Here is a 46,831-nt window from a genome sequence, read left to right on the forward strand (position 1 = left end):
TGGCCAGCGCGATGCCGACGAAGGGCGAGGCCGCGCCGGTATCGCCCAGGCGCTGGGTCAGGTCGTAGCTCTCGTGGGATTCCAACAGATCCAGCGGACTGCCGGCGGCCTTGAGCGCGGGCATCAATTCGGCCAGCGCCTGCCCCGGCTTGCCGCTGTCGAAGAAGGCGCGCGCGGGCGCGGACGTGATGCCCTCCAGACTCTGCGTCCAACCGTTGGCCAGCGCGGCGGTAAGCGCCTCGTTTTTCAGGCGTGCGCCCGGCTTGGCGGGGTCGTGGAGCGACACGCTGACCGGGCGATGCAGCACGGCCAGCGTCTTGAGCGCATCCCATTGTGCAAAGCCCAGCTTGGTCCAGGGTTTGGGGATAAAAGTGGTGGGTTGGAAGTTCCATTTGGGATGCCGCTCCCAGTCGGTAAAGCCGGGATAAATGGATCGCCCCGGGGGGCGCTTGGTATAAGGCGCAAACGCGCGTAGCCAATTCACCCGCTCCGGCCGGGCCACTACCAGTGCGACCATGGCGTCGGTCAACTCGCCGGGTTGACGCGGGCCGGTACCCACCCCGATCAGCTTGTCGTTGCGGCTGGAGAGCGCTCCAGCCATGTTGAAGCCCTCCACCACATACACCAGCATCGCCGGGAGATCGGGCTTGGCCTCGAAGGTCTTGAAGATGTCCTCGATCACCGCCTCCGGCGTGTCGTTGCAGATGCCGCCCCCCTCCATCGGGCGGATTTCGTGCCAGTGCAGGCCCGCTGGCTGGCGCAGGTCGTTGACCATGGTGCTCAGCATCTCGTTCACCCCCTGCGGCGAGGTGCGCAAGCGCGCCGCCGTGGGGTTGTAGCCGCGCACGATGGTGAGGGTGGGGATGGGCCAGGCCTCCAGGAAATCCTTCAGCCCCAGCTCCAGCGCATCGGCCATTCGCTTTTCAAATGCCTGATCCTTGGCATCGGCGGTGACCGGGTACGTGGCCGGGTCCGTCGGCAGGATCGAGCCCAGCTGCAGGCTGGCCGGCTGGCCGGCATCCTGTTGCCGCAACCGCTGCCATACCTGGCCTTGCCGATAGACATCCACCACCAGGCCCACGCTGACGATATCCAGCGTATCCAGGTGCGGTGAGGTGGTGGGGGCGCTGTACAGCGGCGAGGTCGTCATCGAGGGCATATCCGTAACAGGCGGGGCGGCCTCGGCCGCACCCGGGAAAGAGGCCGAGCAGGCCGTGACGGCGGGCTCGGGAGTGTCGGCGCCCACCGGGCCGCTGCACAGCAGCACCAGCAACGCGCCGCCGACGCGCCGCCACGCAGGCGAGGGCTTGGCGCTACACACGGGTTTCGCTCCGCACCAGCGAGGGCAACGGTGGCTGGAAATACGCCGGATACGCCTGCGGCTTACCGTTGGCGTGGTAGTCCGCGGTGGCATCGATCAGTTGGCGGTGCGCTGCGGCCTCGGCCTGATAGAGCGCTAGCGTTTCAGCATCGGGGCTGTCATCGGGGTCTTGCCGCTCGGCATCATTCTGGGAACGGAAACTGCTATAGTTCTTCTTCTCACCCCACCCCAAACGCCAATCCGCCACGCGGCACAGGTAGGTATAGAACGCCTCGTCGTCCAGGCTCTTGGCCTGCCCAATGGCCAGGTCATAGGCCACCGCATAACGGCTGTGATCCGGATTGGCCGGAATGGCCGAATGGAACGAGAGCGCATCCGCCTTGGTGAGCTGCTCATCCGGTATTTCCATCAGGCGCTGGCGCGCGTCGCTGGGCGACTCGGTGCGCACTACGCGCACGGTGCCCTCGTCCCACAGCACCACGTGCTTGATCTGGGTCTGGTCGAACGGTGCCCGCCCCGCGTTGATGGCCGCCTGCACGGCATCCTTGTGGTAGCCCTGGGCAAACACGGGATCGTTCTTGTCCAGGTCGTAGCTCATGTACACGCCCGGCTTCCACCCGCCATTGGTAATGGCGATGGACGCGTCGATGGGGTCCATGCGCGACTTGACCATGTGGATGCCGTCCTTGCCGCCCGTGGTACTCACCACGTTGCCTTCGCCATGGAAGTTGGGGCGGAACGCGCGCGGCAGCGGCGGCGCGTTGACCACCGCCACCTGGCCCTTGTCCAGCTCCGAACGCGTCGCATTGCCAAACCAGCCCTGGCCATTGCCGTCCCAGGTGCTTTCGCCGGCCTCGCGCATTACATAGGCATGCGGCGGCGTTCCCACCTCCTCCGGCTGCGCGTTGCGCTCGCGCAGGGTGAAAATGCGCTGATAGAAACGGTTGCCCAGCTCGCCTACCAAGGCGCTTGGCACGCCCTGCCAGCCGATGCCCTGCACGTTGCGCAGGCCCACTGTTTGGTCTTGCGGGGTGAAGTACAGGAGCACGTTGCCGCGGTTGTCGCGCTCGTCGAACACGTGCTCGGCCTGCTCAAACGTGGTGGCGCACTGCGCGCCCGTCCAGCGCAGGCCGCCGATGCAACCCACATGGGCGGGGTCGGCCATCTGCGCGAGCGTGGGGGTGTGATGCGGTCTGTCGCCGATGAAGGCGACGATCTTCTGCAGCGTGTCCTTGCGCGCGGCCTTGGTCTGCTGCTTGCCGACCGCCTGGATGCGCTCCACGATGGGTTCTTCCAGGCTGTAGGGCGAATTCATCATCACCGCGCTATCGATCGGGCGCTGACCGGCGTCCTTGAGAAAGGCGTTGGCGAGCAAGGTGAGCATGGTGCCTTGGCTGTGCGCCACCACGTTGATGGTGTCGTCTGGATGCTTGGCGCGAATGATGGACACCAGCATGGCGAGCCGCTTGGCGCCCAGCACCATGTAGTTGCGCGAGGGCGCCGGCATCAACGGATGCCCTGGCGTACCGGCCAGCGTGTTCATGGGAACGACACCGAACAACACGCCACTGAAGCCTTGCCCCCACATATCCGGCAGCGTGGTGGTGGCGTTGGCGAAGGCACCGCCTTCTTTGGTGCCGGCCTTGTCCAACCGATTGCCGTAGCGATCCAGCCATTCGCCGTGGGGCGTGTCTTTTTGTACGTAAGGCAGTTTGGTTTTGGGGTCGATGCCACCGTCCTCGCGAAAGCCCCAATAGAACGGAATCACCACGCTGCGCGTGCCGTGGCCCGGCTTGCCGTTGTTGGCCAGGCGGCGGTAATACACCGCATCCGGATCGGGGGCGAGGTGATCGTCTTGGCTGGGCAGCGAATACGTGGCGGGCACCAGCGCGGCGCTGTTGACCTGACCGCGTGCATTGGTGAGGTGGTCCAGGCGTTCGGTGAGCCCTTGGCACAGGCCTTTTTCAATATCGGCGTACACGCCCGCCAGATCGTTCACGCCATGCACAAGGATGGTGATGCAGGGCTTTGGCTGGCGCACCTGCACGTAGCACGCGCCACCGCCCGGGTACAACAGCGCCTGCGTTTCGCCCGCGAGGGGACGGGAGGCTAGAGACACGATCACCTACTCCTTCGACCAAGGTTTGCCTGACGCACGAACGGCCCAACACCAAGCCCGGTTCGCCATGGCTCGTAGCGCACAACGTGAGCAACGCGATGCATTGAGCCCATGGGATGGCGCGCCGCGGGAACCCCACGCGGAGCGCGTTCTACCACCGACAAGTATCAATCGATGCGCAAGCGTAGGTTGTCGGCCGTTCCCGATCCGACGTATCAGCGGCGCGCTTGTCTAATGGGTCGATGGGGAGAAAGGGTGCACTGAAAGCACCGACGCTGTCTCTCCAACACGCACTTGCAAGCACCATGCGAGCGATACGCCCATCGTAAACGCGCATTCCGTGCGCGCTGGCGCGGGAGGCCATCATCCGGCAACAGGGAGAGCTGTCAGCGGGCACTTACATGCGACACAGCGAAAAGCGACTCGATTGCAGGCCACATGATCGTAAACGGGCGTCATCGGTAGCCGTAACGTGGGCTTTGTCATTCAGACGAAGGGGATCACCATGCGCCTCTTGGCTCGTTCAATGCCCAGCCTATTACTTGTCTCCCTTACTGGCGCGGCGCTCGCCGAAGCATCCTCTACGGGACTCGGTCAAGCATGGCCCAACGCGGCGGACGTCAGCGCTCACCGGCGCTTTCATGCGTATGTCTTTGCGCTTGGTGGCCTTCACTACATCCAAGTCAACCATGCGAACGGCGACGTACTGGGCGGCGTCGGCATCTCGGGCGGCCGCGTCATTTACCCTTCCATCCTCCATTTCGGCACACCGGTATTTCGGCACACTGGTGTTGCTCATCACCACGCGTAGACATGTGCGCCGCAGTGGAACGCATCGCGCCAACCACCGGGTGCTCGCCCGTGCCGGCCTGGAAACAGGCTGGCGGCTATCGTCACGCGGCGGACAAGTTCGCCCTGGGTGGCTGGCACGCCGCGCCGTCCCTGAGCGTGAACGCGCCGCGCATCGCCGAATGCCCGCTGCAACTGGAAGCGCGCGTGTCACTGGAGCTGGAGCGCCCGCTTGATGCGTGGCGCGACGGCGCAGGCGGCTTCGTGATCCTGGAACTGGACGTGCTGCACGTGCACGCGCACGAGGACGTTACCGTGCCCGATACCCAGCATGTGGACCCGGTCCGTTATCGCCCGCTGTTCTACCTGTTTCGCCACTATGTGGGCGCGGGCCAGCCCAAGGGCCGTACCTTCAAGGCCGAGGTGTAAGTACCTAGCCCACGATGGCGAGCAACGCCGCCAGCCAGATCGCCGCCACGCCCAGGGCAAAGGCGCGCCGCGCGGGACGCATGCGCTCGACGCTGTCGTCGGCCACCGGCGTGGTAACGATCCACGGCACCGACGCCAGGCAGGCGAAGCCGGTAAAGGCCAGCACGGTCACCCATATATCCACGAATCGCCAAGGCGCCGGTTCATGGACGCCCCAATAGCCGAGAAACGCCATCCCCATCGCGCACAGGGTGGCCGATGCGGAACACAACCCAACCACGGAACCTGTTGGCGCACGCATGGGGGCCTCGGGGGTTGGCAGTCCTGAGTGCAAAGATTAGCGCATGACCGTGCCGGCGGGCATGCCGCTTCGCGGTGTCGAAATCGGGGCGCGTGCTTCGTCGTTAGCTTGAACGCGATGGCCGCGTCGACCTTTTCCCGTCACACAGGTGCCCACCATGTCACTCACGCTCCATATGCATCCGCTGTCCTCGTACTGCCACAAGGTGCTGATCGCGCTGTATGAGAACAACACGTCGTTCCGCCCGCATATGGTGGACCTGGCCGATGCCCGGGCCCGCGATGCGTTCTATCGCCTGTGGCCCGTGGGCCGCTTTCCGGTATTGCACGATAGCGCACGCGACCGGCTGGTTCCCGAATCCAGCATCATCATCGAGTACCTGCAGCTGTATTACCCGGGCGCGGTGCCCCTGTTGCCCTCCGACAGCGAGACCGCGCTGCAGGTGCGCCAGCGCGATCGCTTCTTCGATCAGCATGTGCACGAGCCGTTGCAGAAGATCATCACCGATCGACTTCGCCCCATCGATCAGCGCGACCATTTCGGCGTGGCGCAGGCACGCCAACGCCTTTACGCCGCACTGGATCTGTTCGAACGCGACATGGCACAACAGCCGTGGGCCGCGGGCGAGACGTTCGGCATGGCCGACTGCGCCGCTGCGCCACCGCTTTTCTATTGCAACTTGCAGATGCCACTGGAGGACACCCATCCACATACGGCCGCTTATCTGTTGCGCGTGATGCAACGCCCCTCCTACACGCGCGTGCTTACCGAGGCGGAGCCCTATCTGCACATGCTGCCACGCGAGCCGGCCGAGGCTTGAGTGCGCGCACGACGTTAAAAATTCCGGTGCCTCAACTGTCGCGAAACCTTCATGGAAAGCCTTGATTGGCAAGGCTTTCATGCCGCCAGCTGAACAAAAGGGGCGGGGGCGTTCGCATGTGTCAACCCGCCCTCGTGCGCCCCGTTTTCCGCATCAAGCCGCCCGATCAGCGGGCGACTCAGGGGCAACACGCTACACGGCATGGGGCGAAACACCCCAAGGGCGAGTTCACCCTGCCATTGACCACACGCACCGAGGATTCCATCGCCATGAACACCAAGATGACGTCGCGTTTCAGCCTGATCGGTTTCACCCTGGCCGCCGCGCTCGTGAGCGCGGGCGCCATGGCGCAGACCACCTCGCCGGACAATATCCCCGGCCATCCGCGCGTTTCCGAAGTGAACCAGCGCCTGCAGAACCAACAGAACCGCGTACAGGCCGGCGTCGCCGATGGCCAGCTCAACGCCAAGCAGGCTGCCCGTGACGAGAAGCAGGACTCCAACATCGCCGCCCGCGAAAGCCGGGACGAAGCCCAGCACGGGGGTCACCTGACCACGCAGGAACAGAAGAACCTCAACAAGTCCCTCAACCACGACAGCAAGCGCATCCACAAGCAGCGCGCCGCCGGCTGATCGCCCGCTCCACGCTTCGACAAACGGCCCGGCCCTCGCCGGGCCGTTTGCGTCTTGGCCGAACCAACTTCCTGCACTGGCCTTCGCCCCCGGGCATGCGAGTATCCGCCGATCCCCAACCCGAGCGGAGACCCTCATGGTCAGCAGGAAGCTTGCAGTGGCTTGTCTGTATGCGTTGTTGCTGGGCGCGGCGCATGCCGCCGATCCCTCCGCGGGAAAGCCGCAGTACGGCAACTGGGGTTACGACCAGGCCGGGGCCGACCCGGCGGTCAAACCGGGCGATGACTTTTTCCGCTACGCCAATGGCCACTGGCTGGATCACACGCCGATACCCGGCGACAAGCCCGCCGTCAGCCTGCGCCTGACGATGACCGACCTCACCGAGCAACGTCTGCACACGCTGATGGACGCGGCGGCGCAGCGCCATGCCTCCACCGATACGCTGGAAGGCAAGGTCGGCGCGTTCTACCAGTCCTATATGGACGAGGCGCGCATCGATGCGCTGGGCGCCAAACCCATTGCATCGCAACTCGATGCCGTGCGCCGGGCGACCACGCGCGAGGCACAGGCCGCCCTGATGGGCCGCAACAACGTGGACTTCGAAGGATCGCTGTTCAACTTCGTGCTGGACGTGGATCTGAAGGACAACACGCGCTACACGGTATATCTCACCCAGGCCGGGCTCGGGCTGCCGGATCGCGACTACTACCTCAAGCCGGAATTCGCCGCGCAGAAGGCCGCCTACCAAACCTATGTGACGCAGTTGCTCACCCTGGCCGGCTGGCCGAACCCGGCAGCCGCCGCCAAGGACGTGGTGGCCTTCGAAACCGCCATCGCCAACGTCAGCTGGAGCAAGGTGCAGCAGCGCGATCCCGTGGCCACGTACAACCCGATGAGTGTGGAAGAACTGCAGAAGCTCGCGCCGGACTTTGCCTGGCACGACTTCCTCCAATCCGCGCAGCTGGGTGGGCTCAAACACATCGTGATTGCGGAAAAGAGCGCCTTCCCGCCACTGGCCGCGCTGTATGCCAAGACGCCGGTGAGCACGATCCAGGCCTGGCAAGCCGCGCACATCGCCGACAACGCCGCCTATTACCTGTCCAAGCCGTTCCAGGACGCGTATTTCCAGATGCACAACAAGACGCTGACTGGCCAGCAGCAACAGAAGGCGCGCTGGAAGCGTGGCGTGGGTGCTGTGTCGGGCGGCGATTGCTCCGTGGGCGATCGCCTGGCCTGCTTTGGCAATCTCGGCTGGGCGGTGGGTGAGCTTTACACCGCCAAGTATTTCCCGGCGTCATCCAAGGCCAAGATCGAAGAGCTGGTAGGCAACCTGAAGGCCGCCTATCGCGTGCGCATCCAGCAACTGGACTGGATGAGCGCCCCTACCAAGCAGGAAGCCCTGCGCAAGCTCGACACCTACGTAATCAAGGTGGGCTACCCCGATCATCCGCGCGACTACAGCAAGGTGGCGATCCAGGGCGATGACCTGGTCGGCAACGTGCTGCATGCCGCTGCGGCGGACTGGTCGTTCTACGTCGACCGGCTGGATAAACCGGTCGATCGCAGCGATTGGTCGATGACGCCGCAGACCAACGATGCCTACAACGGCTCGCTGCGCGACATTGTCTTCCCCGCGGCGATCCTGCAGCCGCCGATCTTCGACCCCAACGCCGACCCCGCCATCAACTACGGCGCCATCGGCGGCGTGATCGGTCACGAACTCACCCACGGCTTCGACGACGAAGGCCGCAAGATCGATGCCGAGGGCAAGCTGCGCGACTGGTGGACCGCCGCCGACGCCAAGGCCTTCGATGAGCGCGCCAAGAAGCTCGGTGCACAGTACAGCGCGTTCCAACCGCTGCCGGGCGTGCACATCAACGGCGACCTGACCATGGGCGAGAACATCGCCGACCTTGGCGGCCTCACGCTTGCGCTGGATGCCTACCACGCCTCCCTGCACGGCAAGCCGGCGCCGGTCATCGATGGACTCACCGGCGACCAGCGCGTTTTCATCGGCTGGGCGCAAGCCTGGCGCGGCAAGCTGACCGACGACGCCGTCCGCCGCCAGGTCACCAGCGACCCGCACTCGCCGCGCGCCTTCCGCGTCAATGGCCCGGTGCGCAATATTGACGCGTGGTACCAAGCCTTCAACGTGCAAGCGGGCGACAAGCTCTATCTGCCCGCCGCCGAGCGCGTGCGCATCTGGTAGTCGGCCTGAGGATGACCGCCGTGTTCGCAGCCATGGCGCAGCCGTTTGCGCCATGGCTGCGCTTTCTCCCTCCGCTTGAGGCAACCATGCAGACCCTTCGTCGTTGGAGTGCGATCCTCACCCTTGGCATAGCGTGCGGTACCGTCTGGGCCAGCGAGACGCCGATCACCGTGCAAGGCCCTGCCGGCGCACTGGCCGGCACGCTGCAAACCCCCGACACCGCCTTGGCCCACGCACCACTGGTGCTGATCATCCCTGGCTCGGGCCCGACCGATCGCGACGGCAATAGCCCGAACGGCTTGCGTGCGGGTTCGTACCGCCTGCTGGCGCAGGACCTGGCTGCGCAAGGCATCGCCACCGCGCGCATCGACAAGCGCGGCTTGTTTGGCAGCGCGCACGCGGGCGTGGATGCCAATCAGGTCACCATCGATGATTACGCTGGCGATGTGGAGGCATGGGTGCGCCAGTTGCGCAAGAACACAGGCACCTCGTGCGTATGGCTGCTCGGTCACAGCGAGGGCGCACTGGTCGCCGAAGTGGCGGCCGCACGCACGCAAGGCGTATGTGGCTTGATCCTGGTGAACGGTGCCGGCCGCTCCTCGGCCGATGTGCTGGAGGAACAACTGGAGCGCAATCCGGCGAATGCTTCGTTGTTGCCGCAGGCCAAGACAGCCATCGATGCCTTGCGCAAGGGCCAGCATGTGGATGTCTCGCCGTATCCCGAACCGCTGCAACGCTTGTTCCGTACGAACGTGCAAGGCTTCCTCATCAGCTGGTTCGCGCAGGACCCGGTACAACGCCTGCGCGACTACAAGGGGCCGGCGCTGGTGATCCAGGGCACCGCCGATCTGCAGATCACCGTCGACGACGCCAAGCGGCTGGCCGGTGCGCGACCGGGCGTGCGGCTCAAGCTGGTCGAGGGCATGAACCACGTGCTCAAGACACCGGGCGAAGGCATGCAGGCCAACCTCGCCAGCTACGGCAACGCCGACCTGCCACTGGCCGACGCCCTGGTACCGGCGATCGCCGGCTTCGTGCACGGCAGATAATCCGTCCCAACAACCCTCCCGGAACGCTCGCATGGCGCACGTGTTGATCCCCCTGCCGCATCAGGATTTCGACCCCAGCGAAGCGGCCGTGCCGTGGCGCGTGCTTACCCAGGCGGGACATCGGGTGAGCTTTGCCACCCCCGACGGCGCACCGGCGAGCGCGGACCCGATCATGCTCAGCGGCGAAGGGCTGGACCTTTGGGGTTGCGTGCCGGGCCTGCGCAAGCTGCGTGCGGTGGGCTTGCTGCTGCGCGCGAATGGCGTGGCCCGCCGCGACCATGCGGCAATGACGCGCGACAGCGCCTTCCAGGCGCCGCTGCGCTGGGACGCCATCGACATGGGCCATTTCGATGGCTTGCTCCTGCCTGGCGGCCATTGCGCACGCGGCATGCGCCACTACCTGGAAAGCGAGCGCCTGCAATCGGTGGTGACGGCATGTTTCGCGGCGGACAAACCGCTGGCCGCGATCTGTCACGGCGTGCTGTTGGCTGCGCGCAGCCGCCGCGCCGATGGACGCTCGGTACTGCACGGCCGGCGCACCACGGCACTGACCTGGGCGTTGGAGAAATCCGCCTGGTCGCTCACCCGCATCACGCGCTTCTGGGACCCGGACTACTACCGCACCTATCCCGATGGCCCGGGTCAGCCACCCGGCTATATGTCGGTGCAGCAGGAAGTCACCCGCGCCCTCGCCCGCCCCGACGATTTCCTCGACGTGTCCCCGGACGCTCCCGCGCATTGGCGCAAAGCCTCCGGCCTGGTGCGCGATAGCGACAACGACGATCGTCCCGCCTTCGTGGTGCGCGACGGGCGCTACGTGTCGGCCCGCTGGCCCGGCGACGTGCACCGGTTCGCGCGGGAGTTCGCCGCCCTGCTGGACGACGCCGCCTGAGCCCGGCGGCCGTCCGAAAATTTCTTAGCCTTCGCTAAGCCCGTCCCGGTGCTGGCTTTTTCCGGCTTATCCACGCGAAATCCACAAGCTGTTGGGTTGACCGCCCCCGGTCAGCCCGATATGTTGTGCCCCGTCGGTGCCACTCTCAGACCTATGGTCGGACTGGCTTAATAGGGAATCCGGTGTAAATCCGGGACTGCCCCGCAGCGGTAAGCGGAAACGAAAGCCAACAACGCACTGGCCCTCAGCGGCTGGGAAGCGGGAGCGAGTAGGCCGGGTCGAAAGACCCATGTCCGCGAGTCCGAAGACCTGCCGACACGCCGGGACCGATGCGTCCCGGTGACTGGTGACGGCTTCCGCGGGGAGGCGCGTCGACGCGCGAGGCCTGGCCCTCGCTGCTCGACCGTCCGCGAAAGTCCAGCCTTCAGCCCTGCGCGCGGGAGCAGGTAGTTGATGACCACGCTTGGAGCGAAGTCGCCATGCAACCTATCGATACCACCTCGCGCGAACGCAACGACGATCGCGCGGACGCCGCCGTTTTCCCCGCTGATAGCGCCGTGGCCGAAGCGCCACGCGCCGATGCGCCGTTTGCGCTGACCCCGCCCCACAACCCCGGCCAGATGCGCGTGACCAAGCGCAACGGCCGCCAGGAAGTGGTGGACGTGAACAAGATCGTGCGCGCCGTGACCCGCAGCAGCGAAGGCCTGCACGCGGTGGACCCGCTGCGCGTGGCGCTCAAGACCATCGGTGGCCTCTACGACGGCGCCACCACGCAGGAACTGGACGAACTGTCCATCCGCACGTCCGCCGCGCTGACCGCGGAAGAACCCGAGTACGGCCAGCTCGCCGCGCGACTGCTTGGCGCCTTCATCGACAAGGAAGTGAGCGGCCAGGAAATCCAGAGCTTCTCGCAATCCATCGCACGCGGCGCGGAACTGGGCATCCTCAACGATCGCCTGCGCGACTTCGTGGCGACCAATGCGCGCAAGCTCAATGATGCGATCGATCCGCTCGCCACGCGCCGTTTCGAATACTTCGGCCTGCGCACCGTGTACGACCGCTACCTGTTGCGTCACCCGCAACTGCGCAAGGTGATCGAGACGCCGCAGCACTTCTTCATGCGTATCGCCTGTGCGCTGGGCGGCAACGAGATCGGCGAGACGCTGGAGCTGTATCGCCTGCTGTCCTCGCTGGAATACATCGCCAGCTCACCTACCCTGTTCAACGCGGGCACCGCGCACGAACAGCTCAGCTCCTGCTTCCTGCTCGATTCGCCGGCCGATTCGCTGGAATCGATCTACGAGAAGTATGGCGACGTGGCCAAGCTCAGCAAGTTCGCCGGCGGTATTGGCCTGGCCTACTCGCGCGTGCGTTCGCGCGGCTCGTTGATCAAGGGCACCAACGGTCACTCCAACGGCCTGGTGCCGTGGTTGAAGACGCTGGACGCCTCGGTGGCCGCGGTGAACCAGGGTGGCAAGCGCAAAGGCGCGGCCTGCGTGTACCTGGAGCCGTGGCACGCCGATATCGAGGAGTTCCTCGAACTGCGCGACAACACCGGCGACGACGCGCGTCGCACGCATAACCTCAACCTCGCCAACTGGATCCCCGACGAGTTCATGCGCCGCGTGGAAACCGACAGCGATTGGTCGCTGTTCGATCCCAAGATCGTGCCGCACTTCGTCGATAGCTGGGGCCCGGCCTTCGAGCGTGCTTACCACGAAGCGGAAGCCGCGGGCCTGGCCAGCAAGAAGGTGAAGGCGCGTGAGTTGTATGCGCGCATGCTGCGCACGCTGGCGCAGACCGGCAACGGCTGGATGACCTTCAAGGATCGCAGCAACGCCACCAGCAACCAGACGGCCAAGGCGGACAACGTCATCCACTTGTCCAATCTGTGCACTGAAATCCTGGAAGTCACCAATGCCGACGAAACGGCGGTGTGCAACCTCGGCTCGGTGAACCTGTCGCGCCACGTGGTGGATGGGCAGTTCGATTTCGACAAGCTCGCTTCCACCGTCCGCACCGCGGTGCGCCAGCTCGATCGCGTGATCGACCTGAACTTCTACCCCATCGACACCGCCAAGACCGCCAACAGCAAGTGGCGCCCAGTGGGCCTGGGCGTGATGGGCCTGCAGGACGTGTTCTTCAAGCTGCGCCTGCCGTTCGACTCCGCCGAGGCGCTGGCGTTGTCCACGCGCATCGCCGAGGAGATCTATTACAACGCCCTGTCGCAGTCCAACGAACTGGCGGCCGAACAGGGCGCGCACCCGGGCTTTGCCGAGAGCCGCGCCGCCAACGGCGAGCTGCAGTTCGACTATTGGTCGAACGCCACGCCCTCCGACAAGGCGCGCTGGGATGAACTGCGCGAGTCGATCAAAGCCAAGGGCCTGCGCAACTCGCTGCTGATCGCCATCGCGCCCACCGCCACCATCGCTTCGATTGCCGGTTGCTACGAGTGCATCGAGCCGCAGGTGAGCAACCTGTTCAAGCGCGAAACGCTGTCGGGCGACTTTCTGGTGGTGAACCGCTACCTGGTGGAAGAGCTGAAGACGCTGGGTCTGTGGACCGCGGACGTACGCGACGCCATCAAGCTGGCCGAAGGCTCCATCCAGGGCATCGCGGCCATTCCCGAACGGCTGCGCAGCATCTACCGCACGGTGTGGGAGCTGCCACAGAAGGCGCTGATCGAACTGGCCGCCGCGCGCGGCGCATACATCGACCAGAGCCAGTCGCTGAACCTGTTCATGGAAAACCCGAACATCGGCCAGCTCAGCTCCATGTACATGTACGCGTGGAAGTCCGGCATCAAAACCACCTACTACCTGCGCTCGCGCCCGGCCACCAAGATCGCCAAGACCACCGTTTCGGCGGCTCCCTCGGCCAAGGCGGCACCGGTAGTGGAGCAGGAACAGGCCACGGCGGCGGTGTTCTGCTCGCTGGAGAATCCGGAGTATTGCGAGGCATGCCAGTAACTCCGCTGTCGTTCCGGCGAAGCGGGAACCCGGCGCCTTTTGCAGGATGACGGAAGGGCACCGGGTCCCGGCATTCGCTGGGACGATGGTCAAGCGCAGCGGTCGCTGTAAAGGTCACGCCAACTGGAATGGGTCTTCTCGATGAGCTCGATCTTCCGCATGCGCTTCCAGGCCTTGATCGCCTTTTCCCGCCGGATGGCCGACGCCAGGACGTCATGCACCCCGCACCAAACCAATCGATGCACCCGATGCCGATGACTGAAGCCTTCGACAACGTCGTGGCGGTGTTGCCGGATGCGCGCCGTCAAGTGGGCGGTGACCCCGGTATACAAGGTGCCATCGCGATCGCTGGCGAGCATGTAAACGCAAGGTCGGCGCTCGCGCTTGGGGTTGTTCCTTGAGATCGATCACCAGCGTGCAATGACCAACGACCCAACACCACCGTCATTCCCGCGAACGCGGGAATGACGAGCCGAACGCTAAAGCGCCGACATTGGCTGCTCACCCACAAGGAACCCCATGGCCACCCAAAACATTCTCGATCCCGGCTTTGAACTCACCCTGCGCCCCATGCGCTACCCCGAGTTCTACGAGATGTATCGCAATGCCATCAAGAACACCTGGACCGTGGACGAGGTGGATTTTTCGCTGGACGTCACCGACCTGCGTTCGAAGATGTCCGAGGCCGATCGTCACCTGATCCATCGCCTGGTGGCCTTCTTCGCCACCGGCGACACCATCGTGGCGAACAACCTGGTGCTGAACCTGTACCAGCACATCAATGCGCCGGAAGCGCGCATGTATCTTTCGCGCCAGCTGTACGAGGAAGCGTTGCACGTGCAGTTCTATCTCACGTTGCTGGACACCTATATCCCCGACCCGAATGAGCGCAACAAAGCATTCGCGGCGATCCAGAACATTCCGTCGATTCGCCAGAAGGGCGAGTTCTGCTTCAAGTGGATCGACTCGGTGCAGAACCTGCAACGCCTGGAGAGTCGCGAGCAGCGCCGCCAGTTCCTGCTCAACCTGATCTGCTTTGCCGCGTGCATCGAAGGCTTGTTCTTCTTCGCCGCTTTTGCGTACGTGTATTTCCTGCGTTCGCGCGGTCTGCTGCACGGCCTGGCGTCGGGCACCAACTGGGTGTTCCGCGACGAGAGCTGCCATATGGCGTTCGCCTTCGACGTGGTGCGCACCGTGCGCGCGGAAGAACCGGACCTGTTCGATGAGGATATGCGCACGCAGATCGAGCAGATGCTGGAGGAAGCCATCGCCTGCGAAACCCAGTTCGCCGAGGACGTGCTGTCGGGCGGCGTTGCCGGCCTGTCGGTGAAAGACATGCGTCAGTACCTGGAGTACTGCGCCGACCAACGGCTGGCCCAACTGGACCTGCCCAAGAAGTATGGCGTGAAGAACCCGTTCGACTTCATGGATCTGCAGGACGTGCAGGAAGTGACCAACTTCTTCGAGCGTCGCGTATCGGCCTACCAGGTCGGTGTGCAGGGTGAAGTCGCTTTCGACATGGCGTTCTGATCTCCCCGCCGTGCCGCGCTGCCCGCGCGGCGCGGCTCAGGGACCGTTGCCGCCGAAGAAGCGGTTCAGTGCCTCGCGCAGCCAGCCACCCTCTTTGGTGTCCGAGGTCAGCCTGAGCATGCTGCGCTTTACCGTAGCCACATAAGCCTGATCGTCCGTGCGGATATGCTGGAACAGCCAGCCCGAGAGCATGGCTTTCAGATCGTCGGCCACGTCCTCGCCCGCCTGGAAGCGCACGCGGTACTGCCGCACGCCTTCCATGAAGGCGTCATGGAGCTGCTTGTGCACGCGGTCGATGGCGTAGCCGGCGTCCTCCATCAAGGCCTCCTCGAAGGTGAAGTGCGAGTGGGCGTAGTCGATCAACTCGTCCAGCACCGCCGTCATGGCCTGGTGATTTTCTTGTGCGCGCGCATCGGCAAGCGCGTTGATGATGGTGATGAGGCGCCGGTGCTGATGGTCGATGACATCGATGCCGGTATCCAGATCGCTCTGCCAGACCAGATAGCCCATGCCCCGCTCCCCTGTGGCGTGTAATGGCGGCATCAGCAATAGCCGCTGCCCCACCTGGCCGACTTGATCTATATCAAGTGCGAACGACTTAGCGAGCGGCACCGAAGAACCCGCGCAACGATCGGCTCAGCCCCCCCTTGTAAGCGCTGTCCAGGCTTGCGCCACGTCCAGCGGGGCTGGCGGCGGCGGGGTTCGCGGCACCAAGCCGCCGCCCCTTACCCATGCCCTGCGGCCTATTGACTACAGCTGTAGTCACGGGGTAGCTTGACTACACGTGTAGTCAACCGGACCGTAATCATGGGCAAGCCCTCCATCGGCGACCAGGAACTGGCGCTCCTGCAATACGTGGCCGAACACAACCACGCCTCGGTAGGCGAGGTCGCGGCCGGCTTTGGCGAGCCGCGCGGGCTGGCCCGCTCCACCGTGCTGACCATGATGGAACGCCTGCGCAGCAAGGCCTTCCTGCATCGTCGCCAGGTGGACGGCATGTACCGCTACAGCCCCGCCACCCGGCCGGGCGAGGTAATGCGCAGCGCCGTGGGCCAGTTTGTACAGAACACCCTGAGCGGCTCGGTATCCCCCTTTGTGGCCTGGATGTCCGAGCGCGCAGAGGTGAGCGAAACCGAACTCGCCGAATTGGAGGCGTTGGTCGCGCAACTGCAGTCACGACGCAAGGAGAGCTGAGATGACCCCCTTTGACCTATTCGCCCATGAACTGCTGGTGCGGCTGGCCTGGTGCTCCGTACAGGCGGGCATCCTGATCGGTGCGATCTGGCTGGTGGGCCGCTATCTGACCCGCTTGTCCGCCGCGACCCGCTCGCTGCTGTGGTGGCTGCTGGGCGTGCAGCTATTGCTTGGCGTTGCCCTGCCCACGCCGGTCGCGCTGCCTTTGCTGGCGCCGTCCGTCACAACGACCACCCACGCGCCTGCCGCGCCAGCCGAGGCCGCCTTCGTGGCGCCCAGCGAACATCGCACGGCGGGTTTCAACGTCTCCGGGCAGAGCGCCTCCACCGATGCGGTGGCCGCGCCCGCCAGCCTGCACACGGTCGATGCCGCTACGTCGTCGCCCCGCTGGCGCTGGCAGTTCGCGCTGCTGGCGCTGTGGCTGGCCGGCGTGCTGGTGCAGTTGGGCATCGCCTTGCGCCAATGGCGCGAAGCACGCGCTGTGGTGCGCGCCTCGCAGGCCCTGCACGATCCGGCACTGCTGGCCGCGTGCGCCGAGCAGGCGCGTGCCATCGGGCTGCGCCACTGCCCGCAGTTGCGCGTGTCCGATGCCATCGGCTCGCCGCAAGTCAGTGGTCTGTTGCGCCCAGTAGTGCTGTTGCCCGCGCAACAAGGGCTTTCCAGCGAGGAAACGCGGCTGGCGTTGGCGCATGAACTTACCCACCTGCGGCGCGGCGATCTGTGGATGGGCTGGGTGCCCGCCATGGCGCAGCGTCTGTTCTTCTTCCACCCGCTGGTGAACTGGGCGATGCGCGAATACGCCCTGCACCGCGAAGCCGCCTGCGACGCGCAGGTGATGCAGCAACATGGCACCGCACCGCAAATCTACGGTCGCCTGCTGCTGCGCCTGGGCGTGGCCCATCCGCTCCACGCCGGCCTGGCCGGCGCTTCCCCCACCTTCCTCAATCTGAAGAGGCGACTGACCATGCTGCAACAAAGCGCCCAAGATTCGACCTCGCGTGCCCGTAGCTGGCTGCTGGTCGCCCTGATCGCGGCCATCGGCGTACTGCCTTACCGCGTCACCGAAGCTCGCCCCGATCAACCCGACAGCGCCCCTGCACCCACCGCCAGCGCGGCGACGCCAGCCATGGCGGCGCAGCCCAGCACCACGCCGACACCGGCCGCTCGCGCCAGTGCTGCATCGCGTGCTAGCTCGCTCAGCGACGTACCGCCACCGCCGCCGATGCCACCGCTGCCGCCTGCTCCGCCGGCCGCCAAGATTCCGCCGGCACCACCTGCACCCCCGGCTCCGCCGGCCGAGGTCAAGGGCTTCTCGGCGAGCCACGTGCACATCGACACCCATAACGATGCCGGCTATGGCTTTGTGATGCTCGATCGCGACACCGTGACGGTCAACGGCAGCGACGACGACCTGCAAACCGCGCAGCGACTGCGCAAGCAGGGCGAGCCGCTGGTGATGTTCCGTCGTGGCGGACAGTCGTACGTGATTCATGACCCGGCGCTGGTGGCGCGTGCCCGCGCCGCGTACGCCCCGGTCACCGAGCTGGCCATGCAGCAAGGTCGCCTGGGCGGCGAGCAGGGTCGCATCGGTGGTCAGCAGGGTGGTATCGGTGCGCGCCAGGGTGCGCTGGGCATGCGCGAAGCGTCCTTGGCTAACCGAGAGGCTGGCATCCAATTGCGCCTGGCCGGCGGTGGCAAGGACAGCGATGCGGCCGGCGAGCGCGCCGGCATTGCGGCTGAGCGCGCGGAGATCGATCGCGAGCGTGCGCAACTCGATCGCGAACAGGAAGCACTCGGCAAGCAACAGGAAGCATTGGGCAAGCAGCAGGCAGCCCTGGGGCATCGTCAGGAACAGGCATCGGCCCAGGCCAACGAGGAGATGAACCGCCTGATTCAGGAGGCGCTCGCCAAGGGCGTGGCGCAACCGCTCACCTCGCGCTGAAACGCACGAAGCCCTCACCCTGGTGGTGAGGGCTTCCGGTGATGCGGTGCATGCGATGAGCAAGCCTGTAGCGCAACGCGTGCTTCCCCTGGCTGCCTCCCGACCAACCGCATGAAAAAGGCCGGCGATAACGCCGGCCTTTTTCGTTGGCACGCCATCAATCCTTCGGCGGCTTCAGGGTGTATTCCTTCGGTGGCGTATCGCCGGCGAGATGGCGCACGAAGTAGTCCCAGCGCTTGCGCATCATGTAGTTGCTGGCCGTGCCATAGCCGTGATGCGCGTTGGGAATGAGCAACAGGTCGAAGTCCTTGTTGGCCTTGATCAGCGCATCCACCACCAGCAGGGTTTCGTACGGCGGCACGTTATCGTCCATGGTGCCGTGCGCCAGCAACAGATGCCCCTTCAAGTTGGCAGCGTGGTTCTGGTTGGCCTGGTCGTCGTAGTTGCTCTTGCCATCCTTGTCGGTGACCAGCAAGCCCTGCCACTTCTCGGCCCAATCGTCCTCGTAGTTGCGGTTGTCGTGGTTGCCGCTTTCGGCGATGCCCACCTTGAACAGATCGGCGTAACGGAACATCGCCGTGGCCGTGGCGTTGCCGCCACCGGAATGGCCCCAGATGCCCACGCGGTCCATGTCGATCCACGCGTAGCGCTTGCCCAGCTCCTTCAGGCCGGCCACCTGGTCGGGCAACGTGTTGTCGCCGATGTTGCCGAAGTAGGCATCGTGGAATGCCTTGGAACGCCATGGCGTGCCCATGCCATCGATGGCCACCACGATAAAGCCCAGCTCGGCCAGCGCCTGATGATCGACGCGCGCGGCACTGAAGCTGCGCGAGCCCACCGAGCCGGTCTGCGGACCCGGGTAGATGTAGTCGATGATCGGGTACTTCCTGGACGGATCGAAATGCGTGGGCTTGAACATCAAGCCGTACAAATCGGTCTTGCCATCACGCGCCTTCACGGTGAAGGGCTCGGGCGCCTTCCAGCCGCTGGCGAGCAGGCGCGAGATATCGGCCTTGGCGATGGTGGACACCACGTGGCCATCATCGGCGCTGCGCAGCACCGTTACCGACGGCGTGGTCGGCGTGGAATAGGCGTCGGCGAACAGACGGCCATCCGGTGACAGCGTAATGGTGTGGTCGGCCGGCTCGGGTGCCAGCAAGGTCGGCGCGCCGCCATCCAGGCTCACCTTGTAGAGCTGCTGGTAATACGGATCGACGCCCTTTTCGCGACCGACGCCACGGAACCACAGCGTGCGGTTCCTGGCATCGAGCTTGAGCACTTCGGTGACATTGCCTTCGCCGCTGGTGATGGCGTGCTTGAGCTTGCCGCTGTCCAGGTCGTACAGGTACAGGTTGCCCCAGTTGTTGCGTTCGCTGAACCACACTACTTCGTGGCTATCGGGCAGGTACTGCCAGTTGACCTTGCCGTTGCCGCTCTCGTAATAGGTGGGCACCGTTTCGTCGAACACCGTGCGCACGTCGCCGGTCTGCACGTTGGCCACACGGAACCACGCCTGCTTGTGATCGCGCGAGGAGGAGACGAAGGCCAGCGAGCTGGCATCCGGTGCCCACTGCACATCGTCCCAGCCACCATCACGGCCGCAGCTGATGTCGTCGCACAGTGTGGAGCGGTGCTGATCGGGCTCCATCTTCAGGCGCAAGGTGTGACGGCTGTCCACGTCGACGATGACGCGCTCGATCATCGTCACGTCCTTGTCGCCGGCCAGCGGGTACTTCCACTTTTCCACCTTGGGGTGGCCGACGTTGGTGCCGACGATCACCATGTCGCCGGTCTTGCGCTGATCCTGCTGGAAGGTGGCGATGCGCTTGGAATCGGGCGACCACACCAGGATGGCCTTGCCGGAATGCTTCCAGCCGGCGTTGTCGGTGGCGTAGCCGTAGTTCTCCACGCCATCGAGCGTGAGCTGGGTTTCCTTGCCGCTGGCAAGATCGCGCACCCACAGGTTCCAGTCGCGCACGAAGGCTTCGCTGCGTTTGTCCGGCGAGAGTACGCCCGGTTCATGGCCCGTGCCCTCGGCGTTATCGTCCTTGCCAACGGTGCAACTGTCACCCTTGGCAGCGCACAGGTAGTGCTTGCCGCGTACGCTCAGATCCAGGCGGCCATCGCTGGCCACCGTCACCGCGGTGAGGCCGAGCTTGTTGGCGTCCACCGGCTTGCCCATCGCACCGGCCAGCGCCTTGGCCAGTCGCGCGTGATCGAACAGCGGTGCGCTCTTGCCGGTGGTGGCGTCGTAGCGCAGATAGTGATCGCCGCTGGCGTCGTGATCGCGATACCAAAAGTGTTCGCTATCGAGCCAACCCACGCTTTGCACGGCGTGATCCACCAGCGGGGTGGTGTTGTAGCCCACCAGGCGCTCGGCCTTGGCGTAGTCGTCTGCGCTCAGCGTGCGTCCCTGCGCGGCGACACCCGCCGAAAGCGCGCCCATCACCAGCGCGCCGGCAAGGCGCGTTGCGTGTGTTGTCGAAACCATGCGTTCTCCCCAGTCTACGGCTCTACTTGCGGCGCGCGACGGCGCCGTACTCGACCTTTCATCCTACTGTCGCCTGCCAAAAGCCACCCCTGCCATTGGTCCCGGGCGCGATGCGCACAACGGGCTCAGGCGAACTTCATCAGGCACACGCCCAACGTAATCAGCAGCAGGCCCAGCCAGCCGGAGCGGCGCAGGCGTTCGCCGAACAGGGTGATGCCGAGCACGGTGGTGGCGATCAGCCCCACGCCACCCCACACGCCATAGGCCACCGACAGCTGGATGCCCTCGATGGCATAACTCAACGCCGTGAATGCGGCCAGCGCGCAGACGATGGCGGCGATCGCGGGGCGCTTGTAGGCGAAGCCGTGGGAACGCTTCATCAGCACGTTGGCGGCGATCTCCAGCACGATCGCGATGGCCAGGTAGAGCAGGTGGATCGGCGCGAAATCAGGCAGCACGGTCATCCCCCGTGGCAGCGGGCGCCTCGTCGGTGCCACGCTCCAGCAGTACGATGCCGGCGATGATCAAGGCGATGGCGGCGAGCTTGGCGGGCTTGAGCGCCTCGTCGAACAGCCACGCGCTGCACAGCGTGATCAGCACCAGCCCCAGGCTTTCCCACGCACCGTAGGCCACGGCCAGCGGAATGCGCTTCACCGCCAGCGCCAGGCTGGTATAGGAAAGCACGAGCATCACGTACATCACGGCCATGCCCGCGCCGTGCGAGGCGTGGAGCGCACCGAATTTCATCGCCAAGGTACCGACGACTTCGGTGACAATAGCCCATGCCATGAACCACCAGTAGCGCATGCTGTCCTCCTTGCCGTGCGCATTGCACCCCATCCTACCTGCCTGTGACGTTTGACGACCATGACCCAGACCGATACCGCCACGCCGTCCCTGCCCGAAGCCCGCATGCTGGAAATGGTGTTTCCCGATCACACCAACCATCTCGGCACCCTGTTCGGCGGCCAGGCACTGGCCTGGATGGACAAGGCCGCCTTTATCGTCGCCTCGCGCCACGCCCGTCGCACGGTGGTTACCGCGCGCTCGGAAGAGGTGAACTTCCGCGTGCCCGTGCGCAAGGGCCAGCTGGCCGAGCTGGTGGCGCGCATCGTCCACGTGGGCCACAGCTCGATGACGGTGGAGGTGGAACTGACCGCCGAAGACCCGCTCACCGGCGACCGCCGCGTCTGCACCACCGGCCGCTTCGTGATGGTGGCGCTCGATTCCAACGGCACGCCCGCAACCGTGCCGGCACTGCCTGGCGCTTGACGACAGACCGGCGCGGCGGCCACGCTCTGACGATCCCCGCGCTGGAGTTGCCCCATGTCGTCTCGGTTCACCATCATCGGTAATTACGTATCGCCCTACGTCCGCAAGGTCTTGGTATGCCTGGAATGGAAAGGCGTGGATTACCAGATCGACCCGATCGCGCCGTTCGTCGGCAATGAGCAGTTCACCGCGCTGAGCCCGCTGCGCCGCATTCCGGTGCTGATCGAAGGCGACCTGGTGCTGAACGACTCCTCGGTGATCTGCCAGTACCTGGAAGACCGCTTTCCCACGCCGTCGCTGTACCCGGCCGATATCAACGACCGCGCCAAGGCGCGCTGGCTGGAGGAATACTGCGATACGCACCTGGCCAGCCTGCTGGTCTGGAAGCTGTTCTATCAACAGGCGATCCGCCGCTACATCTTTGGCGAGCAAACCGACGAGGCCATGGTGGCGCACGCGAAGTCGGTGGAGATTCCCGCCGCGCTCGACTACCTGGAGCCACAGATGCCGGCGCAAGGCTTCCTGTTCGGCGAGCTGTCCATCGCCGACATCAGCCTGGCGTGCTATTTCCGCACTGCCTCGTTCGTGCGCTACGCGATCGATGCGGAGCGCTGGCCGCGCCTGGCCGCGCTGGTGGCGCGGGTGCAGGCGCTGGAACCCTTCCAGAAGCTGGCTCACCTGGAAGACGCCATGCTGCGCCAGCCGCTGCCCGAACAACGTGCCGCGCTCGCCGCCGCCGGCGCGCCATTGACCGCCAGCACCATCGGCACGCACGCACCGCGCAAGGGCGTGACGCGTTTTGAGTAAAGCGCGGTAAGCGCGAAAGGCGACGCGCATGCAGCGCGTCGCCCTGGGCCGCGCGAGCGTCACCTTTTCGATTGAACGCGGGTGGGTGCGGCGCCTGTGCGCCTGACCGACGTGCGTGCATGGCGGACTGCGCGGCGATACCGCGCGGGTGCTCAGCGCAAATGCAGCCAGTGCAGATGAATGCCGTCGGCGCGATCTTCCGCGCGAAAACCTTCGCGCCCTTCGGCCACCACGCCCCATACGCTACGCAGGCCATCGCCCTGCGGTTCATCCACGCGCACCTGCTCGCCGACCGGAATCGCAAAGCGCGTTTCCAGCATCATCACCTGATCGCGCTCCCACACCAGCTTGGCGGGCCGCCCCGTGGAGGCACCCCAGCCGAGGTGGATCATCACTTCCTTGGGGATATAGGTGCCGCGGTTGTCCAGCTTCCAGCTTTCGGACTTGCGCAGCAGTTCCTGCAGTCGCGGGTCGCTCCAGTCCACGCGATTGCCCCTAGGTTGAGAATTGTCGGCGCTCATGCATGCAGTTCCATCGGAAGGAATGGCCGGCGACGTTCGCGTTAGCCGCCAACACGCAGACCGAACCGGCACGCCCCGCCCGGAACGGAGTACGTGCTGTCTACCGCTATCGGCAGACGATGCACGGACTTTAGAACGCACCGATCGATGCCCCGGGAGTAAAGTCTGATACGCAGCGAACGAAGGTCCCGTGAACGGATAGCCGGCGCCGTGTAGGTCATCAGACACCCCCTCTCCGCACTGTTGCCGGCCGGGGGCAGCGGTGATACTTCGCGCTGAACCCCACGGAGGCTGTCCCTATGCGTGCCCCGATCGTTGCGTTCGCTTTGTGTCTCGCGCTGCCCTGCTTCGCCGATACACCCACCCCCACCGAACAACTGGCCAAGCCACCGGCCAGCGCCCAGCAATTCACCATTCTTTCCACCGCCGGCAAGCACGGCACCTCGGCCCGCTGGACCACCGCCGATGGCACCCGCATGGGCCGCGAGAGCCTGCTGCTGCGCGGCCAGGTCTTCGAACTGGACAGCACGGCCCACCTTGGCAAGGACGGGATGTTCGACCGCCTGGTCGTGCGCGGCCACACACCGCAGGGCGACGCGGGGGAAACCTTCGAGATCAAGGACGGCAAGGCCAGCTGGAAGAGCCCGGTGGATGCCGGCTCGGCTCCCTACGCAGGCGCTGCCGAGTACACCGCCTTCGGTGGCCCGATGGACCTCAACGCCGACCTGCTGGAGAAGCTGCTCGCCTTACCCGGCAAGCCGCTGAACCTGCTGCCGGGCGGCTACGCCAAGGCCGAACCCCTCACCACCGCCACGGTGGGCAGCGGGCCGACGCAGAAGAAAGTCATCGCCTATGCGATTACCGGCATCGCCAATACGCCGATCCCGATCTGGGCGGATGAGAGCGGCAAGTTCTTCGCCTTCATCGGTGGCCTGTCGTGGCTGCCGGTGGGCTATGAAAGCGCACAGCCCATGCTGGAGAAGGCACAGAACGATGCGTTGGCCATGCACTCCAAGACGCTGGTGCCCAAGCTGCTCAAGACGCCAGCCGGGCCAGTGGCCTTTACGCACGTGCGCGCCTTCGTCGATGGCAACCACTTCGCCGATGACCAGACCGTGGTGGTGGACAAAGGCGTGATTGCGCAGGTCGGCCCCGCCGCCAGCGTGAACGTGCCCCAGGGCGCGCAACAGATCGACGGCAAGGGCAAGACCCTGGTGCCGGGGCTGTGGGACGCGCACCAGCACGTGCCGGATGATTCGGCCGGGCCGCTGCTGCTCTCGCTGGGCATTACCTCGGTGCGCGATCCGGGCAACGTCAACGAACTCACCCTGGCCCGCGCACAGCGTCGCGCGAAGGGCGAGCTGCTAGGGCCCAACGTGTATCCCTCGATGCTGATCGACGGCAAAGGCCCGAACACGGCTCAGGTCGCCAGCGTCGCCACCTCGCAGGAGGAAGCCATTGCGCTGGTGCGCAAAGCCAAGGCCGATGGTTTCACCGCCATCAAGATCTACGGCACGTTCAACCCCGCCTGGGTGAAAGCCACCGCGGCCGAAGCGCATCGCCTGGGCCTGCATGTGCACGGTCACCTGCCCGCCGGCATGCGTACGGAGGAGGCCATTGCCGATGGCTACGACGAAATCACCCACATCTACTTCGTCATGATGCAGGCGATGCCCGACTCGGTGGTGAAAGTCTCCAACGGCATGGCGCGTTTTGAAGGTCCCGGCCGCTACGCCAAAGATGTGAACCTCGACCAGGAGCCGATGAAGAGCCTGATCGCCACCATGGCGGCGCACAAGATCACCTCGGACCCCACCCTGGTGGTGGCCGAGAGCCTCTTTGTGCCGGAGAACGGTGACCTCTCGCCTGCCTACGCCCCGTTTGTCGGCACCTTGCCGCCCGCGGTGGAACGCGGCTTCCGCCAGGGCGGCTTCGCCGTGCCGAAAGACCTCACCCGCGCCGACTACCGTGCCAGCTTCGCCAAGCTGCAGGCGCTGGTCGCCGCCATGCACAAGGCCGGCGTACCGATCGTGGCCGGCACCGATGGTTCGGGCCTGGAATTGGTGCGCGAGCTGGAACTGTACGTGCAGGCGGGCTTTACCCCGGCCGAAGCGCTGGCCAGCGCCACGCTGGCGCCCGCCCACCTGGTGGGCGTGGATCAGCGCACCGGCAGCATCCAGACCGGCAAGGTGGCCGATCTGGTGCTGGTGGAGGGCAACCCCGCGCAGAACATCGGCGACTTGCGCCATACCGACGTGGTGATGCTCGGCGGCAAGCTGATGGATGCCAACGCGCTGCGCAGCGAAGGCGGCATCAGCCGTCGTCCCGCCTTCGTGGATTGATCGCCATACTGCACGGCCTGTCTCAAGGCAGGTCGTGCAGCAGCGCCGCCACCCATTCGATGAACACGCGCAGGCGCAGCGGCAAATGCCGCTGCGAGGAGTAGAGCACGCTCACCGGCATCGATGGCGGCGGCATGGCTGGCAACAATTCCACCAGTTCGCCGCGCGCCAGCGCATCCACGATGCGATAGCGCGGAAACTGCGCGATGCCCAGGCCGGCCTCGCAACTGGCGAGATAGGCCTCCGTGCCGCTCACCGTGATGAACGCCGGCAGCGGCAGCTCGCGCAGCTTGCGGCCCACCATGAACTCCAGCGGCGAGGTGCGCCGCGTCGTCGGCGAGGCCCAATTCACCGCCACGTGACCGCGCTGCAGGTCCGCCAAGGTCTGCGGTGTGCCATGGCGGCGCACGTAGCCGGCGCTGGCCACGGTAACCTGCGACAGCGTGGCGATACGCCGCCCCACCAGGGTGGAGTCCTGCAGCTCACCCGTGCGCAGCACACAGTCCACACCTTCCTGCACCAGATCGATAAAGCGATCGCTGGTACCCAGGTCCAGCTCGATCTGCGGATAGCGCGCAAAAAATTCCGGCAACGCGGGGATCAGCGTGCTGCGCGCCAGTGACGAGGCGAGATCCACCCGCAGACGCCCGCGCGGCTCTACCGCGGCCTCGCGAAAGTCAGCCTCCACCGCATCGAGGTCGCCCAACAGGCGCACGCAATGGTTGTAGTACACCTCGCCATCGCGGGTCGCCCGCACGCGGCGGGTGGTTCGCTGCAGCAGGTGTGCGCCCAGGCGCTCCTCCAGCCGCTTGATGGTGTGCGTCAGCGTGGCGCGCGGCAGGTTCAGGTCGTCGGCGGCACGCGTAAAGCTGCCCAGTTCGACGATGCGGATGAACACCCGCATGGCTTGCAGACGATCCATCGGATTGTTGACCTTTTCGACAACAGATATGGCGATTATTGAGCATTTATCACCCCGTCGTCATGCCGAATAATGCGTCCCCGTACCTACCCCGCCCCCAAGGATTAGCTATGCAGCAGCGAACGCTCGGCAAGAATGGCCCTCTCGTCTCCGCCCTCGGCCTCGGCTGCATGGGCATGAGCGACTTCTACGGCGGCCGCGACGACGCCGAATCCATCGCCACCATCCACCATGCGCTGGAGCGCGGCATCAACCTGCTCGACACCGCCGACATGTACGGCCCGCATACCAACGAAGTGCTGGTGGGCAGGGCCATCCGCGACCGTCGCGAACAAGCCTTTCTCGCTACCAAGTTCGGCATCATGCGTGACCCCAACGACCCCGCCCGGCGCGGCGTGAACGGCAGCCCGGAGTACGTGCGCGCGGCCTGCGATGCCAGCCTTCAGCGTTTGGGCGTGGAGTACATCGACCTGTATTACCAGCACCGCGTGGACCCGCAGGTGCCGATCGAGGAAACCGTGGGCGCCATGGCCGAACTGGTGCAGGCCGGCAAGGTGCGCTACCTGGGTCTCTCGGAGGCGTCCGGCGCCACCCTGCAGCGCGCCGCCAAGGTGCATCCCATTGCCGCCTTGCAGGTGGAGTTTTCGCTGTGGACACGCGATCCGCAGGAGAACGGCATGCTCGACGCTTGCCGCGCGATGGGCGCCAGCCTGGTGGCGTACTCGCCGCTCGGCCGGGGCTTCCTCACCGGCGCACTGCGCAGCCCCGATGATTTCGAGGCGGACGACTATCGCCGCCAGAGTCCGCGTTTCCAGGGCGAGAACTTCGCCCGAAACCTGGCGCTGGTGGACGAGGTCAAGGCGCTGGCCGCCGACAAGGGCTGCACCCCGGCCCAACTCGCCCTGGCCTGGGTGCTGGCGCAGGGACAGGACGTGATCGGCATCCCCGGCACCAAGCGTCGCGACCGCCTGGACGAAAATCTCGGCGCGCTGGATGTCTCGCTCAGCCAGAGCGAACTGGCCGCGATCGACGCCGTGTTTCCGCCCCACGCCGTCGCCGGCCTGCGCTATACGGACGCGGGTATGCAGATGGTGAATCGCTGAGTCAGTGGCGCGCCCGACAAAAGAAAATGACTAGACCTACTTTTATCGTAGGCATTTCCTGACATAACAGGATCTCAAGTCGAGGCAACATTGAACTGTCGGCTGGTTTCCACGAGCCCGCCGACGCCCCAGGGCCTAGTCACCCCCTAGACACGGCCCGGCGGCCCCCGCAAGGGGGCCTTTTTTTGCGCGCGATCATGCTGCGAATCGCGCCGCCGCCTCGCAACGACGCGACTGCGACCCACCGGCTTACATGGTCAGCCCGGCCTCGATATCCAACACCTTGCGCCGGGCCAGCGCCAGGTTCGAACGCGCACGATCCAGCACCACGTAGAAGAACAGGCCAGCCTTGTTAGCGACCGGTCGGATGATGTGGTACTGCTTGCCAAGCGAGATGAGGATGTCTTCGATCTCGTCCTTCAGGCCGAGCGCCTTCATGGTCTTCATTTTCGAGCGCACCACTTCGGTGTTGCCCGCTGCCGCCACTTCCAGGTCGAACACCGTGCCGGACTGCGCCAGCGTCATGCCGCTGTTGCTGTCCACCAGGGCAGCGCCCAACACGCCGTCAAAACCCATCAACTCGTTAACCGACTCGCTCAACGTAGCCACTGCGCTTCTCCTGATCGAAAGCATCGAGGTGTCGTACGGGAGGGTCGATGCCCCCTTCTCCCGCAAAGTCATGACGCGACGAACATCTTTCCCAACGATTCGCGACAACCGCGTGCAGCCCACAACACCTGGCCCATGGTGACCTTGGCCCGGCACAGCACGGTAAGGATGAGTTTCTGCGCGGGGTGCGGAATATCCATCAGCAGAATCCGCCCCTGCGACGCCTCGATCACCAGATCGCGACACTCGCCCACGGAGCTTTCCTGGCATACCGCTTCATTGATCGCCAGCAACGAGCTGGCCATGGCGGACAGCTTTTCGGCGGACAGCGTGCCGGTAAGACACGCCGCGACACGAAAGCCATCGATGGTGGAAACCAGCACGCCGCTGATCTCCTGCTCCCGCGCCATCAAAGCCTCCATATGGTGGCGGATGATGGCCTCCTCGCTGCGACTCAGACTCCGTTCCCGCGCATTCATGGTGATGACACTCCATGCAGGGCCTGGCCAGCGACATCGCCGGCGGCTTCGATCTGGTAAAAGAGAATGTCGAGCAAGGTGATCACCTGCTCACGCTCGCGCACATCCGTCGATATCACCGGCACGTTGATACCGATATCGCGCAGGGCACCGTCGTAATCATCGAGCGTGGGCCACGGATGCGTGTCGCAACGCCCCACACCCACCACCGCGCGCGAACCGCCAATCACTCCGCTGAAGGCCTGCACGTAGTCGCGCAGATCGGCCAGCGGATCGGGGCGACTGTTATCCACCAGCACCACCACACCCAGCGCACCCCGGCCCAGGATGTCCCACATGAACTGAAAGCGCGTCTGTCCCGGCGTGCCGAACAGGCGCAACACCTGCCCGCTCGGCAAGGTCACCTCGCCGTAGTCCAGGCCGGTGGTGGTAGTGGCCTTGGCGTGACCGGCAAGATCGGTGTTCCGCACCTCGGTACGCACCGGTGCGATCTCGCTCACCGCGGCAATCGCCGTGGTTTTGCCGGCGCCCATGCTGCCGGTGAAGATCAACTTGTATTCGCGCTCGCTCATCCGGCTCAACTCCGGATGCCCAGTACGGCACGCAACGATTGAAACAACTCGCTGTACCGCGAGGCACGCGGCACGGGTGGCGGCGCCATATCCATCGAAGCGCTCGGCGTCGCCGCTTCGCTCAACAGGCCCAGCATGGCGCAGCCGCCCAGAAAGGCCTGTGCGTCGCCCAAGGGCCGCCCGACCATCGCCGCCAGTTCGCCCGGCGTCAGCGCCTGCCGCGCGAGCACGGCCGCCATGCGCAATTGATACGGCTGCAAGGACAAACGTCCCGCGTCCGGCCAGCGACGCAGCTGATAGCTGCCACTGTCGGACACTGCCGCACCGCCATGGGTTGCCAGGTGCTGGCCGCTCAGCCACCACAAGCGCTCAAGGCCGCCGACCCAGCTCGCCGTGGCCAGTGCCGCCTCGCCGGCCGCTTCGTCCAATACATCGACCCGGAAAGACCGGCTCATACCCAGCGTCAACAGTTCGTTGTCGCCCAGCGCATCCGCGCCGCCCAGGCGGCGCGTTTTCAACGCGGCGACCCAGCTGCGCCCATCGACGTCCATACGCAGATGGCACGATTCGGCCTGTGTGCCGTAGCGGCGCAGCGCGAGCGCCAGCGATTCGCCCGGCTCGGCCTCCACCGCGACTGCGCGCCGCGGGCGTCCCCCCAACTGCAGCCGTCCCGAGGCCTCATTGAGCATGTCGATGAAATCACCGCTGCGGATCGGGGCGCGCAGCGTCAGTGTTTCGGGCAAGGTGCGGCCGCCTTCGTGCACTACCGACACACACACCAGGCCATGTGAACTGGCGCGCTTGATCGCCATCATCGACAACGCCGAATCGGGATTGCACAAGGCTACGTTCGCTTCGAGCCCTTCATGGAAGGCCCAGGCTTCCGTGGTTTTCGCATTGACGACCTGCAACAGCGAGCGAACGAGCAACTCATCGCGCGCCGGCAAGCCGATAGCGGTCAACCTGCGCATGCGCGTGGTCATGACTCACCTCATCGCCGACCAAGGATGGGACACACCGAGGTGACGCGGCGAGGTTGCACCGGCAAGCTACCCGATTCGCATGGCCCACCGGCTCCCATGAGCGAGAGACGAACGGACCCTACCGCCGCATGTGCCATGCGGCCGCTCACCGTACGAATCAACATTTGGACTGCCCCCTGACGCTCTTCCTGAAGACGGCGGCTACACGCAAACTGTCCGTCTGCGGCAAGCCTCCGGCCCGAATTGCAACGAGCACGCGTTCAGCAAAGTTTGTGTATCAGATCGCATAACCTCGCCACGGGATTGTGATTGCTATCACAAAACCATGTGGGCCGACATGCGTGCCGCTACGGATTTCATCAAAAAAAGACGTCTGTCAAATGGACGTCTATACGACCGAAGGAAATATCGAAGATAGCGCCATGATTCTTACGCGTAGCCAACGCTCCGGCGCCGTTACGCGTGAAACCGATCGCAATCGCCACTTCCTCAGGCTGAGGTACCGATACGCCAGGCATCCCGCTCCTGTGCGGATAGCATCGGCACGACAGCCGTGCCGCTGGCAGCCGATGCCAGCGCGGCTTCGATGACCGCCATGACACCCACTGCCTGGAGCGGCGTCACCGGGTTGTCTCCACCCGCACGTATCGCATCGCGCACCGCCGCGTAATAACGGCTTTGATCGCCGCGCGGCGCAGACACATGCGTGAGCTGGCCATCGGCACCATAGAAAGCCAGCGCATCGCTGTCCTGGCCCCACGCCGCATCGCCCGGCCGAATGCCGGCGAGCAATTGGGCTTCCTGCACGTCGGCACGCTGCTTGACCAGGCTGCCCTGCGTGCCATGCACGGTAAAGCGCGGACTGCCGCCGGCCACCAGCATGCTGGCATGCAGCACAACGCGACACTGCGGGTACTCCAGTACCACGTGCGCCCAATCGGTAACCTCGCCGCCGTCGCGCAAGGTCGCCAGGCTGGCGAGCACGCGCTCAGGCACACCGAACAGGCATAGGGCCTGATCCACCAGATGCGGCCCCAGGTCGTACCACAGGCCGCTGCCGGCACCGGGTTGCTCGCGCCAGCGGGCGCGCACCTGCGGACGAAAGCGATCGATGTGCGATTCGACGTGCGTCACGCGCCCCAGCAGGCCGCGCGTCATCGCCTGCTGCACACCGAGGAAATCGCTATCCCAGCGTCGGTTCTGGAACACCGACACCACGCGCCCCGTGCGCGCCGCCAGCGCGGCCACGGCGCGCGCCTGCGCAAGATCAAGCGCAAACGGCTTATCCACCACCACATGCTTGCCCGCGTCCAGCGCCGCTTGCGCCAGCGGCGCATGGGTGTCGTTGGGCGAGGCGATCACCACCAGTTCCACGCGCGGGTCGGTAACGGCGGCCAGCGGGTCGGCGATCACCTCCGCAGCAGGCAGATCCGCGTGCACCTTGGCCGCATCGCGCGAAGCCACGAAGTCCAGCGCGAGGCCAGGCACCGCCTGGATCAGTGGCGCATGAAAGGTCTTGCCGGCAAAGCCGTAGCCAACCAGGGCGACACGGATGGGCGCGGTCGTATCTGTCATGGGCATTCCAGCGATCGGCAAGGGGCAGCATGGTACGCGATCGCGGCGAGCGGCCGCAGCTGCGTACACTTGGGGATAACGCATGCGTCGCCATCATTCGAGCCTGGTTTCCCGCCACGAGGACAGCGCCATGTCGATACGCCTCCCTCACCTGATCGGCTCGACCTTGCTGCTCGCCCTCGCATGGACGGGCAGCGGCGCGCAGGCGCAGGAAGCCGCGCCCGCGGCCCAACCCAAGCGCACCATCCTCGACCAGCACGAGCAAAGCGGCGTGCCGGGAACCGAGATCGTGCTGGGCACGGCGGAGCTGCCGGCCGGCACGGTGGTGGGATGGCATGTGCACGACGGGGATGAGTCGGGCTATGTGCTCAAGGGCAACCTGATCCTCAAGACGCGCGGCAAGCCGGATCAGGCGCTCAAGGCCGGCGACCATTTCTTCAACCCGCGCGGCGCCGTGCACAGCCTGGCGGCGGCACCGGGAACCGACGGCGGCGTGGCGCTGTCCACCTGGATCATCGACAAGGGCAAGCCGCTGGCCGAGCCGGTCAAATGACCTCAAAAGGGGCGCCTTAGGACTTCCCTAAGACGACGCTAAGCAAACCGCCGGTGTCCATCACCGGTGTGAAACAGAACTGTCAAATGGCCAAACCACGCTAGTGCGCTGAATCCAGCCACTCTCACAGGCCACCATGTCTACTGTTTCCCGCCGGCGCCTCGGCGCGCCGACCCTAGCCTTGCGTCCGATCTCCCACGCCATCGCCCTCGCCGTGCTGGCGGGCCTGTGCCTGAGCCAACCCGCGCTGGCCGGCGACAATGACGCCACGCCCGCCACCGCCGATGCCGCCCCGGCCAAACCCAACCCCAACGCGCCCAAGGCGCCCAAGGAGCTGGAGGAAGTGGAAGTGCAGGGTACGGCCGGCAACTCCGCCATTACCCAAGCGCCGACCCAGGCCGACCTTACCGTCACCCAGCCGCAGTCGGTGATCGGCCTGGACTGGATCAGCAACCACGTGGCACCCACGGCCGACTACGCCACCATTGCCGCGATCGCGCCGGGCGTAACCAACGTGAGCACGGCCGGCCCGGGTCTGGGCGAGTCCAAGCAGATGACGCTGCGCGGCTTCAACGACAACTCCTACAACGTTACCTACGACGGCATTCCGTTCGGCGACACCAACGACTTCAGCCATCACACCAGCAGCTATTTCCCGGCCAAGATGATCGGCCAGGTACTGGTGGATCGCGGCCCGGGCAGCGCCAGCACCATCGGCGAAGCCACCTTTGGCGGCACCGTGGCACTGAGCTCGAAAGACCCGCTGGACACGTTCTCCTTCGTTCCGACGCAGAGCTTCGGCAGCTACGACACCTCGCTGACGCACCTGGAGGTCAACTCGGGCAAGCTCGATGACCTGGGCGGCGGCAAGTTCATCGCCAGCGCGCAGTACATCAGCACCGATACCGCCAAGACCGACGGCGACAGCTCGCGCAAGACCGGCTACATCAAGTACGTGCAGCCGATCGGCGACAGCACCGAGATCACCTTCCTCAGCAACTACAACTACATCCGCTTCAACAACCCCAACCTGAGCTCGCTCACGCTGCAGCAGATCGCGCAGCTCGGCCGCAACTTCGGCCTCAACCAAGACCCGACCAGCACCAACTGCGCCTGCTACAACTACCAGACCAAGCAGACCGACCTGGAATACCTGGGCGTGCACAGCAAGCTCTCGGACACCTGGTCGCTGGACAACAAGGTCTATACCTACGCCTACGACAACACCAGCCACGAAAGCCCGTACGTAGGCACCAAGCTGTCCAAGACCAACATGGGCGGCTACATCAAGATCAACAACTACCGCGCATGGGGCGACGTGCTGCAGCTGGTGCACGCCGACGACTACGGCCAGTTCCGCACCGGTGGCTGGTACGAGTACACCAACAACGACCGCTCCAGCGTGGCGATCGACTACGGCAACGGCGGCGCCATCGACGTGAAACCGGGCACCTCGACCTTCGGCAGCTACAACAGCAAGGGCGTTTACAGCGGCCCGTACAAGTACACCATGAAGGACCAGCTGCACACCGGCCAGCTCTACGCCGAGTACGAGTGGTACGCCGCCGACGGCCTCAGCATCACCCCGGGCGTGAAGTACTTCAACGTAAGCCGCGACATCGAGGCGCCGATCAACCAGACCAGCAAGACGCCGCTCTACTACAACCAGAGCTGGAACAAGACGCTGGGCTACCTCACCGCCAACTACCTGTTGCGCGATGACTGGAGCATCTACGCCACCGCGGCGCAGGGCTACCTCACGCCCAACCTCAACGAGTTCTACGTGCCCGATCCGACGCAGAACAACACCAAGCCCGAGCAGACGATGAACTACCAGTTCGGCACGGTCTACAAGACCGACCGCCTCAACGCGGACGCCGACGTCTACTTCATCAACTTCAAGAACTACCAGTTCTCCACCAATATTCCGGGCACCACGGATGCGGTGTATTACCTGGCGCGCGGCGCCTACCTCAAGGGCATCGAAGGCGAAGTCACCTACTACCTGGGCAGCGGCACCAGCCTGTTCGCCAACGGCTCGCTGCAGGACGCCCACTTCAAGGGCTCGGACCTGGACCTGCCCAACGTGCCCAACCGCACCGCGGCGCTCGGCGTGCTGTACGAACAGAACGGCTTCTTCGCCTCGCTGTACGACAAGTTCTCCGGCGGCCAGAAGGCCTACAACTCCAACTTCAACCCGGATATCGCCTCCTCGGTGACCTCCACCGTCGGCACCGGCGGCTACTGGCAGGCGGCGATGAGTGTGGGCTACGGCCAGAACATCACCGGCTCGTTCATCAAGAGCTACAAGGTGCGCCTGCAGGTGGACAACCTGTTCGACGCACACAACCTGGTCATCAACTCCGTGAGCGGCAACGCGGGTTCGTACTACGTACTGCCAGGCCGCAGCTGGTTCGCATCGGTATCGCTGGGACTTTGATGACATGAAGAAGATGACGCACAACCCGTTCCTCGCCCTGCTGCTCGTTGCCGGCTCGGCATGCGCCGCGCCTGCCGTGGCCGGCACGGCCTACCTCAGCCAGGCCCAGCTCGATCAGGTGATGGCCGCCCTGCCCGCGCCCAGCGCGCCGGGCAGCGCCGAGGACCAGGCCGATCGCGCCGCCACCGACCGCGCCTTCGCCGCGCGCTCGCAGGCCGACTTCAGCCAGGCCGAGCAGGAAGAAAAGTTCGACGCGTTCGCCTTTGCGCCGGTGATCGGCAAGGGCTTTCGCGCCGACAAGCTGCCGCACGTGGCCGCCCTGTTCAAGGAAGCCGAGCACGAGACCAAAGAAGCCGTGGACCAGTCCAAGGATCATTGGAAGCGTCTGCGTCCCTGCCCGCCGGCCTCCGCCTGCGCCATGAACCCCGAGCAGGCCGCCAAGAAGAGCTTCGGCTACCCCAGCGGCCACTCCAGCCGCGCCACGGTGGACGCGATCCTGCTGGCCCAGCTGTTTCCGCAGGACGCCGATGCGCTGATGCAGCACGCCCACGAGATTGGCTGGCGCCGCGTGGTGAAGGGCGTACACACCCTGCAGGACATCTATGCCGGGCGTGAATTCGGCCAGGCATTGGCCACCGACATGCTGGCCTCGCCGGCGTTCCAGCACGATTTGGCGGCGGCTCGCGAGGAACTGCGCGCCGCCGGTTTGGCTCCGGTCCCCTCGCACGCCCCTTGATGGAGCACGCCCAGGGATGGGCGCTACTTTCCCCGGACCGTAACAAAACGGAAAGACAATGATCGAGACGCGGCAGGCCAGCGGGCCTGCCGCCTTCGTTTAGGGGGCACGGTGCACATCATCCTGGTGGAAGACGACTTGCAGCTGGGCGCCGCCATCCAGCGCGCGCTGGACCGGCTTTCCTATACCGTAACCTGGCTCACCGACGGCGCCTCGGCCGTGGCCGCCATGCAGGAACACAGCGCCGACCTGGTGCTGCTGGACCTGGGCTTGCCCGGCAAGGACGGCCTGGACGTGCTCACCGAAGCGCGCCACAACCATATCCGCACGCCGGTGCTGATCCTTACCGCGCGCGACGCGGTACAGGCCCGCGTACATGGCCTGGATGCCGGCGCCGACGATTACATGACCAAGCCGTTTCACCTGGACGAACTGGCCGCACGCATCCGCTCGCTCACCCGCCGCATGCAAGGCCTGGCCGGCAACCGCATCGAAGCGGGCGCGCTGTGCCTGGACCTGGCCACGCTCGAGGTCACCTTCCGTGGCAACAAGGTGGACCTCACCCGCCGCGAGTTCACCCTGCTGCAAGCCCTGATGGAGCGCGCCGGCCGCCTGGTGCGACGCGATGCGCTGGAAAGCTCGCTGTACGGTACCGAGAAAATCGTCGGCGATGGCGCGCTGGACGTGTTGGTGCATTCGCTGCGGCGCAAGCTCAGTTTCGACACCATCCAGAACGTGCGCGCCTTCGGCTACATGATTCCGCGCGACCCGTCATGAAGCCCACCAGCCTGCGCGGGCGCCTGCGCTGGATGATTATCGCCCTGCTGGTGCTGTTCCTGCTGCCGCTGGCGTTCTTCAGCTTCCGCCGTACCAGCGCGGAAATGAGCCAGCTCTCCGACGCGCGCCTGGCGGAAGCCGCGCACACCATCGCCACCCTGATTCATCAAGCCGGCATCGATACCTTCACCGGCCACGAAGGCATGCTGGTGCCGGTTCGCAAGAAAACCGAAGTGCTGCAGGCCGGCGACGTCGCCACCAACGAATCCGTGGTGGGCTTCCAGGTATTCGATCGACACGGCAAGCTGCTGCTCGGCACGGCCAACCTGATGACGCTGCCCGCCACGCCGGACGACCGCTCCGCCTATCACGACCTGAAAAAGCAGCACCACGTGTGGCGCACCTATAGCTACGTGGACCCCGCCAGCCAATACGTGATCCGCGTGGCCGATCGTTACGACAGCCGCGAGGAGATCGTGCATGCGTTGTGGCTGGATCACGGCCTGCCCTTTCTGTTCGGCCTGCCGGTGCTGGCCCTGCTGGTGGGCTGGGCCGTGGGCCGTGGCTTGCGCCCGCTGGCGACCTTGACCTCGGCACTCTCCGAGCGCGAACCCGGCAGCCGGGAACGCATCCATCTCGCCGACGCGCCACTGGAACTGCGCCCCGTGCTGGCCGCGCTCAACGAACAGTTGGAACGCCAGGAAGATGCGCTGGAGCGCGAACGCCGTTTCAGTGCCGACGTGGCCCACGAACTGCGCACGCCACTGGCCTCCATCCAGCTGAATCTCGAAAGCGCCATGGCCACCATCGACCCGGACGAGATCCAGGACAGCCTGGACGGCGCGCAACACAGCGTCGCCACGCTATCCCGTCGCATCGAGCAACTGCTGTCGCTCGCCAAGATCGAAGCCGGCGCCGCCTCCAGCCAGCCCGCCGCGGTGGATCTGGCGCAGCTGGCCGATCATGTGGTGACCGAACTCACACCGGTGATACAGGGCCGCGGCGTGACGCTGGACGTGGCCGAACAGCTTTCACCCGTGCTGGTGCGTGGGCACGAGCCTGCCCTGGCCGCCTTGCTGCGCAACCTGCTGGAGAACTCCCTGCGCTATGTGCCGGCCGGCGGACAGATCCATCTCGCCATTGCGCAAAGCGCGCTGGAAGCCACCCTGGAAGTGATCGATAACGGCCCCGGCATTCCGCAGGAGCGGCGTCGCGCGGTGTTCGCCCGCTTCCACCGCGAAGCGGGAAGCCGTGGCGAAGGCTATGGCCTTGGGCTGTCCATCGTGGCTCGCGCCGCCGGCATGCATCGTGCGTCCATCGAACTGCTGGATGCACCGCGTGGACAAGGGCTGCGCGTGCGCGTATCGATACCGCGCCTGTGTCCCTGAGCATTACGACCGCCTAACGAAGGCGCGCGCATAGTACTTGCGTAGCATCCGACAGGCACCGCCTGCCGCCCTACGCCGCCGGTAGAGGCACGCCATGCTCAGGTCCAGAAACGAACTTCGCAGCAGCATTGGCCGCCTGGAAGCATTCATCGCGCGAATGCACGACCAATACCCCGCAGATTCCGATTTCTTCCAACACACCGACGGCATTTTCTCCGACGTGCTGAGCCACGTCGTGCAAGAAGATCAAGATTGGGTCATCGACCTGGTCGATGCCGTGTGCACCCGCCACGGCATGCCCTACCCGGCGCACTGAGCGCGGGCGATTCCAGCCGCGCGCACCACGAACACGCCGTCCAAGCCACGGCCGATGCGTGCCGTTTAGCCATCCGAACGGCCAGCCCACTCAGCGGAACATATCGTCGCCGGGCACGTTTCGCTTGTCCGAGGTACCGCATCGCAGGGCCGCGGTAACCGCCAGCGCTTCGCTGGTGAAATAATCGGCGGTAACACCAAAGCGACCGCGAATAGCCGCGCCATTGCGTATCAGACGCCAGCAGCCCCTCCACCGCCCTGACGAATCAGGGCCGTCGGCCCAGGCATCGATGGAGATCGTCATCACGGCAAGTCCCGGTCAAACAGCATCTCGACGCTAGGCGCATTAAGCGCATATAGCAAGCAAATACTGGCCGCGACGCAAGAAAAATAACAAATGGCGCCCAAGAAGCGAGTATGGTGCCAGAGGAGAGGTGTTTTCTCTCCTGTTCCTCAACGCGTGCATGAAGGCGCGGTCTTAGCCTGGCTTATGTACACCAATCGACCCAATCCACTGACGTGTGGGCAATGGGCGCTGTTGCGAAAGGTCGTCGGTGACTGCCCGCTGTCACTGCGCGCGGTCCTTCGCACTACAGAGCTGCGTCGCCTGGTGGACGAGGGTCTGGTCACGGTGAGGCATGACCGGGTGTGTGCGACACGTTCCGGCATGGAAGCCCTCTGGTATCACCTTCTTCACTGATTGAAGAACCGTACCCAGTCTCGTTGCTTGACCTGATCTTTGCCGCAATGTCCGGCGACCACGATCGCCTCACGCTTTAGGAGACCTCCATGACGCAAGCTCCCAAGAACCTATCTCTCGCCCACATCCACGACGTCTACAACAGCGGTGTGAGCAAGCGCGAACCCAGTCAAGCCAAGCCCAACTACAAAACGACTCAGCGCTTTGCAAGAGACGCAGGACACCCTGGGATAGCGCCTACCCGTCCCCTTCCTCCCGGCACCCGTCGCGGTTGACGGAACACCGGCCTCACCCAACCAGCGCGCGATGAACGCGATACACAAAGCCCATGGTCTGGATCGTCGAGAACTTCATGGTCGATCGCGTGCCCCATCGCTTCGAGGGCTCCTCCTTCAAGCGTCAAGGACGCTGGATGGGTGAAGGCCACCTGTGGCGAAAGGGCCGTTTCCTCTCTCGCGCAAGCTTTCCGCTGGCCACCGGTGACATGCCAGCCAACGCGATGAGTGACGAAGAGCAACGACTCGCGCTTATCCAGCGAGCGAAGTCCTTGGCAACGTCGTTAGGGACGCCATAGCCAAGAACCTTCCGCTACGGCTTAACCGCACATGGTTTCTACGCGCAGACCTCGGTGAAAACCGAGGTCTGCTCGTTTGTTGTGGGAACACCCTTGGACGCGATGCGCGCAGGCGCTGCGTACCGCCACGCCTGCGCGTGATAACCGCAACGACCACGGCCGAGCAATGGCTTGCTCGCCTGGGCAATGCATTGCCGAGTCTCGCCCACGTGACATCAATGACTTAGCGACCATCGAGCAACCGCTTGCTCGTCTCATATCGAAAACACCTGCTTTTCCCCGTGCTTTGCTGCCGAATCGCCATGCAGGCACCCGCGTGAATCGCGCAACCCGCTTATTTAAAACGACTTTCCCGAGGCGCACACGCGTTGGCACGGCGTTTGCCATAGCTCCGTCGTCATCCACTGCGGATGGCACATCGGCCCATCCGGCCATCCTGTGACGACATAAGGAAATCGAGATGCCTACACCCGCCTATATCAGCATCAACGGCAAGACCCAGGGCAACCTTACCAAGGGCGCTTTCACTGCCGACTCCGTCGGCAACGTGTACGTCGAAGGCCATGAAGACCAGATCCTGGTCCAGGAAATCGAACATCGCGTTACCACCCCGACCGACCCGCAGAGCGGCCAGCCGTCGGGCCAGCGCGTGCACAAGCCGTTTACCTTCACCTGCGCGCTGAACAAGTCGGTACCGCTGATGTATCAGTCGCTGGCTTCCGGCGAAATGCTTCCCTCGGTGGAAGTGCAGTGGTTCCGCACCTCGGTCGACGGCAAGCAGGAGCACTTCTTCACCACCAAGCTGGAAGACGCCACCATCGTCGACATCAACACCGTGCTGCCGCACGCGCAGGATTCGACCAAGTCTGAATTCACCCAGCTGATCCGCGTGTCCATGGCCTACCGCAAGATCACCTGGACCCACAGCATCGCCGGCACCGAGTCGTCCGACGACTGGCGCAAGCCGATGGAAGCCTGATCCAACCAGGCCAAGAAAAAAGCCGGTGCCTTGGGCACCGGCTTTTTTTATGGGAGAGAGGCATGGAAGTCACGGGATTCCCGCGTTCGCGGGAATCCCGGTGACGTGCTTGAACCTTGCCGGGGTCTTCAGGCCCCGCGCTTGCCCGCATACGGCCCTCTATGGGCGCGTAACGCCCAGGCGCCCCGTCGGCGGCACCCAGCAGCCTCCCCCGGCCACACGCTGCCGTGGTGGCCGGGAAAGGCTATCGATGCACCTCAGTTCTGCACGACAGTCGGGCGAACGGGCGGCGACGGCTGGGCGGCATCCGCAGCGGTGGGCACGGCGTCGTCGCGCAACAAGGTGCGCGGCAAGGCGAAGCCCGTGAAGATGCGCTGCGTAAACGGGTTGTTCGCCTTCTCGGCCGTGATGCGGTAGCGCATGGCGCCGCCATCGTCCGCCGTGAAGCTCAGCTCGACACTCGCCGTATTGGTGGCCGTAAGCTGCGCGCGACTGAGCAGGCGGAACATCGACCAGGCACCGCGAAACACCAGGCTGCTGCTGTTGCCGGCGCTGTTGACCAACGAAATGCGGCTATCGGTACTGTCGCCAAGGCTGTTCGGCCAGATCAAACCCACGCTGTTGCTGGGGCCATGATCGTAGGAGATCAACTGCCCCTGGATACCGAGCACGCTGCTGCGGCGATTGGGAGTGAGCCCCAGCGGAGTAACGCTGAACTGCACGCTCAATGCACCACGATTGTTGAAGAAGGCATCGCGAATGCGGTTGGCTGCTTCGATCTGGGTCAGCACATCCGTGCGCACCAGGTAGCCGCCACGCCGCTCGGAGTACAGCGCATCGAGGTTGTCCTCCAGAAACGCCTTCAGGTACTTCTCGCGGAACTGTTGCAGACGGCCTTGCGGGCCAAAGAACGCTTCGAAATCCTCCAGCGAGGCATCGGACGCGCTGGCGGGGTTGAACGGATAACGGTTAGCCAGGCGCTCGTTGTAGAAGCTGTACACGTCCGTGGTCCAGCGCCGCTCCAACTCGCGCAGTGCCTCGATCAGCAACACCTGCGAGGACTCATCCGCCAGCTTCTTCACCTGCGCATTGAGCGGCTCGGGCAGGCCTGCCGCCATGCGCTGCAAGGTTCCGATAGGGTCCTGTCCCTTCAGCGCGAAGCGATCCAGCTCCATGCTCAAGGCAGCCTTGCCGCGATCCGGGCTGTCCTGCACGCTTTTCACCGCATCGCGGACATTGCTGATCGCCGTCATGGTCTCGTCGAGATACGAAGGCTTATCGCCTTTGGCGTTGAGCAACTCGGCCAGGGGTGCGAACGAGCGGGCGATATCCGCCGCCTGCTGTTGATTGGCGGCATCGTTCGCCGTAGCCGGCGCCTTGACCTTGCCCTCGCCCGACACCGGGGGATACAGCACCGTGTTGTCGCGCACCGTCTCCACCAGGCGGCGCAACGGCGCGGCCGCGCTCGTGACGCTTTCGAGCACGGCCACGGCCTTGCCGATATTGTCGAAATCCACGATATCGAGCTGATTGATGGCTTGTCGCCAGCTCGCGATGTAATCGGCCGTGTAGATAGTGCGGATGCGCCCTGAGAGGGCCTGCTTGTCCGCCTCGGAATAATCGATGCGGTTGCGCTGGCCTAGCGTCCATTCGTCGATCATCGCCAGCTCGGTCAGATCCTGGCTATGCGTTTGGAAGTAATCGTGGAATCCCTTGGCCGTAAGCAAGGACGCAATGCGCGCACTGCCCGCCGATGCATCGTCGGTGTCGCGCGCCTGGTAGACGATATCGAACGCCGGCCCGATTTCATGACGCAGATCCAGCGGCGCATGCAAGGTTTCGCCTGCCTGCTGCTGCATATTCATGTAGACACGTTGCGGCATCGGAATCTGCCGCAGCTGCTGCTGCACCTCGTTCACCCGATCGCGGTAGAGCGGGAGATCGGCGTCGGCGTACTTCATGGCGTAGTCGAGGTGACGCATCAGGTCGTCCTGCGCGGTGCCATTACCCGGAAACGCCTGCTGCCATCGCTTGGCCATCCAGTCCTTCACGATGGCCGCGCGACGATTCTGCCGGTCCTCGATCATGCGATAGACGCGCAGTGCCGACAGCTGCTCATTGCTGTTCTCCGGCGCGTCGTTCATCGCGTCCATCACGCCACCCGCCAACGCAGGCAGGAACCGCTTGGACAGCAGCTGCAGATACGCCTCGTCCACCTTGGGTCCGATCTTGCGACCTTGATACAGGCCCATATTGGCCACCACCGGCCATGCCTCGCGATAGTCTCCGTACACGGCGACGGCGTCGCGAATCTGATCCAAGGGCTCCAGCAGATTGCGTCCCGTCGTATCGATGGCGCTATCGATGCTGCGGCCACTGTAGCTGCGGCTTTTGCTCAACACGCTGGACGCCATGTCGCGGTTCATCGCGTAGTAGTGATACCAACCACCCGCGATCAGCAAGCCGCCCAGGGCGGCGACCGCCGAGTTCACCATCAACGAGCGCCGCTTGTCCGCCAGCACCTTGAGGTTGTCGCCCGCCAGCCCGGCCTCGGGGTAGATCACGCGCTGGAAGATCTGCTGCGCGAAATAGACCGTACCGCGCCCCGGCGGCTGCACGGGCTGTACCAGCTTCGCCTGCTTATACGCCTCGGCGGCGGCATCCACGAACGGGTTGCTCAACGCGCCCTGCTGATACACCGATGAGAAGTACACGCCACGCGGCAACGCCGGGGTGCCGGAGCGGTCGCTGCCAAGCACATCCGACAGATGCCGGAGCAGGATGGGCAACAAGCCATCCAGCTCGCGGGCGAAGGAGAACAGGCTCTGGCGCTGCTCCAGGTCGCCAACCGTATTCAGTGCATCGAACACCTGCTCATTGAGGCGCGACACCATCTCGCCATAGCGGGCGGACAACTCCTCCTGCCAGGCGTCATAGTTCTTTACCGAATCCAGCGTAAAGGTGAAGCCGAAGATGTCCTCGCGCACCGCGCGCGGCACGCGGGAGAACAGCGAAACGAAGCCATCCAGCTGATCGATCTTGCTCAACACCACGTAGATCGGTGGGCGCGTACCCAATCGCTCGCCCAACTCGGCCAGGCGCGATCGCAGCAGGATGGTCTGCCCCTTGCGGTCGCTCGGCTTCTGCTGGAGCAGCGTCACCACATCGATCACCAGCACCACGCCATTGAGCGGGCGGCGACTGCGGTTGCGGCCCAGCCAATCGATCAGGTGAACCCACAGCTTGGGGAGCGTACCCGCGGGCAGATCCGCCGAGCGATCGGCCTTGCGAACGCTGGATGGGGTCGCCGCCGGCAGCCTTTCGGCGATATCGGCGGAATCACCGCTATCGGCGGACTGCGCCGGCGCCTCGACATCCTTCGTTTCGGTCTGGCTGATGAGCTGGCCGGGCATGTCGATCAGCACGGCTTGCTGGCCCATCCACCAGTCGATGGGAAAGGCCAGGTCTGGATCGGCCTCGCGCTTGCTCTGCGCCTTGGCGGTGGCGGTGAGGTAAAAGTTCTGGCTGGAGCGATTGATAAAGCTGGTCTTGCCCGCGTTCTCGGTACCCAGCACCAGATACCACGGCAGCTTGTACAGCCCCTGGCGGCCCGGAAGATTGTCCTGAAGCACGGCCAGACTTTGGTTCAACGCGCGCTCCTGGGCCTCCACGTGGCGCAGGCTGAGGTCCTCAGCCATTTCCTGCTGATGTTCCTGCCGCGTCTCCATCGCCCGGTTGCGCCGTTGCAGGGAAATCGCCCAGAGCAACAACGGCACCAGCAGCAACACCAGCGTGGCGAGCACACGCATGGACAACGGGCCCAGCGGTTGATGTTCGCGCCACTTCCACTGCGGCCCCAGCCACCAGATGGCGATCAGCAGGAATGCCAAAGCGAGCAAGCACAGCACAGGGGTGGCACTCTTGGTTTGCCTCAATAGCTTCAAGCAGAAGCTCTTGATCGCCATCACGATGAAGTTCATATCGGGTCGTCCTTGCGGTATTTGAATAGTGTTGCGCTAGGGCACGCTTACCAGCTGCCGTAGGGGATGCGGTGGGTTTCAAGGTATTGCTTGGTTTTGTCGTCCATGCGGACGTAACGGCCTCCAAAGCGCCCTAGATCTGGCCCCTCGGGCACCACGATGGCTTGGCCTCGCTGGATTTCCACGCGTGGCAGCCCACCACCGGCCAGCCACACCACGGTGCGTCCACCCGGCGCCACACCCACGGCGATATTGCTGCGACATACCCGCTCCGCCCGCCCTTGCCACACGGCCGGCTCGCGTTTCACCAGCTGTTGGCGCATGGTCTCGGGCACTTCGAAGTGCCAGTAGTACGCTTGCGGTTCCACCAGCGACTGCCAGCGGATATAGATTTCCTTGGGTGCATCCGCCTGTGGGTTGCTGTCGCGGTCGGCCAACCAGCGGCCGCTGTCCCAGCCTTCCGTTTCGCCCAGTTCGCCAACGACGCCAGCGGCCATGCGCACCCAACGATCCTGCACATCCTTCACGTAGACCGCCTCGGCCCAGGCTTCCATATGCTTGGGCGCCACTACGCCGATGCTCCAGTGCTCGCAGTCGTCAGGGCCCTCGCTACCGGTCGACAGGGAGCATGCCGTTACGCCTAGCAACAGGCATAGCATCAGTGCACACCGTGGAATGATCGGGCTCATGTTCAATGCCCCGGCAGCGGATCAAAAACCAGGCGCTTGCGCTTGGGCGCGGGGCGCATGGGGAAACCCAGTTCAATCGGCATGCTGGGTTCCGGATCGCGGCTCACGTCGTCGCGGCCTTGCGGCACGCCCGGCACCCAGCCTTGCGGATTCCAATGGGAGGAGTGATGCAGGTAGCGGCGCTTGAGCAGGGCTTCTTCCTCGTCCGACAACGGGCACTTACCGCGCCCCTCGTTACGGGCGTAGGCCAGCAGCTTGGCGTGGATGGGCTTCAGTTCCTCCGGCAACGCCAACTGCGGCACATCGTCAGGCGACCTGTTAAAGGGCACCCCCGCCTCCACCGCCAGCGCATGCATGATGCGCAGTGTCACCAACTGGTATTCGCCACGTACCCAGCGTTGCAGGGTCACTGCCGCCGTGGTGGTTTCCAAGGCGACCTTGCTGGCCGCGTTCTCGGTGTTCCACATTTGAATGCGCAGGCGGTTGTCGCTCTGGCCGCCCTTGGCTGGCGCGTCGAACAGCACGTAGTCGTGCCAGCCGTTGTCCATCATGTCCTTGAACGCTTGCTTCCAGGCTGGGTTTTCGCTGGGGCGCGCCAGCGGGTTGCGCACGGTTTTGGGGCAGGTGTACACAAAGGGCCGGCCCAGCAGCAGATGCTCCCAACCCCACATGGCGTAGCCGCCGCCTAGATCGGAGTGCACGCCGGGCAGCCAGATGGTGGTGTGGAAGCCCACCGGGTTGCTGGCAAAGTTGAGCCGGCATTCGTCGCGCGCGGCCAGATGCACCACCTTGTCGGCGATATCGCGTGGCAGATACAGGTGCACCGGATCGTTGTCCGCATTGTCGGGAATGCCGATGGCGGCCACGCAATCGAACAGGCCGATAAAGCGGATGCGCAGATCCTTTTTGCTCCAGCCGGGCTTGAGCGGCAAGTTACGACTGTCGAGTGCCTGATTCATGGCGCTGCTGTCGCCGGCCGTGGATAGCGCGCCATAGCCCATGGGGCCAGGACCCGTACGGGCGGCAGCCGCTGCCCAGGCGAGCGAAGACAGCGCATCACGCAACGAGCGGTTGAGCAGGCTTTCCTCTCCGTGATGGATCAACCACGCCAGATGACGCGAAGCGGCCGCGCCACGACTGAAGCCGAACTGATCGAACTCGACGGCGTCAATGACGATGCCTGGGTTTTCTCTAGCAAACGCCTTAATTTCTGCGACCACTCCGCGTAACCCGGCCATGGCACGTTCCGCGACGCCAGTACTCGCATAGCCGAAGGCGCTGCCGAGAACGCTGTCCTTCTTGCCAGTGTCGGTACCTATGCCTGGCACATACACGCGGCGATGGATGGTGAGACGGCCGTCCTCACCACGGATGCCCTCTTCCAGCTTTTCGGTCACGGGATAGAGATCACGCAAGCGATTCACATTGGTTTCGCCACCCTCAAAGCTGGCGCCTTCCATGCCATTGGCCTTACCGCAATCGCGCGCCATCTTGGCGAGGATGTCCGGGTGCTTGTCCATATCCACGGCAGCAGGCGCGCACTTGGCGTGGAAAGCCCGGCTGTTCTCGATATTGTTGCCGGTGCCCTCGTTGAACACGGCAATGCGAAAGACCACGTGCACGGCGGGGCGCCGAATGGCGGCGAGCGCACTGGTAGCCAGGCCCGCGAGTTGCCCGCTGCTGAGTGATGCCGTGGCCGCGGGAGCCTTGGTTTCGGCCGCGCCCTTGGCGGTAACGGGCGGGGCGTCGCGGGTGTCCAACGGCAAGCCGCTGTCATCCTCGTACAACAGATCCTCGTGCGTGCCGATCAGGCGCGCGCCGCAACTGG

At 64.8% G+C, this 46,831-nt stretch carries 42 protein-coding genes and 1 riboswitch; of the genes, 23 read left to right on the plus strand and 19 right to left on the minus strand.

From position 1 onward, the window contains the following. A partial coding sequence (locus JHD67_RS12660; RefSeq protein WP_199099545.1) for a DUF2875 family protein occupies positions 1 to 1,321 on the minus strand: 1,321 nt, incomplete at its 3' end. Next, positions 1,314 to 3,440: a DUF3274 domain-containing protein gene (locus JHD67_RS22895; protein WP_199099546.1), complete on the minus strand. Its 2,127-nt coding sequence runs from the start codon at positions 3,438 to 3,440 to the stop codon at positions 1,314 to 1,316. The genes JHD67_RS12660 and JHD67_RS22895, both read right to left, overlap by 8 nt. 472 nt (positions 3,441 to 3,912) lie before the next feature. Here JHD67_RS22895 and JHD67_RS12670 point away from each other — a divergent pair, with 472 nt between their 5' ends. Beyond that, the gene (locus tag JHD67_RS12670) at positions 3,913 to 4,251 is read left to right on the plus strand and encodes a hypothetical protein (protein WP_199099547.1); all 339 of its coding nucleotides are present in this window, start codon (positions 3,913 to 3,915) and stop codon (positions 4,249 to 4,251) included. Between the two features lie 50 nt (positions 4,252 to 4,301). Continuing rightward, positions 4,302 to 4,658: a hypothetical protein gene (locus JHD67_RS12675; RefSeq protein WP_199099548.1), complete on the plus strand. Its 357-nt coding sequence runs from the start codon at positions 4,302 to 4,304 to the stop codon at positions 4,656 to 4,658. Positions 4,659 to 4,662: 4 nt separating this feature from the next. Here the strand turns inward: JHD67_RS12675 and JHD67_RS12680 are convergent, their stop codons facing one another. Beyond that, positions 4,663 to 4,959 (minus strand): hypothetical protein, encoded by a 297-nt coding sequence (locus tag JHD67_RS12680; protein WP_233171864.1) that lies wholly within the window; start codon positions 4,957 to 4,959, stop codon positions 4,663 to 4,665. 157 nt (positions 4,960 to 5,116) lie between these two features. On the opposite strand from JHD67_RS12680, the gene JHD67_RS12685 reads away from it, so the two are divergent. The 6 genes from JHD67_RS12685 to JHD67_RS12710 all read left to right on the plus strand — a co-directional run bounded on the left by JHD67_RS12685 (position 5,117) and on the right by JHD67_RS12710 (position 13,530). After that, on the plus strand, positions 5,117 to 5,779 hold the full coding sequence (locus JHD67_RS12685) for a glutathione S-transferase family protein (RefSeq protein WP_199099549.1): 663 nt from the start codon (positions 5,117 to 5,119) through the stop codon (positions 5,777 to 5,779). Positions 5,780 to 6,048: 269 nt separating this feature from the next. After that, positions 6,049 to 6,411, plus strand: coding sequence for a hypothetical protein (locus JHD67_RS12690; protein WP_233171865.1), 363 nt, complete (start codon positions 6,049 to 6,051; stop codon positions 6,409 to 6,411). Positions 6,412 to 6,547: 136 nt separating this feature from the next. Then, positions 6,548 to 8,620, plus strand: a complete 2,073-nt coding sequence (locus JHD67_RS12695) for a M13 family metallopeptidase (RefSeq protein ID WP_199099550.1) — start codon at positions 6,548 to 6,550, stop codon at positions 8,618 to 8,620. Between the two features lie 20 nt (positions 8,621 to 8,640). Then, positions 8,641 to 9,669: an alpha/beta fold hydrolase gene (locus JHD67_RS12700; RefSeq protein WP_199099551.1), complete on the plus strand. Its 1,029-nt coding sequence runs from the start codon at positions 8,641 to 8,643 to the stop codon at positions 9,667 to 9,669. A gap of 31 nt (positions 9,670 to 9,700) precedes the next feature. Then, positions 9,701 to 10,561, plus strand: a complete 861-nt coding sequence (locus JHD67_RS12705; RefSeq protein WP_199099552.1) for a type 1 glutamine amidotransferase domain-containing protein — start codon at positions 9,701 to 9,703, stop codon at positions 10,559 to 10,561. A gap of 117 nt (positions 10,562 to 10,678) precedes the next feature. After that, a riboswitch (cobalamin riboswitch) is annotated at positions 10,679 to 10,893 on the plus strand. A gap of 147 nt (positions 10,894 to 11,040) precedes the next feature. Beyond that, positions 11,041 to 13,530 carry a ribonucleoside-diphosphate reductase subunit alpha gene (locus JHD67_RS12710; protein WP_199099553.1) on the plus strand — a complete coding sequence of 830 codons (2,490 nt, stop codon included), beginning with the start codon at positions 11,041 to 11,043 and terminating at the stop codon, positions 13,528 to 13,530. Between the two features lie 89 nt (positions 13,531 to 13,619). Here JHD67_RS12710 and JHD67_RS12715 read toward each other — a convergent pair whose 3' ends face one another. After that, complete coding sequence (locus tag JHD67_RS12715; protein WP_199099554.1) at positions 13,620 to 13,889, minus strand: GIY-YIG nuclease family protein; 270 nt, start codon at positions 13,887 to 13,889, stop codon at positions 13,620 to 13,622. Positions 13,890 to 14,049: 160 nt separating this feature from the next. On the opposite strand from JHD67_RS12715, the gene JHD67_RS12720 reads away from it, so the two are divergent. Further along, positions 14,050 to 15,060, plus strand: coding sequence for a ribonucleotide-diphosphate reductase subunit beta (locus JHD67_RS12720; protein ID WP_199099555.1), 1,011 nt, complete (start codon positions 14,050 to 14,052; stop codon positions 15,058 to 15,060). A gap of 36 nt (positions 15,061 to 15,096) precedes the next feature. Here the strand turns inward: JHD67_RS12720 and JHD67_RS12725 are convergent, their stop codons facing one another. Beyond that, positions 15,097 to 15,570 carry a bacteriohemerythrin gene (locus tag JHD67_RS12725; RefSeq protein ID WP_199099556.1) on the minus strand — a complete coding sequence of 158 codons (474 nt, stop codon included), beginning with the start codon at positions 15,568 to 15,570 and terminating at the stop codon, positions 15,097 to 15,099. A 297-nt stretch (positions 15,571 to 15,867) separates the two neighbouring features. Here JHD67_RS12725 and JHD67_RS12730 point away from each other — a divergent pair, with 297 nt between their 5' ends. Together JHD67_RS12730 and JHD67_RS12735 are read left to right on the plus strand one after the other, a co-directional pair. After that, the gene (locus tag JHD67_RS12730; protein ID WP_199099557.1) at positions 15,868 to 16,254 is read left to right on the plus strand and encodes a BlaI/MecI/CopY family transcriptional regulator; all 387 of its coding nucleotides are present in this window, start codon (positions 15,868 to 15,870) and stop codon (positions 16,252 to 16,254) included. A gap of 1 nt (position 16,255) precedes the next feature. After that, positions 16,256 to 18,196 (plus strand): M56 family metallopeptidase, encoded by a 1,941-nt coding sequence (locus JHD67_RS12735; RefSeq protein WP_199099558.1) that lies wholly within the window; start codon positions 16,256 to 16,258, stop codon positions 18,194 to 18,196. A 157-nt stretch (positions 18,197 to 18,353) separates the two neighbouring features. Here the strand turns inward: JHD67_RS12735 and JHD67_RS12740 are convergent, their stop codons facing one another. The 3 genes from JHD67_RS12740 to JHD67_RS12750 form a co-directional block, all read right to left on the minus strand. Beyond that, complete coding sequence (locus JHD67_RS12740; protein ID WP_199099559.1) at positions 18,354 to 20,687, minus strand: S9 family peptidase; 2,334 nt, start codon at positions 20,685 to 20,687, stop codon at positions 18,354 to 18,356. A 125-nt stretch (positions 20,688 to 20,812) separates the two neighbouring features. Then, the gene (gene mdtI / locus JHD67_RS12745) at positions 20,813 to 21,145 is read right to left on the minus strand and encodes a multidrug/spermidine efflux SMR transporter subunit MdtI (protein ID WP_343214357.1); all 333 of its coding nucleotides are present in this window, start codon (positions 21,143 to 21,145) and stop codon (positions 20,813 to 20,815) included. Next, positions 21,135 to 21,494, minus strand: coding sequence for an SMR family transporter (locus tag JHD67_RS12750; protein WP_199099561.1), 360 nt, complete (start codon positions 21,492 to 21,494; stop codon positions 21,135 to 21,137). Before JHD67_RS12750 ends, mdtI begins: the two co-directional genes overlap by 11 nt. A gap of 60 nt (positions 21,495 to 21,554) precedes the next feature. On the opposite strand from JHD67_RS12750, the gene JHD67_RS12755 reads away from it, so the two are divergent. Both JHD67_RS12755 and JHD67_RS12760 read left to right on the plus strand, forming a co-directional pair. Next, the gene (locus JHD67_RS12755; protein ID WP_199099562.1) at positions 21,555 to 21,959 is read left to right on the plus strand and encodes an acyl-CoA thioesterase; all 405 of its coding nucleotides are present in this window, start codon (positions 21,555 to 21,557) and stop codon (positions 21,957 to 21,959) included. Positions 21,960 to 22,013: 54 nt separating this feature from the next. Beyond that, the gene (locus JHD67_RS12760; RefSeq protein WP_199099563.1) at positions 22,014 to 22,766 is read left to right on the plus strand and encodes a glutathione S-transferase family protein; all 753 of its coding nucleotides are present in this window, start codon (positions 22,014 to 22,016) and stop codon (positions 22,764 to 22,766) included. Between the two features lie 152 nt (positions 22,767 to 22,918). On the opposite strand, the gene JHD67_RS12765 is transcribed toward JHD67_RS12760, so the two are convergent. Next, positions 22,919 to 23,287 (minus strand): hypothetical protein, encoded by a 369-nt coding sequence (locus JHD67_RS12765; RefSeq protein WP_199099564.1) that lies wholly within the window; start codon positions 23,285 to 23,287, stop codon positions 22,919 to 22,921. Between the two features lie 299 nt (positions 23,288 to 23,586). Here JHD67_RS12765 and JHD67_RS12770 point away from each other — a divergent pair, with 299 nt between their 5' ends. Further along, the gene (locus JHD67_RS12770) at positions 23,587 to 25,629 is read left to right on the plus strand and encodes an amidohydrolase family protein (RefSeq protein WP_199099565.1); all 2,043 of its coding nucleotides are present in this window, start codon (positions 23,587 to 23,589) and stop codon (positions 25,627 to 25,629) included. Positions 25,630 to 25,651: 22 nt separating this feature from the next. Here JHD67_RS12770 and JHD67_RS12775 read toward each other — a convergent pair whose 3' ends face one another. Next, complete coding sequence (locus JHD67_RS12775; protein WP_199099566.1) at positions 25,652 to 26,551, minus strand: LysR family transcriptional regulator; 900 nt, start codon at positions 26,549 to 26,551, stop codon at positions 25,652 to 25,654. A 110-nt stretch (positions 26,552 to 26,661) separates the two neighbouring features. Between JHD67_RS12775 and JHD67_RS12780 the strand changes: the two genes are divergently transcribed. Further along, entirely contained in the window at positions 26,662 to 27,654 is a 993-nt protein-coding gene (locus JHD67_RS12780; RefSeq protein ID WP_199099567.1) for an aldo/keto reductase, read from the plus strand. A gap of 249 nt (positions 27,655 to 27,903) precedes the next feature. On the opposite strand, the gene JHD67_RS12785 is transcribed toward JHD67_RS12780, so the two are convergent. The 5 genes from JHD67_RS12785 to JHD67_RS12805 all read right to left on the minus strand — a co-directional run bounded on the left by JHD67_RS12785 (position 27,904) and on the right by JHD67_RS12805 (position 31,872). After that, a complete protein-coding gene (locus tag JHD67_RS12785; protein WP_233171870.1) occupies positions 27,904 to 28,230 on the minus strand; it encodes a hypothetical protein in 327 nt (108 codons plus the stop codon). Between the two features lie 101 nt (positions 28,231 to 28,331). Then, positions 28,332 to 28,742, minus strand: coding sequence for a roadblock/LC7 domain-containing protein (locus JHD67_RS12790; protein WP_199099569.1), 411 nt, complete (start codon positions 28,740 to 28,742; stop codon positions 28,332 to 28,334). Continuing rightward, entirely contained in the window at positions 28,739 to 29,314 is a 576-nt protein-coding gene (locus tag JHD67_RS12795) for an ATP/GTP-binding protein (protein WP_199099570.1), read from the minus strand. The genes JHD67_RS12790 and JHD67_RS12795 overlap by 4 nt, the downstream gene beginning before the upstream one ends. 5 nt (positions 29,315 to 29,319) lie before the next feature. Continuing rightward, positions 29,320 to 30,297: a hypothetical protein gene (locus JHD67_RS12800; RefSeq protein WP_199099571.1), complete on the minus strand. Its 978-nt coding sequence runs from the start codon at positions 30,295 to 30,297 to the stop codon at positions 29,320 to 29,322. Positions 30,298 to 30,786: 489 nt separating this feature from the next. Further along, on the minus strand, positions 30,787 to 31,872 hold the full coding sequence (locus JHD67_RS12805; protein ID WP_199099572.1) for an oxidoreductase: 1,086 nt from the start codon (positions 31,870 to 31,872) through the stop codon (positions 30,787 to 30,789). 82 nt (positions 31,873 to 31,954) lie between these two features. Between JHD67_RS12805 and JHD67_RS12810 the strand changes: the two genes are divergently transcribed. The 6 genes from JHD67_RS12810 (at position 31,955) to JHD67_RS12835 (ending at position 38,082) form a co-directional block, all read left to right on the plus strand. Beyond that, entirely contained in the window at positions 31,955 to 32,425 is a 471-nt protein-coding gene (locus JHD67_RS12810; RefSeq protein ID WP_199099573.1) for a cupin domain-containing protein, read from the plus strand. Between the two features lie 136 nt (positions 32,426 to 32,561). Beyond that, on the plus strand, positions 32,562 to 34,865 hold the full coding sequence (locus JHD67_RS12815) for a TonB-dependent receptor (RefSeq protein WP_199099574.1): 2,304 nt from the start codon (positions 32,562 to 32,564) through the stop codon (positions 34,863 to 34,865). A gap of 4 nt (positions 34,866 to 34,869) precedes the next feature. Beyond that, positions 34,870 to 35,601, plus strand: a complete 732-nt coding sequence (locus tag JHD67_RS12820) for a phosphatase PAP2 family protein (protein ID WP_199099575.1) — start codon at positions 34,870 to 34,872, stop codon at positions 35,599 to 35,601. 111 nt (positions 35,602 to 35,712) lie between these two features. Next, positions 35,713 to 36,378 (plus strand): response regulator, encoded by a 666-nt coding sequence (locus tag JHD67_RS12825; protein WP_199099576.1) that lies wholly within the window; start codon positions 35,713 to 35,715, stop codon positions 36,376 to 36,378. After that, positions 36,375 to 37,766, plus strand: a complete 1,392-nt coding sequence (locus tag JHD67_RS12830; protein WP_199099577.1) for an ATP-binding protein — start codon at positions 36,375 to 36,377, stop codon at positions 37,764 to 37,766. Before JHD67_RS12825 ends, JHD67_RS12830 begins: the two co-directional genes overlap by 4 nt. A 94-nt stretch (positions 37,767 to 37,860) precedes the next feature. Beyond that, positions 37,861 to 38,082, plus strand: a complete 222-nt coding sequence (locus JHD67_RS12835) for a hypothetical protein (RefSeq protein ID WP_199099578.1) — start codon at positions 37,861 to 37,863, stop codon at positions 38,080 to 38,082. A 90-nt stretch (positions 38,083 to 38,172) separates the two neighbouring features. On the opposite strand, the gene JHD67_RS12840 is transcribed toward JHD67_RS12835, so the two are convergent. Further along, a complete protein-coding gene (locus JHD67_RS12840; protein ID WP_199099579.1) occupies positions 38,173 to 38,385 on the minus strand; it encodes a hypothetical protein in 213 nt (70 codons plus the stop codon). Between the two features lie 724 nt (positions 38,386 to 39,109). On the opposite strand from JHD67_RS12840, the gene JHD67_RS12845 reads away from it, so the two are divergent. Beyond that, entirely contained in the window at positions 39,110 to 39,355 is a 246-nt protein-coding gene (locus JHD67_RS12845) for a hypothetical protein (protein WP_199099580.1), read from the plus strand. Between the two features lie 460 nt (positions 39,356 to 39,815). Next, positions 39,816 to 40,334 (plus strand): Hcp family type VI secretion system effector, encoded by a 519-nt coding sequence (locus JHD67_RS12850; RefSeq protein WP_199099581.1) that lies wholly within the window; start codon positions 39,816 to 39,818, stop codon positions 40,332 to 40,334. Between the two features lie 257 nt (positions 40,335 to 40,591). On the opposite strand, the gene tssM is transcribed toward JHD67_RS12850, so the two are convergent. From tssM to JHD67_RS12865, 3 genes are all read right to left on the minus strand, one after another. Continuing rightward, positions 40,592 to 44,314 (minus strand): type VI secretion system membrane subunit TssM, encoded by a 3,723-nt coding sequence (gene tssM, locus JHD67_RS12855; protein WP_199099582.1) that lies wholly within the window; start codon positions 44,312 to 44,314, stop codon positions 40,592 to 40,594. 47 nt (positions 44,315 to 44,361) lie between these two features. Next, the gene (locus JHD67_RS12860; RefSeq protein WP_199099583.1) at positions 44,362 to 45,003 is read right to left on the minus strand and encodes a DUF2931 family protein; all 642 of its coding nucleotides are present in this window, start codon (positions 45,001 to 45,003) and stop codon (positions 44,362 to 44,364) included. Positions 45,004 to 45,005: 2 nt separating this feature from the next. Further along, positions 45,006 to 46,831: DUF2235 domain-containing protein (locus tag JHD67_RS12865; protein WP_199099584.1), on the minus strand; the 1,826-nt coding region annotated here is incomplete at its 5' end.

Source organism: Dyella sp. ASV21 (assembly GCF_016428975.1).
GTDB lineage: Bacteria > Pseudomonadota > Gammaproteobacteria > Xanthomonadales > Rhodanobacteraceae > Dyella.

Coding starts and splice junctions, on each gene's coding strand:
- JHD67_RS12845 (WP_199099580.1), top strand. CDS start 39,110: ATGGTCTGGATCGTCGAGAACTTCATGGTCGATCGCGTGCCCCATCGC.
- JHD67_RS12815 (WP_199099574.1), top strand. CDS start 32,562: ATGTCTACTGTTTCCCGCCGGCGCCTCGGCGCGCCGACCCTAGCCTTG.
- JHD67_RS12765 (WP_199099564.1), bottom strand. CDS start 23,287: ATGAGCGCCGACAATTCTCAACCTAGGGGCAATCGCGTGGACTGGAGC.
- JHD67_RS12820 (WP_199099575.1), top strand. CDS start 34,870: ATGAAGAAGATGACGCACAACCCGTTCCTCGCCCTGCTGCTCGTTGCC.
- JHD67_RS12840 (WP_199099579.1), bottom strand. CDS start 38,385: ATGACGATCTCCATCGATGCCTGGGCCGACGGCCCTGATTCGTCAGGG.
- JHD67_RS12755 (WP_199099562.1), top strand. CDS start 21,555: ATGACCCAGACCGATACCGCCACGCCGTCCCTGCCCGAAGCCCGCATG.
- JHD67_RS12710 (WP_199099553.1), top strand. CDS start 11,041: ATGCAACCTATCGATACCACCTCGCGCGAACGCAACGACGATCGCGCG.
- JHD67_RS12760 (WP_199099563.1), top strand. CDS start 22,014: ATGTCGTCTCGGTTCACCATCATCGGTAATTACGTATCGCCCTACGTC.
- tssM (WP_199099582.1), bottom strand. CDS start 44,314: ATGAACTTCATCGTGATGGCGATCAAGAGCTTCTGCTTGAAGCTATTG.
- JHD67_RS12730 (WP_199099557.1), top strand. CDS start 15,868: ATGGGCAAGCCCTCCATCGGCGACCAGGAACTGGCGCTCCTGCAATAC.
- JHD67_RS12685 (WP_199099549.1), top strand. CDS start 5,117: ATGTCACTCACGCTCCATATGCATCCGCTGTCCTCGTACTGCCACAAG.
- JHD67_RS12860 (WP_199099583.1), bottom strand. CDS start 45,003: ATGAGCCCGATCATTCCACGGTGTGCACTGATGCTATGCCTGTTGCTA.
- JHD67_RS12725 (WP_199099556.1), bottom strand. CDS start 15,570: ATGGGCTATCTGGTCTGGCAGAGCGATCTGGATACCGGCATCGATGTC.
- JHD67_RS12715 (WP_199099554.1), bottom strand. CDS start 13,889: ATGCTCGCCAGCGATCGCGATGGCACCTTGTATACCGGGGTCACCGCC.
- JHD67_RS12850 (WP_199099581.1), top strand. CDS start 39,816: ATGCCTACACCCGCCTATATCAGCATCAACGGCAAGACCCAGGGCAAC.
- JHD67_RS12680 (WP_233171864.1), bottom strand. CDS start 4,959: ATGCGTGCGCCAACAGGTTCCGTGGTTGGGTTGTGTTCCGCATCGGCC.
- JHD67_RS12835 (WP_199099578.1), top strand. CDS start 37,861: ATGCTCAGGTCCAGAAACGAACTTCGCAGCAGCATTGGCCGCCTGGAA.
- JHD67_RS12775 (WP_199099566.1), bottom strand. CDS start 26,551: ATGGATCGTCTGCAAGCCATGCGGGTGTTCATCCGCATCGTCGAACTG.
- JHD67_RS12800 (WP_199099571.1), bottom strand. CDS start 30,297: ATGACCACGCGCATGCGCAGGTTGACCGCTATCGGCTTGCCGGCGCGC.
- JHD67_RS12720 (WP_199099555.1), top strand. CDS start 14,050: ATGGCCACCCAAAACATTCTCGATCCCGGCTTTGAACTCACCCTGCGC.
- JHD67_RS12795 (WP_199099570.1), bottom strand. CDS start 29,314: ATGAGCGAGCGCGAATACAAGTTGATCTTCACCGGCAGCATGGGCGCC.
- JHD67_RS12810 (WP_199099573.1), top strand. CDS start 31,955: ATGCGTCGCCATCATTCGAGCCTGGTTTCCCGCCACGAGGACAGCGCC.
- JHD67_RS12735 (WP_199099558.1), top strand. CDS start 16,256: ATGACCCCCTTTGACCTATTCGCCCATGAACTGCTGGTGCGGCTGGCC.
- JHD67_RS12695 (WP_199099550.1), top strand. CDS start 6,548: ATGGTCAGCAGGAAGCTTGCAGTGGCTTGTCTGTATGCGTTGTTGCTG.
- JHD67_RS12770 (WP_199099565.1), top strand. CDS start 23,587: ATGCGTGCCCCGATCGTTGCGTTCGCTTTGTGTCTCGCGCTGCCCTGC.
- JHD67_RS12740 (WP_199099559.1), bottom strand. CDS start 20,687: ATGGTTTCGACAACACACGCAACGCGCCTTGCCGGCGCGCTGGTGATG.
- JHD67_RS12705 (WP_199099552.1), top strand. CDS start 9,701: ATGGCGCACGTGTTGATCCCCCTGCCGCATCAGGATTTCGACCCCAGC.
- JHD67_RS12790 (WP_199099569.1), bottom strand. CDS start 28,742: ATGAATGCGCGGGAACGGAGTCTGAGTCGCAGCGAGGAGGCCATCATC.
- JHD67_RS12785 (WP_233171870.1), bottom strand. CDS start 28,230: ATGGGTTTTGACGGCGTGTTGGGCGCTGCCCTGGTGGACAGCAACAGC.
- JHD67_RS12780 (WP_199099567.1), top strand. CDS start 26,662: ATGCAGCAGCGAACGCTCGGCAAGAATGGCCCTCTCGTCTCCGCCCTC.
- JHD67_RS12690 (WP_233171865.1), top strand. CDS start 6,049: ATGAACACCAAGATGACGTCGCGTTTCAGCCTGATCGGTTTCACCCTG.
- JHD67_RS12830 (WP_199099577.1), top strand. CDS start 36,375: ATGAAGCCCACCAGCCTGCGCGGGCGCCTGCGCTGGATGATTATCGCC.
- JHD67_RS12805 (WP_199099572.1), bottom strand. CDS start 31,872: ATGACAGATACGACCGCGCCCATCCGTGTCGCCCTGGTTGGCTACGGC.
- JHD67_RS12750 (WP_199099561.1), bottom strand. CDS start 21,494: ATGCGCTACTGGTGGTTCATGGCATGGGCTATTGTCACCGAAGTCGTC.